This window comes from Kribbella sandramycini, assembly GCF_013131805.1.
Classification (GTDB): Bacteria; Actinomycetota; Actinomycetes; order Propionibacteriales; family Kribbellaceae; genus Kribbella; species Kribbella sandramycini.
Window position 1 is genome coordinate 111559 of sequence record NZ_JABJRC010000011.1, and the last position, 57671, is coordinate 169229.

Here is a 57671-nt window from a genome sequence, read left to right on the forward strand (position 1 = left end):
GGTGCGCGAGGCCGCCGCGCCCGAGCTGGCGTCGTTCCGAGATCGGCTCGACGAGAAGCAGCGCCACCTATTGGTCGCGTTCTCGGCCGGCGCGCGCAAGGTCGTCGCCTCGTTCCCCCGCGGCGACCTGCGCCGCTCGTCACGCCGGCTGCCGACGCGCTGGCTGCTCGGCTCGCTGCGCGCGTTGAGCGGCGACCGCACCCTCGCCGCCACCGCGTGGGAGCAGGGCGCGTTCGGCGATCGGCTGCAGGCGTCGGCGTCGTACGCAGGTTCGTTGACGACGGCAACCATGCCGGCGAGCGAGCAGGAGTGGCAGGTCCGATCGGCGGCGGCCGGGTTGTGGCTGAGCGACCGGGTGCTGGTCCGCGCGCGCGAGTTGCTGCGCGGGCGCGGCAGTCCGGCGTTCACGCGGTTCGACGGCGATCTGTCCGGCGTCTCGGGCCTCCCGGAGTACGCCGTCGAGGATCGGGTCGCCTCGCCGACGTCGCTGGAGGCCTACGCGAGCTGCCCGCATGCGTACTTCGTCGAGCGGCTGCTGCAGGTCGAGCCGTTGGAGGCCCCGGAGGATCTGCTCGTCATCTCGCCGATCCAGGTCGGCAACCTGATCCACGACAGTCTGGACGCGTTCGTCACCCGGCTGGCCGGTGCGCTCCCGTCGTACGGCGAGGCCTGGTCGGCGGAGCAACGGCAGGTACTGCTCGCGATCGGGGCCGAGCTGGCCGACCGGTTCGAAGCCGAGGGGCTGACCGGTCATCCCCGACTCTGGCAGCGCGAGCGGCTGCGCATCCTGAGCGATCTGATGGTGTTGCTGGCCGATGACGACCGGTGGCGCTTCGAACGGGATGCGTCGGTGGTGGCCAGTGAGCTGCGGTTCGGGTTCGACGGCGAGCCGCCGGTGGAGATTCCGGTGCCGTCCGGCCGGGTGTTGCTGCGCGGCTCGGCCGACAAGGTCGATCTCGGGCGCGACGGCACCATCTATGTCACCGATGTGAAGACCGGCGGCTTCTCGCGGTACGAGGGGATCGAAAGCGATCCCGTTGCCGGTGGGACGAAGCTGCAGCTTCCCGTCTATGCCTACGCGGCGCGTGCTCGGCTGGGCGAGGCCGCGACACCGGTCGAGGCGTCGTACTGGTTCGTCCGGCGCGGCGGTAAACGGATCCCGGTCCCGCTGACCGCCGAGGTCGAGGCCCGGTACGTCGAGACGCTCGACGTGATCGTGTCGTCGATCGCGGGCGGGCTGTTCCCGCCGAAGGCGCCCGAGATTCCGGATTTCCTGTGGGTGCAGTGCCCTTACTGCAATCCGGATGGGATCGGCCACAGCGAAGTGCGCGCGCGGTGGGAGCGCAAACGGCACGACCCGACGCTGGAGCGGCTGGTCCGGCTGATCGACCCTGCGGTGTACGAGGAGGCCGGCGATGAGTGAACAGCTGCTCGACGGCCCGGCCCGGGAGCGGATCCGTTCGGACACGTCGACAACGCTTTTCGTCGAGGCCGGCGCCGGCTCGGGAAAGACGCATGCGCTGGTCGATCGGGTCCGCACGCTCGTGCTGCGCGACGGCGTGCCGTTGCGGACGATCGCGGCGGTGACGTTCACCGAGAAGGCCGGGGCCGAGCTGCGGGATCGGTTGCGGGTCGAGTTCGAGAAGGCGCGCAAGGGCCCGACCGGGCCGCTCGCCGACGAGGCTCTCGACGATCTGGATTCGGCGTCCATCGGGACGCTGCACGCGTTCGCGCAACAGTTGCTGCTCGCGCATCCGATCGAGGCCGGGCTGCCGCCGCTGATCGACGTGCTCGACGAGGTCGGCTCGTCTGTCGCGTTCGAGGAGCGCTGGGCCGAGCTGCAGCAACAGCTGCTGGACGACGACAAGATCGCGGAGCCGTTGCTGCTGGCGATGGCGGTCGGGGTCGAGCTGAAACATCTGCGGTCGCTGGCCCGCCTGTTCGGCAACGACTGGGACCTGATCGGCGAGCGCGTGCTGGTCGCACCGCCCGAGCTGGTCGCGATGCCGGATCTGACCGGCCTGGCCGCCGCGGCCGCGCAGCTCGGCGGCCTGGCCGACTCGTGCTCGGACGCCGAGGATCGGCTGCTGCCGAAGTTGCGCCAGATCCGCGAGCTCGGGCTGATGCTGGAGACGGCGACCGATCAGGAGACCCAGCTCGCGGTGCTGCAGACGCTGCGCGGGCTGAAGGTCGGCCGGATCGGCCGCAAGGAGAACTGGCCGGATATCGCCAAGGTGCGCGCGGACTGCGCGGCCGTGGTCGACGTCGCCGGGTCGCTCGTCGAGCTGCTCCTCGATGCTTGCCTTCGGCATCTTTCGCGCTGGATCGCGGAGCGAGTGCTGGAGTCGGCCGAGGTCCGGCGTGCGGACGGGCGGCTGGAGTTCCACGACCTGCTGGTGCTGGCGCGCGATCTGTTGCGGCGCGAGCCGGCGGTCCGGTCGGCGCTGTCCGACCGGTTCGAACGGCTGCTGCTCGACGAGTTCCAGGACACCGATCCGATCCAGATCGAGCTCGCCGTCCGGATCGCCGCCGGCGCGGGCGGCGGCGCCGACGACTGGCACGATATCGACGTCCCCGACGGGCGGTTGTTCGTCGTCGGCGACCCCAAGCAGTCGATCTACCGGTTCCGGCGCGCCAACATCGCCACCTACCTGACCGCTCAGAGCCTGCTCGGCGAGACCGTCACCCTGACGACCAACTTCCGCACCGTTCCGCCCGTCCTGAGCTGGATCAACCACGTCTTCGGCACGCTCATCCAGCCCCAGGACGCCGCCCAGCCGACCTACCATCCGCTGACGCCGCACCGCGAAACGCCCACCAAAGCCCCCGAGCCCGAAGTTGTCCCGGCGGACGGCGAGGAGCTCACCCTCTTCGACTTCATCTCCGACGAGCCCGAGCCAGAGCCAGAACCCGCGCCCGACGACGGCCTCGGTCAGGTCCTGCAGTTCCGGCGCCCCGACGATCCGCCTCCGCCGCCCGAGCCCGCGCCGTACGACGACGAGATCTCCGGCCCGGCGGTCAGCATCCTCGGCGCGACCCCGCATGACGATCTGCCGCGCGCCCAGGCTTCCGTCCTGCGCGAGCGAGAGGCGACCGATGTCGCGGCGGTCATCGATCAGGCGCTGCGCGACGGCTGGCTCGTCCACGACGAACAGCGGAAGACCTGGCGGCCGGCCGAGGCGGGTGACATCGCCGTCCTGGTTCCGGCGCGGACGTCGCTGCCGTTCCTCGAAGACGCGCTCGACCGCGCCGACATCCCGTACCGCGCCGAGGCCAGCTCGCTCGTCTACCAGACCGCCGAAGTCCGCGATCTGCTCGCCTGCGCCCGCGCCCTCGGCGATCCGAGCGACCAGCTCGCCCTCGTCACCACGCTGCGCTCGCCGCTGTTCGGCTGCGGTGACGACGACCTCTTCACCTGGAAGCGCTCCGGTGGCAGCTTCACGCTGACCGCGCCGATCCCCGACGGCCTGTTGGCGCACCCGGTCGGCGAGGCGATGGAGTGGTTGCGGCGCGCGTACTACGCGGCGCGCTGGCAGACGCCGAGCGAGGTCCTCGCCACGATCGTCGCCGACCGCCGGATGCTCGAGGTCGCCGCGATCGGCCCACGCGCCCGGGACGCCTGGCGCCGCGTCCGGTTCGTCGTCGATCAGGCGCGCGCGTGGTCCGAGGTCGAGCACGGCGGCCTCCGCGCGTACCTCGCCTGGGCGGCCCACCAAGGTGAGGAGGCCTCGCGCGTCGCCGAGGCGGTCCTCCCCGAGACCGACGCCGACGCCGTCCGCGTGATGACGATCCACGCCGCGAAGGGCCTGGAGTTCCCGATCGTGATCCTCTCCGGGATGACCGCGGCCCCGAACCGCCAGCGCGGCGTCCAGGTGCTCTGGCCGCCGGACGGCGGGTACGCGGTGAAGCTCAAGTCCTCCGTGCAGACCGAGGACTTCGACCTCGTTCAGCCCGTCGACGAGCAGATGGACGATTTCGAGCGTCGCCGTCTGTTGTACGTCGCCGCGACTCGCGCCCGCGACCACCTCGTGGTCTCCCTGCACCGCTCCGGAACCCGTCGGCACTCCAGCAACGCCGAGCTGCTCGCCTCGGCCGACGCCGCGGAGGCGCCGACCGCGACGCTGTTCGACGGGCCGCCGCCGCCCGATCGCGACCCGCGCGCGACGTCCGACGTCAGCCCGCCGATGAGCCGCAAACAGTGGGACGAGCAGATCGAGGCCGCGCGCAAAGCCAGTCGCCGTCCGTCCGCCCAGAGCGCCTCCGGTCTGGAGGGCACGGCGCCGCCGCTCGCTCTCGGCGCGGAGACCGAGCCCGGTACGGCGAAGGCCGCTCGCGACCTCGAGCTGCCGCCATGGTCGAAGGGCCGGTACGGGACGGCGATCGGCCGCGCGGTCCACGGCGTCCTCCAAGTCGTCGATCTGACGACGGGTGCTGGTCTGGAGGCGGCCGTCGCGACGCAGTGCCTGGCCGAAGGCGTCCTCGAGTATGCCGGCGTCGTCACAGCCCTGGTCCGGTCAGCGCTCGGCTCCGAGGTCGTGCAGCGAGCGGCTGCTCGCGAGCACTGGCGGGAGTCGTACGTCGGCGCCGTCCAGCCCGACGGAACCGTTCTCGAAGGGTTCGTCGATCTCATCTACCGCGAGGACGACGGCCGCCTGACCGTCGTCGACTACAAGACCGACGCCGTCCCCGAGGCGGCGCTGGACAGTCGCGTCGCCTACTACGCCCCGCAACTGCGGACGTATGCCGAGGTCCTGCCCAACACCGCCCCACCCGTGCTGCTCTTCCTCAACCCGGCCGGCGCCGTCGCCCGGCAATTGCCCTAAGCAACCATTCGCACCGCGAGGACCACGATGACCACACTGGAGGCCAACACGGTCACCAGTCGGCCGACCTGCCCGGTGAGCAGCCGGCCGAGCAGAACTCCCCCACCAGCCAGCAGCAGTTGCCAACTCGCCGAGGCCAGGAAGGCGGCCGTCACGAAGACGATTCGTTCGACAACCCCAGGGTCGTCGCCGGTCCCGCCGAGCACCAGTGCGGCGAAGTAGATCACCGTCATCGGGTTGAGCAGCGTCATACCGAGCATGCCGGCGTACGCCGTCCGCGCGCGCATCGGCGCCTCCTGCTGGAGCCCGGTCAACCGGCCGGCCCGATACCGCCGTACGCCGCTGACAGCCGCGACCGCGGCGAGGCCTATCAAGACCGCCACGGAGACCCAGCGCAACGGCTCCACGATCGGGGCCAGCACTGGCGCCAAGGCCGAGCCGGCCACGACTGCGACGAGCGCATAGGCGCCGTCGGCCGATGCGACTCCGAGCGCCGCGGCAGCCGCGACCCGCAACGAACTCCGCGCGCTCAGCCCGACCAGGTAGGTCCCGACTGCCCCGACCGGTACGGCGATCCCGTACCCGGCAAGCATGCCGGCGACCACCACCTCGATCACGAGCGGAAGCGGCTCGACCCCCACCGACGGCCGGTCTGCTGCTGGAACCGAGCCGCCACGTCGGCAACCGGTTTCGTCAGCAACACCTCGATCGTCGTAGTCATGTCTCCATGATCAGCAACACCGCAAGCCAATTAGTCCGGCTCGAACCGCAGCAGGTCGCCGGGTTGGCATTCGAGCACTTCGCACAGGGCCGCCAGCGTGCTGAACCGGACGGCTTTCGCGCGCCCGTTCTTGAGCACCGCGAGGTTCGCCGGGGTGATGCCGACGCGCTCCGCGAGCGTGCCGACCGGCATCTTCCGCTTCGCCAGCATCACGTCGACGTCGACCACGATCGGCATCAGATCACCTCGTCGAGCTCAGCCTGCAGCTCCTGCGCCTCGACATCGCGCGCCACGGCTTGCACCAGCAGCAGCCGCATCACGAACACCACCAGCGCGACGCCGCCTGTGACGAGCGACAGCCCGCAGATCAACCCGACCAGCCCGGGCGCGACGGCCTCGCCCGGCGCGAGGACGACGGCCAGCGCGAAGACGAGCACCGCCCCGGCCCCGATCGCGCCGATCACGATGTCGACGTACCGGAACGCGCCGTTCGAGAAGACCGTCCCGCGCCGGACCATCGTCAGCAGCCGCCAGATGCAGACCGCTGTCACCTGCAGCGTCACGATGCCCAGGACGACGATCACGACGAGCGGAACCCGCACACTCGCGGGCGCTTCGTCGAGGTCGGCCCAGATCAACGGCACCAGCACGGTCTGCACCAGCAGCGAGCCGGCCAGCGCGATCACCAACACCACCCGCAACGCGAGCACAGCAAATTTCCCCATCACCCCTCCTAACGAGCAACGATGCAAATCTATCGAAATTCGACAGATACGACAACCTCGTCGTCAGTGCCCGAGCCGCCGCGCGCTCTCTTCGGCCCGCTGCAACGCGGTCAGCAGCGCCGCCCGGCCGCCCTGGTCGATATCGGCCGTGAGTGCAGCCACCGCCGCATCGCCACCCTGTTGCAGCCGCTCGACCAGCTCGCGATGCGCAACCGCGAGCCGGGCCGCGTCGAAATCCGGCCGAACGAACGTGAGCAGCAGCCGGACTTCGTCCTCGCAGTACCGATAACTCTCCAGCAGCCGCCGATTGCCGGCCGCGGCGACGATCGCGCGATGGATCGCGCTGTGCACACCGGTCAGCTCCCGCCACGACGGCCGGGGCTGCCGGCCAGCCAGGGCCTCGAGCCGCTCGACCTCGGCGAGCACCGGGCGCAGATCCGCGCCCGCGGCCAGCGCCATCCGCAGCGCACCGAGCTCCAGCACTTTCCGATAGTCGAAGATCTCGTCGATCCGCTGCCGGCTCAGCGCCGCAACGACGGCGCCCCGATGCCGTTCGTGGACGACGAGACCGCGCTCGACGAGCAGCCGCAGCCCGGCCCGGATCGTGTGCCGCCCGACGTCGAACCGCTCGGCCAGCTCCTCCTCGCGAAACCGCGTCCCGACCGGATGGGCGCCGTCCAGCAGCTCACCCCGCAACGCCGCCGCGATCCGCTCCGGCATCCCCGCCACGACCCCACCCCTCTCGTCGATTGTGCAACAATATTGAGATTCTTGTAGCACAATACTGCCGGTAGGAGCGCCGATCCCGATCGACAATCTCGAGGTCCACGGCACGTCGGGCCCGCCGGTGCTGCTCCTGCCCGGCGGCGCCGAGGCCACGCTCGGCTTCTTCCCCGGCCTGATCGAGGGCCTGGTCGCCGATCCCGGCTGTCACGTCATCGTTCACGACCGCCCGGGAACGGGCACGTCCACACTCCCCGGCGCACTCGCCGACGCACCCGCGCACCTCAACGAGCTGATCACCGAAGTCGGTCTCGGCCCCGCGGTCGTCGTCGGCCAGAGTCTCGGCGGCGCGGTCGCGGTCCTGCTGGCCCAGGCGCACCCGGAGAACGTCGCTGGTCTGGTTCTGCTCGATCCGACGCCGATCAACGACCCCACGCTCTGCAGCCGGATCGAACGGATGACCCGCACCCTGGCCGCGCTGGACCGGGTCCCGGTCGTGCGCGGTCTGATCGCCGCCGGTCTGCGCGCGAGCGTCGCCCGCAGTACGCGCAACCTCGATCTCCGCCCCGAGTGCCGAGCAGTCTTCGACCGGACCGCCAATCTCGACATCCCGCAACTGGATCGCACCGTCCACGGTCTCGCTGAGCTATCAGCGACCCTCGCCCCGAAACCGCTGCCCAGCGTCCTCATCACGGCCGACCGCAAACCCGGCGCGGCCATCACCCAGGCCCACACCCGCCTTGCCGACGCGCTCGGCGCGACGCTGCGCAGCTTCCCCGGCGCGGACCACAACGTGCAACTGACGCACCCCGACGAAACGCTCGCCGCCACCCGCGCGCTGATCAGCGAGCTCCGCTGAGGCAATCGACGGTTACCGAAGGCGGACAACGGGAAGTGACCCTGGGGTGTGGGTGAGCGTCCGGTCGCCTACCATCTGCGGGAACACTGTGAGGAATGCTGGCGGGTCTGCCACCAAGAGTGTGAGGGTGTGGCCATGAACATCGGTACTCGGAAGATCGTCGTCGACGAGGCGATCGCGCAGTTGCGGCTGTATGCCGAGACCAACGGCGCCGTACTGCGGTACTACGACGGGCTGCCCGGGCAGACCCTGATCGGCGGCTCGGACCCGAACCAGGTGACGCTGGAGGATCTGGCGCGCACGATGGTGATCGGCTCCGACCTGCGCGCACTGGACATCCCGTGGCTGCTCGAGGTCGACGCGGAGAAGGAGTTCGCCGCCGTCCCGGTCGACGCCAAACTGGAGGACGCCGCGCCGGGCAGCGAGCTGTTCGAAGCGGCGATGGCCCTGGACGAGAAGTTCTCCGGGCACCGCGGCTTCGGGCAGGCGAAGAAGTCGAAGCTGCTGCACCTGAAGCGGCCGTTCCTCTACCCGGTCAGCGACAGCTTCATCCGGATGACCTACACGAACGCGGCCGCCGGCGCGGAGTTCCTGTCGGCCGTGCACCGCGATCTGGTCAACCCGGCGAACGTCCGCGACTTCAAGCTGCTGCAGGTGCGGCTGATGCAGGAGCCGCCGACCTCGTCCGCGCGGGTCCTCAGCGAAGCCCCGACGCTGCGTCTGCTCGACATCCTCGCCTCGCTGCTCGGTGAGGCGAAGTAGCCGCTAGATCACCCCGAGCCGCGCCAGTGGCTCGACCAGCTCGCGCTCCTCGTACGAGAGGTGCGAGAGCAAGGTGTCGTCGAGCAGATCGACTGCGGCCCGCAGTCCGGTGATGTCACCGGAGCCATCGACCAGAGCGACCAGAGCCTGGTCAACACGCTCCAGAACGTCGTGGATCACGAGGTGCTCTTCCTGCAGGCGGTTGACGACCGGCGCCAGCTCCGGGTCGGCCCGCCGGAGCCGCGGGAACAGCATGGCGTCCTCCAGCGAGTGGTGTGAGGTGACCAGGCGGCAGTAGGACTCGCAGTATGTGCCGAGCGTCCAGTTGTTCTGCCGCATCGTCATCGTGCTGATATGCGAACGGGCCTGTCCGACGCCGAGTGAGCCCGCTGCAACCTGTTCGACGAGGTCATGGATTTGCTCAAGCTCTGCGCGCAGATGGTCGTGTACCTCGATCAGATGCCGCCCAGAGGCCAACTGCTGCGGTGTGTAGGTCCGCGACGGGTCCAGCGCCGGACCAGTCGGCCGCTCCGACTCATCGATGAGCTGGACGGCGCTTCGGCGTACGGCTGGTGGGGGCGTCGGCACGACGGCGAAACCGGCGGTCTGCGGTTCTGCTTTTGTTGGCAATCCTCTGCGGGCTGACTGCACCGCTTCGCGCACTCCCTCGGCTACCTCGGCGAAACGCCGGATGTCAGTCGGGTCGTCCGAGCTGAGGATGTAGGTGCTCATGCCCTGGCTGAGCGTCAGCTCGGTGAGCTGGTCGATCCAAAGGGCCTCTGGCCCCTGCAGGAACCCGCCGCTGCCGGCGAAGCGGCCGGACACGTTGTAGAGCCGTCGGACGGCGGCTGGGTCGCGTCCGGCGTCCACTGCCGCCTCGTCGAGCAGCTTGTTCATCGCTGCCAGGTCGTCGGGCTTGGCGTACGGACTGCTCGGCAGCCAGCCGTCGGCCAAGCGACCGGTGACTGCGAGCATGCGCGGCTTGTAGGCGCCCAGCCAGATCTCGACGTCGTGAGCGGGCTGTGGGCCGCGCTTCGCGCCGGAGACCGGGTAGTGCACGCCCGGTAGCCGGATGCCGCCGCCGGTCGGCTCCCAGACCGCACGGATCACCGCGATGGCCTCCTCCAGCGCCGTGATGCTCTGACCAGTGGTCAATCGCGGGCCGCCGTTCGCGGCGACGGCGTCCAGGAAGCCACCGGCGCCGAGACCGAGCTCGACCCGGCCGCCGGTGATCAGGTCGAGTGTGGCGACGCTGCGGGCGAGGACGACCGGATGCCGGAACGGGAGATTGGCGACGTTGGTGGCGACCTTGATCCGCTGGGTCTGGGCGGCGACGACCGACAGCAGGGTCCAGGCGTCCATCAGGCGCGGCTGGTACGGGTGGTCCTGGAAGCTGACCAGGTCCAGGCCGGCTTGCTCACTGAGCTGCGCGAGCGCGATCACCCGGGCCGGATCGTCGATCGCCGGGGTCAGGAAGGTGCCGAACGCGAGGTCGTGGCCGTAGTCCATGGAACCAAACTACTCTGCGGTCAAAATAATCTCAAACACAGAACATCTACTGCTGGATCAGATCGAAGGCTTGTTGCGGGGAGAGTAGGCCGCCGGCCGCCACTTCCTCGTCGTAGCGTTCCGGCCCCAGCACACCGCGGACCGACTCGACCGCACGCTCCAGGTCGTCAACCTCGGTGGAAGCGATCAGATGTGCCCCTGCAGCCCTGGCCGCGGCTGCCGAGCCCAGGAGCTGCGCAGCGACGCGCTTGTCCGGCAGACAGGCAGCAATGCCTTCCAGCGCCCAGCACATACTGCGGTCCGACTCGTGGGTCACAGCGACCTCGAAAGCCTCGATGTGCAGTTTCAGCGCCGCAGCGGGCTCACCCTTGAGCTGAAGAACGAAGCCCAACTCCTGCAGCACCATCGACAGATAGAGCACTGCCTCAGGCTGCGTCCTGGCTGCGGCGAGCAAAGTACGCAGGCGGCTCTCGGCCTCGACCATGTCGCCGGTACGCCGAGCCGCGAACGCCAGCACGATCTCAGCGAGCGCCTGGAGTGGCCGTTGGCCCTGTTCGACCGCCAGCCGCAGTGCCCGCTCGCCGTGCGCGCGGGCACCCGCGTAGTCGCCCTGGCGGACCTGCGTCCAGCCCAGCATTCCGAGGGCACCGGCCACTTCCGGCCAGAGGCCCAGCTCCTCGCCGATCTGCACGCCCTCGCGATGCAATCGCGCAGCCTCGTCGAAATCGCCCTCAAGCTCTGCAGCCGCACCGAGCCAGGTAGTGGCCTGCAGCATGCCCCAGCGATCGCCTACTGACTTGAAGAGCCGCACACTCTCGGTGGCATCCGCACGCAGCGCCGACAGGTCGGAGCGCACGTGCTGGTGTTGGGCGCGGGCTGTCAACGCCGCTGCGGCTCCCCAGGTGTCACCGTCCGCTTCGAAGCTCTTCAGCGCGCGCTCCAACAGCACATGCGCCGCTGCCAGCTCGCCTGAATCGCTGCTGGTGAAGGCGATCCACCACTGCCCGCGTGCGTCGGCTGTCTCCTGCCAGCGCTCACGCTCGGCAGTCGCGCGCTCATCGGCCTGTAGGTAGAGGAAGCCGGCCTTCCACGCACCTGCCCGCGGCGACTCCGGCACGGCGTCCATGGAGCGCACTGCTTCCGGCGTCCGACCGCGGAGGTACCAGTACCAGGCCAACGCATCGACGAGCCGTTCAGCCAGATCTGACTGTCCGGTGGCCACTGCCCGGTCCAGAGCCGTGCGCAGGTTCGCCGTCTCCGCGTCGAGCTGACGGAGCCAGTGCCCTTGCTCGGCACCGTGCAGCTGTGCGGACTCGGCCAGCGCGAGGTAGTACTCCAGGTGGCGCTGCTGCAAGTCCTCCAGCTCGTCAGCGGCTTTCTGCGTGCAGTACGCCGCGACAGACTCCAGCAGTCGGTACCGCGGACCGTCCGCACTGTGCACTGCCACGACGAGCGACCTGTCGACAAGTCGCACCAGGATGTCGACAACGTCCGCGTCCTGGCAGACGGCCGCAGCGGCGTCCGCCGTACACCCGTCTGCGTGGACAGCGAGGCGGCGCAGAACGACCTGCTCCTCGGGACTGAGCAGCTCCCAGCTCCAGTCGATCATCGCCTGCAGGGTCTGCTGCCGTGGCGCGGCACCGCGATGCCCGGTCGCCAGCAGCCGGAAGCGATCGTCCAGCCGAGTCACCAGACCGCGGATACCCAGCGCACGCACTCTGGTCGCAGCAAGTTCTAGCGCGAGTGGAATGCCGTCGAGCCGTCGGCACAGCACCGACACCTCTGCCGCGTTGTCAGCGGTCAGTACGAAGTCACGAGCAGCGCGCGCCACGAAGAGCTGTACGGCGCTGCTGTGCGCGACATCGTCGTACGCCGATGCGGCAGCCGGCACCTCCAGCGGGGGAACTGTCCACACGACCTCCCCCGCTAGGTTGAGCGGCTCTCGGCTGGTGGCCAGGACGCGCAGCCCCGGAGCGACCGCCAGCAGGCCGTCGGCCAGGTCGGCAACCTCAGCCACCACCTGCTCGCAGTTGTCGAGCACCAACAGCCGTGAACCCATCACTGCGGCTATCCGCTCGACCGAGGTGACCGTTGGGCCGCCGCTGTCACGCAGGTCCAGCGCGGCCTGGACGGCGTCGGTCAGCGAGTCGCGCACGGACAATGCGGCCGGCGTCACCGCGGCCAGCTCGACGAACAGAACGCCGTCCGCGAACCGGTCAGCCACGGCAGCGGCCGTCGCCAGCGCCAGCCGGGTCTTGCCGACTCCGCCTGGCCCGGTGAGGGTTACGAGCCGCGAGGTCGCCAGCTCGGCGTCCAGCGCTCCTACGGCGTCGCTGCGGCCGATGAGCTCCGACAACTGTGCGGGAAGGTTGCTGCGGGCCTGTGGGAGCTCCTGCGCGAGGATCGACTGCTGCAGTGCGACCAGCGGAGGACTCGGGTCTAGACCGAGCTCGTCGAGGAGCTGATTGCGGAGGTCCTCGAAGCTCTCCAGCGCCTCGCTCTGACGCCCGGCGCGATACAGCGCACGCATGTGGGCAGCTCGCAGCCCCTCACGCAGCGGGTGCTCAGCCACCAATGCGGTCAGCTCGTCCACCGAGACGTCAGCACGCTCCAGAACGGTGAGGCGCTGTTCAGTGAGCCTGGCAACCGCGGTCTCCACGAATGCCTCGTCTGCAAAGTCGGCGTACGCCGGACCGCGCCACAGGGCCAGCGCCTCGTCCAGCCGCCCGCTGTCGACCCGGTCCGCGAAGGTGAGCGCGTCGTACGACGTTTTGTCGACTGTGATCGAGTAGCCGGCCGGACCGGAGCAGACGAGCGCGCGGCTGCCCGGCTCGGCGTCCTCGAACGCACGGCGCAGCTGCGAGACCTTGGCCGACAGCGTGCCGGACGGGTTGCCCGGTAGTTGGTCGCCCCAGAGGTCGTCGATCAGCCGGTCCGCAGGGACTGGCCGGCCCTCGTGAGCGAGCAGGTCAGCCAGTAGCGCGCGCACCTTGAGCCCCTGGATGACGACGGGCTCCCCCGCGTCCGTCCAGGCCGTAACCGGTCCCAGCACCCCGAAACGCATGGCCGCACCCTATCTTTCCGGTGCGGTCCACCCGGACCGGAAAGAAACCGTAAACGGTCTCCGGCAGAGTTTGGGTCAACAGGAAGGAGGCAGGAAATGCGACTCGCAGTCATCATCGGCAGCACTCGCCACGGGCGCTTCGGACCGACCGTCGCCCACTGGCTGGCCCAGCAGGCGGCCAAGCAGTTCACAGTCGACCTGATCGACCTCGCCGCCGCTGACCTGCCGAACACACTGCCGGACGCCGACGACGCACTGCCCGCGGAAGTCGCAGAACTGGCTCCGCGGCTCGAAGCGGCCGAGGCGTTCGCAGTGGTCACTCCGGAGCTCAACAGCGGCTATCCGGCCGCGCTGAAGACCGCACTGGACTGGTACTACGAAGAGTGGCACGCCAAGCCGGTCGCAATCGTCAGCTACGGCCGGGAGAGCGGTGGACTGCTCGCCACCGCGCAACTGCGCCAGGTGTTCGCCGAACTGCAGGCGGTCACCATCCGCAACACAGTCACACTCCCCTGCTACTGGGAGCAGTTCACCGCCGACGGTGACTGGCCCCGGCCGGCCGCAGGCTACGAGGCCCAGGCCAAACTCATGCTCGACCAGCTCGTCTGGTGGGCCGAAGCGCTTCGGGATGCGCGCACCAAGCGTCCCTACCGACAGTAGAAAAGGAAAAGACCCATGAGGAAGCTGATCGAGACCACGTTCGTCACGCTGAACGGCGCCATCGACAACCCGCAGAACTGGTCCGGCCCGTACTGGGACGAGGAGCACTTCGGCTACTCCGGCAAGCTGATGGAGGGCACCGACGCCCTGCTGCTCGGCCGCCTCACCTACGAGGGCTTCGCCGAGGCCTGGTCGGCCCGCGATGGCGAGATGGCCGACATGTTCAACAACATCCCGAAGTACGTCGCCAGTCGCACGCTCACCGAGACCACCTGGAACGCCACGCTGCTCGAAGGCGACACCGTCGAGGCCGTCAAGGCGCTGAAGGCCGAGGAAGGCGGCAACCTGCTCAAGTTCGGCACCGGCTCCTTCTCCAAGACCCTGCTGGAGCACAAGCTCGTCGACGAGTACCACTTCTGGGTCTTCCCGGTGCTGGCCGACGGCGAGACCATGTTCGCCGGCGAGGGCCTGGACATCACCCACCTGGAGCTGCTCGGCACCACCACCTTCAAGTCCGGCATCGTCGTCCACAAGCTCGCCCCGAAGGCCTGAGAAACAGCCGGGGAGCGCTCTCCGGGCGATCTCGCCACCGCAGTACGCCGCGGCCCGCACGACACTCGTCGTCCGGGCCGCACTGCGTTGCCCACCGGCCGAACCAGCCCGCGTTGTTACGGCGCGATGTTCTGGTTCAGGTGGAAGAGGTTGCCGGGGTCGTACTTGCGTTTGACCTCGACCAGGCGGTCGTAGTTGCCCTTGTAGTTGTCCTGGACCCGGCCCTGGTCGTCGCCGGCCATGAAGTTCACGTAGCCGCCGGCCTCCGAGTGCGGGGCGATGTCGTCGTAGTACGAGCGCACCCAGTCGACGCCGGCGTCGTTCTGCGCCGGGTCGGGCCACATGCCGGCGATCACGGTGGCGAACTTCGCGTCCCGGTAGGCGAACGCGGTGGCGTCCGGGGTGACGCGGTGACAGGCGCCGTCGATCGGATAGATGTGCACGGTCGAGTTGACCGCAGGGAGGCCCGGCGCGTGCCGCAGGTGCGCCTGGATCGCGTCGTCGGTCAGCTCGGTGACGAAGTTCGCCTTCCAGTAGTGCTGCAGGCCGGCCGGCACGAGACCGTCGAAGGCGGAGTTCAGTGCGGGGTACGGCATCGGGCCGACGTGTTCGGCGACCACCGGCGCGAACTCCCGGAACGCCGAGACAGCGCTCTCTCCGCGTTCTGGATCACCGGCCCAACAAGCGACGATCAGCGCGAAAACCTCGCCCTGCCGGTCCTCCGGAATGAACGGCAGCGGGGGCGCGATCTGGAACGCCGGGAACCCGCCGAGCTCCTCGGGCGCGGCGCCGATCGTGTCCCGGAACCCGGCGAGGACTGCGGCGGCGTCCGACAGCTCGAACAGCATCGGGCCGCCGTACACGGTCGAGACCGGTGCGAGGCGGAACTCCAGCGCAGTCACCACCCCGAAGTTGCCGCCGCCACCGCGCAGCGCCCAGAACAGATCCTCGTGCTCCTTCTCGCTCGCGATCAGGAACTGCCCGTCCGCCGTCACCACGTCGGCCGAGCTCAGGTTGTCGCAGGACAAGCCGAGCCCGCGGGCGAGATAGCCGATCCCGCCGCCGAGTGTGAGTCCGCCGACGCCGGTGGTCGAGATGATGCCGCCGGTCGTCGCCAGCCCGAACGCGTGCGTGGCCGCGTTGAAGTCGCCCCACGTTGCGCCGCCGCCGGCGCGCGCCGTCCGGGTCACCGGGTTCACCCGCACGTTCCGCATCCCGCTCAGGTCGATGACGACACCGTCGTCCACGGTCCCGAACCCCGGCACACTGTGTGAGCCGCCGCGGACCGCAAGCTCGAGAACGTTCTCGCGGGCGTAATCGACCGCGGCCATCACATCCCCGGCGTTCTCACAGCGGACGACGACCGCCGGCCGCCTGTCGTGCATGGCGTTGTAGACCCGGCGCGCCTCGTCGTACCCCTCGTCGCCGGCAGTCCAGATCTGCCCGCGAACGCGCTCTCTCAGTTTCTCCATCGTGCTCATCCGTCTGCTCCCCGGCCGTTCGCCGCTCGCGAAGCGGCGCCGCGCCCCTACGACGACGCGTCACCGCACAGACCGACCGTCACCGGACGCCGCGCGAACAACTCACCCCAGAGAGCGCCTCGACCCCCGGCAGGCAACCGGCCCTCCCCCAGACCCGCCCGCTCCTTCGACCCTCCCCCGCCACCACCAGTTCGTCAATGCCGTAAGGGCGACCGCGGGATTCCACCTGAACCGAATGCTTATACAGACGGGCAGTCAACAGTTGTATCTATGGAGTCCATAAATATAAGGGGAATGCCCGATGCCTGACTTCGCCCAGTCACCGCCCGGCCGGCGGCAAGTGCTCGGCTGGCTCACCGCCGGCACCGTCGCGGCAGGTCTGCCGTTGCTCGATACCCGGACGGCCAACGCGCTGGCCGCGGCGCCGGCCGCGGCGGAAGCCGCGCCGTTGACCGTCTGGCTGCCGTCGCCGGCCGACAAAGTCCGGCGAGATCGGCGGTTCCTCATCGGTTCCGCGCCGACCGCGATCAACCTCGCCGCGGCGCGCAACGAATACGAGTCGGGCCAGTTCATCGTCCGAACCACCAGCGGGACCACCCGGCTCGGGGTCAGCGCAGGCATCTTGACCGGCCCCGGAGGGGCCCAGCTGTCCGAGATCGAGGTCTTCGAGCAGCACTACGTGCAGGTGGACAAGACCTGGCCGGAGAGCCAGCCGAAGTACCTGCCAGGGCCCTGGCCGGATGCCTTGGCGCCGTTGCCGCCGAGCCGCACCGTGCCGGTCGGCTCCGGCAGCAACCAGGGAATCTGGTTCACGGTGCACATCCCGAAGGACCAGCCGGCCGGAACCTACACCGGCACCATCACCTTGACCGGCGGAACCAGCCCGGTGTCGGTCCCGGTGGAGGTTGAGGTCTGGCCGTTCGAGATCCCCGACACCGCCAGTACGGCGACGGCCGCGGCCATCTGGTACCAACAGGTCGCGCGGCACTACGGGCTGACGCACACCGATCCGCGGCATGAGCCGATGATGCGCAAATATTACGAACTACAGAAGAAGTACCGGCTGATTTCCACTGACCCACCAGGGCCGTTCCGCGCCGCACCGGCGCCGAACGGACTCTGGCCAGGACCGGGACACGAACCGGAACCGGCCGAGTTCCTCCGATCGGCCGATCGATACCTGCTCGACCCCAGCGCGGGCCGATTCCGGATCCCGCTGTACGCCACCGGCGACTACACCGTCGGCTTCAGGTTCGACGCGGCCAAGGTCAGGCAGGTTCTCCAGGGACTGCGTGAGCGCGGCATCGTGGACCGGGGCTATTTCTACTGGGCTGACGAGCCGCTCAACGAGACGGCGTATGCGCACGTCAAGAAGTTCTTCGCCGATGTCTCCGCGGTGGCGCCCGACATCGACCACGTGCTGACCCTGACGGACCCGCCGAACCAGGACCTGCTCGACTTCGTCCGGGCCTGGTGCTTCGTGATCACCGTCCCCAAGCCTGAGTTGCCCGGCATCGTCGAGGCGCTGAAGGCCCGCGGCGACACGGTCTGGTGGTACACCGCTTGGCGGCACGCCTATCCGCTGCCGAGTATGTTCCTGGCCGACAGTTCTGTGAGCGCCCGGCTGCTTCCGTGGATCCAGTACAGCCACGGCATCGAGGGCTGGCTGTTCTGGTCGACCACTGTCTTCGGCAAGTGGGAGCACGAGCGCGGGTATGCGCCCAGTGACCGCTGGACCGACCCGTTCCCCCTGCCCGGTGGTGACGCCGGCGACGGCTACCTGATGTATCCCGGCCCTGACGGCCCGGTCCCGTCGATCCGTCTGGACAACCTGCGTGACGGGTTCGAGGACCTCGAATACCTCGCTCTGTACGACCGCAAGTCCGCTGAGCTCGCGGCCGGCTGGGAGCTACCGGTACCGGCGAAGGCGCTGCAGTCGTACCACGACGTGCTCCACACCGGGCCGGCTCCATACCGGGACGATCCGGCGCTGTTCCACCGGATCCGCCGCCAGGTGGGCGCCGAGGTGGCTCAACTCTTCGGCAGTACGCCGGCAGTGGTCCGGATCGAGCGGTCCACCGCACATGGCGTCGTCGTCGAGCTCAGCACCGGTCGCGACAACCCGGTCAGCATCGGTGGAAACAGCAGCCGGCCGGTGCAGACCACGGCGACCGGCGCGCGGCATCGGGTGGTCGTCGACCTTCCCGCCGGCCAGCGGAACCTCACGATCACAGTGGCCGGGTCCACTTTCACGCGGACGCTGGACGTCCGACCGGTCGCGGTACCGCACGACATCCCGATCAACTCGTTCGAAACCCCAACAGATGTGGCCCGCTTGATCACTCAGGAGGCCAGTGCGACCTGGTCCGATCAGCACGCCGGCAACGGACAGCACGCTGCCAAGCTGACCTTCAACACCAACGCTGCCGACCCAGCGCGGTCCGGTGTCTATTTCCACACCGCACGCGAAAACCGTCCGGACCATTCCATCGGGCGTATCGACTGGTCGAAGATCGACGCGGTCGCGTTCGATGCCTACAACGACTCCGACGACGTCGCGGTGATCTACTGCGACTTCCACGACCCGGTGCGGCTCGACGACGGCAACCCGTTCTACCTGTCACCGCGAAAGCAGCAGCGGGTGGTCATACCGCTCGCCGGCCTCGTCAGCGACCTGTCTCGGATCACGTCCATCCATCTGCGGACGCCGAAGCGCAGGACGCCGTTGACGGTGTTCATCGACAATCTGCATTTCCAGCGCAGCCGTACCGACCTCCCGGTACCCGGAACGTGGAGCAGGCAGGACGCCGACCGCAAACTCACGGTCCAGACGGTTCGAGCCGACGGCTCGATCCGCTACCTGCTGCACGACGGCGCAGGTTGGACGGCGACCAGCATCCCAGCCGGCGTCACAGGCACTGTCGCCAGCGCTCTGGACCCGGCCGGGCAGATGAACCTGTTCGCGTTGACCGCGGCCGGCGTCCTCAAGTGGAGCCGGAACGGACAGCAGTTGCTGGTGGACCCGACGCCGACGAACGGACCCAAACAACAGCTGACCGGACGGCTTGCGGCAATCGTGGACGCTACCGGACGGATGACCTACTTCGCCCGATCGGTCGACGGTCACCTGATCCACGGACGACAGCGGACGCCAGGCTCGACCGAGTGGACCGCCGGCTACATCACGGACGGCGGCGGAGCGAAAGTCCGGATCAGCGATGACCCAACGGCCGCGCCGGATGTGTCCGGGAAGCTCACCTACCTGGTCCGCAACCTGGCCGGTCAGCTGTGGCACGGCTGGGAAGGTGCCCCAGGCAACAACCAGTGGAGCGGCGATCTGATCCTGCAGGGCGGTACCGGCGAGGTGGTCCGCTTGGCTGGTCGTCCGGCCATGGCGCAGGATGTTTCCGGCCGCCTGACCTTCCATGCCCGCGGCGCTGCCGGCGCCTACCTCCACGGCTGGCAGTCCGTTCCGGGTGGCGGCCCCTGGCGCTGGGAGCAGCTCCCGTTGGCTGTGACGGTCGACGGGACCGCTGAGACCGTTGCCTTGGCGGGCGATCCCGTCAGCGCCCTGGATGCCTCCGGCAAGCTGGTCACCTTCGTCCACACCACAGACGGCCGCATCTTCCACAACTGGCAACGTCACCCCGGCCACGGGCCCTGGGAGGGCACCGTCATCCGCATCGGGACCACCTACGTCCAGGTCAACGGCGACGGCGCGGTCGGCCAGGACAGCACCGGCGTGCTGCACTACTTCGCACCGACAGCCGCCGGCGCACTGGGACATTGGTATCAGCACGGTCCGGGCGTAGGACCTTGGCACAGTGGGGCGCTGCCGACATGACCCACGCGTGCGGCCAGCTGAATTAGGCCCGTAGCCGCCAAGCCTCGCGTCAGAGGCTGGTGGCTGCGGCCGCCCGCAACGCGTCGGCGACCGCGGTCACGGTCGGCGTCCGGGTCCGCCGGGTCAGCATGAAGACCGTGCGTCCGACCGATCCCTCGGCGGGCAGGCGGACGGCGACGCCCGGCGCGCCGTGCGCGAGCACGAGATCGGGGAGCAGCGCGGCGGCGCCGTTGCGGCGAACCAGCTCGAACAGGATCAGGAAATCGTCCGAGCTGTAGCGCAGATCGGGCTCGAAGCCGCCCAGCTCGCGACAAACCCGGACCTGCATCTCGCGATGTCCCGTCCCAGGCTGACAGCACGCCCAAGCCACGTCGCCGAGCCGGGCGATCTGGACCCGCTCGGCGCCGGCTTCGGGATGGTCGAGCGGGAGGACGACGCGGATCTGCTCGCGCAGGAGGTGCTCGCGCAGCAGGTCGGCATGGACGGCACGGGGCTGACCGTCGTATTCGTCGCCGACCATCACGTCGAGCTGTTGAAGCCGGAGGGCAGGGGCAGCCTGCTCGACCTCGGCCTCCGCCGCCTCGACCCGGATGTCGGGGTGCGTCGCAGCGAGCGCGCGGATCGCCGGCGCGACGATGCTCAGGAACGCGGACTGGAAGGCCGCGACCCGGACGACGCCCGCCAACCGGCCCGCAGCCACGGTCGCCAGCTCGGCTTCGGCGGCCTCGACTCCCGCCAGCAGCGTCGAGGCGTGGCGCACCAGGACCTCCCCGGCTGCGGTCAGCCGGATGTTGCGGCCGACGCGCTCGAACAACGGCGTACCGGCTTCGCGTTCGAGGACGGACAACTGCTGCGAGATCGCGCTGGGCGTGTAGCCGAGCGCCCGCGCGGCGCTGTGGATCGTGCCGCGGTCGTGGACTTCACGCAGGAGCCGGAGCCGGTGCAGGTCGAGCATTTGTTCAGAATAGCTACACAGTTTCATCCAAGAAGCCGTGATGGACGTGAACAATTCGCCGGCCGCACGATCTATCCCGTGGGCGCCCTCTTCTGTCTTCTTTCCGCTGCCGCGTTCGGAGCGATGGCTGTGTTCGGCAAGTTGTCGTACGACGCCGATGTCTCGGTCGAGACCCTGCTGCTGGTCCGCTTCGGGATGGCCGGTGTCGTGTTGCTGTGCTTCGCGCTGGCGCGTGGCGCATTGCGCGGTCTGCCGCGCCGGTCCGTGCTGATCGGGCTGGGTATGGGCGTGTTCGGCTACGCGGCCCAGGCCGGTCTCTACTTCTCCGCGCTGACCAGGATCGATGCGTCTTTGGTCGCGCTGATCCTCTATCTCTACCCGGTCCTGGTGATGGCCGGTGCGATCCTGCTCGGCCGAGAGAGCGCTTCCCGGCGGCGTTCGTGGGCGTTGGGGATTGCACTGGCCGGGATCGGCCTCGTGCTGAGCGGCGCGGCCACCGGCCGGTTCGACCTCCTCGGCGGGCTGCTCGCGCTCGGCGCCGCGCTGGTCTACACGTGTTACATCCTGGTCGGCGACCGGGCCGGCGTCCCGCCGCTGGCGCTGTCGGCGCTGGTCTGCGTCGGCGCATTCGGGACGTTCCTGGTCGGCGAGCTGTTCCGCGGCGGCCCGGCGCTGGACTTCGCACCCCGGGGCTGGATCTGGCTGACCGCGCTCTCACTGATCAGTACGGTCGTCGCGATCCTCTGGTTCTTCGCCGGGATGGCCCGCGTCGGGCCTTCGGTCGCCTCGATCCTGTCGATCTTCGAGCCGGTGGTCACGGTCGCCTCCGCGGCGCTCGTCTTCGGCGAGCAACTGTCCCCGGTGCAGTGGGCGGGCGGCATCCTCGTGCTCTCCGCGGTCGTGATCGTGCAGTGGCCGGCCCAACGGAAGGTCCGGCCGCGAATCGTTGCCAGAACTTTCGACCGGGTCGGCTGACCGGCGCGGCAGACTGGACCGCATGGAACGGCGGACGGCGTTGGCGACACTCGGTGCGCTCGTGGTGGCGGCCGCCACTGGTTGCAGTAGCGACGACGCGGCATCCCCTCCGACCACCTCAGGCCCGACGAGTCCCACGCCGTCCGCCGATCCGACGCCGAGCGGCCCGACGTCCGCAACGCCGTCCGCAACGCCATCTGACAGCCCGACGGGAACGCCGTCGAGAACGCCGGAGAGCGCTCACCCGGTTTCTCTCCCGGCGCTGATGGCGAAGAAGTACGCCGGCGGCGAGCTACGGCTCGGCCGGGTGCTCGCGCGCAACCCGGCGTACACCCGGTACCACGTGGCCTACCCGAGCGGTTCGCTCACGATCTCCGGGATCCTCAACGTCCCCAGCACCCCCGGCCCGCATCCGGCGCTCGTCCTCAACCACGGCTATATCGACCCGGCCGTCTACACCAACGGCCGCGGCCTCGCCCGCGAACAGGACTACCTCGCCCGCCGCGGCTACGTCGTCCTGCACACTGACTACCGCAACCACGCCCAGTCCTCCAAGGACCCGCGCTCCGAGCTCAACCTCCGCCTCGGCTACACCGAGGACGTCCTGAACGCCGTCCACTCACTGCGCACCTCGCAGTACGTCGACCCCGACCGGATCGGCATGCTCGGCCGCTCGATGGGCGGCGGCATCACCCTGAACGCCCTCGTCACCCAACCAGGCCTGGTGAAAGCCGGCATCATCTTCGCCTCGGTCAGCTCCAACACCGTCGACAACTTCAACCGCTGGACCCGCCCCGACCGCCCCGAAGCCGCCGCCATCCTCCGCGCCTACGGCGAACCCGCCCGCAACCCCGCCTTCTGGCGCAACGTCTCCCCCATCACCTTCTTCGACCGCATCACCGAGCCCGTCCTCATCCACCACGGCGAATCCGACTCCACCTGCCCGATCGCCTGGTCCCGCACCACCCACACCACCCTCCAGAACGCCGGCAAGAAATCCACCCTCCACACCTACCCCGGCGAAGAACACGCCTTCGCCGCCGCCTGGCCCACCTCCATGGCCCGCACCGTCACCTTCCTCAAACAACACGGCCTATAAATCCTCACGGCCTGTAGATCCTCAGCTGATCGCGCGGAGGTAGCGCTCTCCCAGGGTTTTGAGGTGGTGGACGAGGGCGGGTGGGGTGTCAACGTGGAAGTCGAAGCCGAGCATGCCGATGTAGACGGCGATGAGTTCGAGGGAGTCGGCGCCGGTGACGAGGATGCAGGTGCGGTCGTCGACGGGTTCGACGACGCCGACGGCGGCGTGGATGCGGCTCAGGACTTCGTCGGCGGGGGCCTGGATGGTGATCCGGGCGTGGACTTTCCAGCCGGTGGAGGCGACGTCGCGGAGGACGAAGTCGATGTAGTCGGCGGCCGCCATCGGGCGCGGCTGGAAGCGCCTGCCGGTTGCCATCCGCAACAACATCCAGTCGGCGCGGTAGGTGCGCCAGTCGCCGGTCTCGGTGCGGGCGACGACGTACCAGAAGCCGTGCCAGCTCACCAGGCGGTAGGGCTCGACGAGGATCGGCAGGTCGGCGGTGCGGCCGGAGCCGGCGTCACGGGAGAGCGCTCCCTCGGGGATCTCGTACTCGAAGCGCAGGTAGTGCTCGTCGCGGATGCAGGCCGCGATCGTGCTCAGCAGGGCCGGGTCGACCTGTGGGGTCTCGACGTTCGAGCCGGTGTCGTCGGGGCCTTTCGAGAGCGCGCCGTGGACGGCGTTCACCTGGCGCTGGAGGCGGTGCGGGAGGACCTGCTCCAGCTTGGTCAGGGCACGCGCACTGCTCTCCTCCATCCCGGCCAGCCCCGCGCCGGTCCGCAGGCCGATCGCGACCGCGACCGCCTCCTCGTCGTCCAGCAGCAGTGGCGGGAGCTTCGCGCCGACGCCGAGTTTGTAATGCCCGGCCGGGCCCCGCGCGGCGTCCACCGGGTAGCCGAGCTCACGCAGCCGTTCGATGTCGTTGCGGATCGTGCGGGTACTGACGTCGAGCCGCTCGGCCAGCTCGGTTCCGGTCCAGGCCGGGCGGGTCTGCAGGAGCGCTAGCAAGGAAAGTAAGCGTGACGACGTCTCGAGCAACGAAAAACGCCTCCAGAATTCGTTGGTAATTAGGAAGCTGATGTTCCTATACCGATCCTACGCTGAAGCCATGACCACGAACGAGAACATCCGCAGCTTCACCGTCAACATCGCCCAGGCCGACCTGGACGACCTGCAGGCCCGCCTCGAGCGGACCCGCCTGCCCGAGCCGGCCCCCGGCGACAACTGGGACCTCGGCACCCCGAACCACTACCTGCGCGAGACCGTCGACCACTGGAAGGGTGAGTTCGACTGGCGGGCGCAGGAGGCGCGGATGAACGAGTTCCCGCACTACCTGACCGAGATCGACGGCCAGACCGTCCACTTCCTGCACGTCCCGTCCAAGGTCGAGGGCGCGACTCCGCTGCTGCTCGCGCACACCTACCCCGGCTCGTTCGTCGACTTCCTCGACATGATCGGCCCGCTCACCGACCCGGAGGCGTACGGCGGCTCCGCCGAGGACGCGTTCTCGGTCGTCGTCCCCTCCATCCCCGGGTTCGGCTTCAGCACCCCGCTGGTCGACCGCGGCTGGACGATGGCCCGGGTCGCGACGACCTTCGACACCCTGATGCGGCGGCTGGGCTACGCGTCGTACGGCGTCCACGGCTCCGACGGCGGCGCGATGATCGCCCGCGAGCTCGGCGTCCTGAACCCTGAGGGCTTCCTCGGGCTGCACGTGCTGCAGCTGTTCTCGTTCCCGTCCGGCGACCCGGCCGAGTTCGAGAAGTTCGGCCCGGAGGACTACGCCGCGCTGGAGCACATGAAGTGGTTCCAGTCGGTCGGCGGGTACAACGCGATCAACGCGAGCCGTCCGCAGACCGTTGCCGTTGGCATCTCCGACTCCCCGGTCGGCCAGCTCGCCTGGAACGAGCTGTTCAACAGCTTCGGCAACGGCACCAGCCTGGTCTCCCGCGACCAGATCCTGACCGAGGTCTCGCTGTACTGGTTCACCAACACCTCGGCCGCCGCCGGCCGCTACCACTACGAGGAGGCGCACTCCGGCGCCGAGCCGCAGCTCAACCACGCCCCGACCGGCGTCGCCGTCTTCGCCGACGACTTCAAGACCATCCGCTCGCTGGCCGACCGCGACAACACCAACATCGTGCACTGGTCGAACTTCGAGAAGGGCGGCCACTTCGCCTCCCTGGAGCGTCCCGAGGACGTGACCGCCGACCTGCGCGCCTTCTTCCGCAACCTCTGAAGAGCCGCCGCGCCACGGCGGACGGCGACCTTCGCCGCCGCCACCTGGTAACGACCGAGGCAGCCCGGAGCGCTCAGCGCTCCGGGCCCTCTAGCGTTTCAGCCCGATGACGCCGATCGCCCGCGAGCCCGCGCTGTCCAGGACGACGATGCCGTCCTGGTAATAGCCGGTGGCGTAGAGCCGCCGGCCGTCCGCACCGACGGCGAGACCGATCGTGAGCCCCAGCGCGTCATCGGTCAGCGACCGCACCACCGCGCGACTCCCGACGTCGACCACAAGCAGCTCATCATCTTGTTTCGCCCGGCTCGCGACGTACAGATACTTGCCATCCGCAACCCCGAACGCGGATTCGTTCGGTAACTCGACCGGCGTCGGGCGCGACGTCTCGACCTTCGTGTTGATGACGGCGTACGACGACGCCCCGATCACGTAGAGCGCTCCCTCCGGCCCCGGCGCCAGATCCCGCGGTTTCGCGCCGACCTTGATCGGGCTACGCGCCGGTTGGCGCGTCGCGGTATCGATCACCGACACCGTGCCGGCGTCCTGGTTGGCGACGTACAGGCGCTCGCCGTTGGCATCAACGGCGATGTCGCCCGGGTTCGGCCCGCTGGCCAACGGACCGCCGACGGTACGCCGCTCAGCGGTGTCGATCTCGGTGATCGTCTCCGCCTTGGCACTGAGCACGTAAAGGCGTTGTCTCGCTGGGCTCAGCGCCAGCTCGATCGGCTCCGGCGCCACCGGGATCGGCGTATCGACAGCCGTCCAGGTTGCGACGTCGATGACAGAGATCGTGTCTGCTTCGGCGTTCGCGACGTAGAGCGTCGCGCCATCAGGTGTCAGGAGGAGTCGCACCGGACGGTCGCCGACGGGGACGGCCGTGCCGACCTGCTCGCGGGTCGTCGTGTCGATCTTCAAGACCCGATCGTTGCTGATATCGGCCACGTAGAGCGTGCGGTCGTCAGAGCTCAGCGCGATCGCGGCCGCGATCGGCGCCCTCGGCGCAGCCGGTACGACGGCGAACGCGACGCCACCGAGGACGGCGGGAGTCAACAACCCAGCCGTCACCAGCCGCCCGATCGGTACGCCGGACCGTCGCGGCCGCGCGATCGTCAGAACGCCGATCAGCAGCCAGACCGCGAGCAGCGCCCAGACGATCGGCTGCTCGACGGCGAAGAGTCCTGACCAGACGGCGAACCCGCCGACCACCGAGCCGGCGGTGACCGCTCGGCCGAAGTCGAGCAGCGGCGCGATCAGCGCGAACTCGGCCGCGATCAGGCCGAGAACCGCGGTCGAGGTGAGATGCGGTATGGCGTCGAACCCGCTCGGGCTACGGTATTGGTCGACTACCAGGAAGAGAACAAGCAGGGCTGCAAGCACGGCTGGGATCAGTTGGCCGCGTTGCACGCCCGGCATTGTGGGCCGCCGTTTGGGCAGGCTGATGACGATCGCCGCCAGCCAGGCGAGATGGGCTGCGATCATCAGGACGTCAGGCGCAGCGATCGCCGTACTCAGGACGGCCGGTGGCAGCAGGCCCGAGATGAACGCGCGACCGCGGAACGACAGCGCGAAGGCGGAGCTGACAACGACTGCCAGCGCGATCGAGTACGGCGTTATGCGGAGGACGGCGGCGGTGATCGCGAGCCCCGCGGCGACGAGCAGCAATGCGGAGACCCACCAGTTTGCGGCGGCGGCGTGGAGGCCGGCTGCTGTGCCGCGAAGGAGGCCCAGGCGGTGGCGCCAGCGTCGGCTGCTTGCCCGCGCGGCCGCGCCGAAGGTCGGGCCGGTGGGACGGCGTACCGGCTCGATCGGCTCCGGCCGCGCTGGACGGTCCAGGTACGACTGGGCCATTGCCGCGACGGCTCGGCTGTCGTCGGTCAGCAACTCCTCGAGTTTGGCGCGCGTCGACCGCCGTACCTGCGTATTGGTTGCCTCAAGCCACTTTCCCAGCTGCGCGAATGCTGCCTCGCGACGCAGCGGCTGCCGCAGGTCGGCGTCGATCGAGGCCGGGAACGACCAGTGCGAGTTGCCGGCGATGACCGTGCGTCCCTCGGTCTCCGCGATCTGTTTGGGCCGCTGGCCCGGCTGCTCGGCAACGACTTTCTCGTACACATAGCGATAGAGCTCGTCGACCGTGATGTCGCCGTCGTAGTCGAGGTCGGCGGCGCCGCTTCGCAGCCCCTCCACCACATGCCGGGTGAAGACCGACTGCGCGGCTTGCCCATGGACCTGCGCGCCCTCGAACGCGTACTGCGTCGCCTCGGTCGCAGTCAGCACGATGCGGCCGCGACCACCGAGCGCGGCCTTGGTGTCAACCGTCGTGTCCGCCTTGGCGAACCGCTGGACGGCGTACGCGCCGCCGTAACAACAATCGAGGATCAGGACCTTCTGCCGCGCGACGCTCTCGTCGACCGCCTCGTCGATGATGCGCGCGGGCAGGCTGGTGAAGCGCAGCCGCTCGCGATTGGTGTTCTTGGTCGCGAGATACAGCCGGCCGTTGTCGTCCTTCAGGCCGTGGCCGCTGAAATACAGCAGGGTCAGATCGTCTCGCTCGGCCGACTCGTAGAACTCGCCGATCGCCTCACCGACCCGGCTCGACGACTCGTTGATCAAGACCTGTACGTCGTACCCCGCGACGGCCGGATCACGCAGCACCTCGGCCAGCGCCTCGGCATCCTGCGCGGGCGATACCAACTGCCGCAGCCCGCCGTCGTCGTACTCATAAGTTGCCACGAGCAACGCACGTCGCCGGCCCATGGCTCAGCTCGCACTGTGCTTACGCAGGAACGCGTCGATCAGCTCGCCGTGCTTGTCCGTCAGGACGCCGTCGACCTCGATCGAGTCGTCCCCGATCGTCAACGTGACCCGCTGCTGCGGCGCCCGCCGTCCAAGCCACTCCCGCAGGATCGCGATCAAGATGGACACCGCACCGCCCGTACCACCGAGCGCGACCGCGATCTCCGTGAACGTCACCGCGTCGCCCTTGGCCGCCGCCGGCGCACTCCCCTCAACCGCACGCGTGTCGATCTCGTGCTCCGCCAACCGGCGCCGCAACTGCCGGACGCCGCGCTCCGCATGCTCCGCGTCGTCGTCCACCACCACGACGCGCACCCAATCCCCCACCGGCACCCCTCCCGGTCTTCATGATCCCGGTCCGTGCACCATCCCGCAACGGTCCGTGAGGGAGCCCGGAACGCCAAGCGCCCCGGGCTCCTTTGGGCTCCACCCATCCGGAGGGAATCCGGGCAGAGCTTCCTGCGGCGCGTCCTCAGCCGGAAACCACTTCGAAACTACGCCGCTCGCCCGCACCCCACAACGTTCAAACGCTCCCTTACCGCCCCACCAGGAACGCCTCGATCGCCCCCACCTCGGCATCCACCGTCGCCCGCTCGACGGTGCGCGTCCCCTCGCCCACCACGAGCTCCACCCGCTCCGGACTCCGGCGCCGATGAATCCAGTCCCGCAGCACCCCGACCACAGTCGCCGCCACCGCCTCCCCACCCGCCAGCCCGACCGCAATCGCCGACCCCGGCATCTCCTGCGTAGCCAAGTCCTGCTCAGCCAGCTCCTGCCGCAACCCCTGCAGCGCCTTCCCGTCCCCCGCCCGCACCAACACCCAACGCCCTTCGCCCACCATCTCCTCCAACCCTGTGGATAACCCCACCCTCACACACCACCCCCCACCTATGCTGAACCCAACCCACCGAAAGGCCCCCATGCCCCCCGACGACGAAACCCCCCACCTCCTCCCCGACGGCGACCGCGTTTGGGTGATCAAGACCGCGATCGCGGGCGAGTTGCTCCCCCAGATGCTCGAACGCTTCCGCACCGGCGATTCCGAACCGCTGATCTTCGGCGACGCGGGCCAGCCCGAGGGCGTCGTCATCCCCTTCGATCTATGGCGCCGCCTCGAAGCCCTGGCGATCGAAGAGGAGGGCTTCGACCACCTCTACGAGACGGCGCGCCGGCGCCTCGCCGACCCACAGCCCTCGGTACCCATCGAGGACGTCGCGGCCGAACTCGGCTGGGATCTCAACGAAAAACTCGACGACTCCGACTTCCGGCCCAAATGACGCAGTACCGCCCCCTTGCCCGCCCGGAGATCCGCAGGCATCTCCTGACCTTGGCCCAGGCCGCCAAGGGGCAAGAGCCGGGCGGCCTCCGCGCCCGCGAGTACTACGCGCTCCGGCTCGGCATCCAAGCCGTGATCGACGGCCGTGAAGCGGAGTTCGCCGGAAAGCGCCTGACCAACAAGCGCCACGACTTGAGCGATTGCGCCGAGATCAAACTCGCCGTCGTTCCGGAGATGCGCCGCGGCTCCGACCTCGGGCCGTCCCATCGCCTCATCTATCGCGAGTTCGAAGCCGAAGACGGTGGGCTCCCCTACCGCGAGGTTGTCGCCTTCGCGCACCGCGGCAACGACCGCCCCTTCGAGGAGGCCGCCGCCCGCCTCAACCGGAGAGAGGGCGTCCGTCTCCAGTCGTTCCGGCCAACCAGCGAAACCGCACCACCGGCGCCGATCCGCCAAGCCCTCCCACCCGACATCCGCGCCGCCCTCGCCGCCGCGGGTGACGTCGCCTCGGCGCGCGGCGCCGTCACACCACCGACCACCAACAGCCCGGCCGCCGGGCCGCGGCGCGGCGATCCGCCGGAGCGGGGGCGTTAGCTCCCGGCGGCGCGGTGGTAGCGATCGCCCACCGCACGCACGGCCTCGGCCAGCTCGGGGGCGTCCAGCACCTCGAAGTCTGCGTCCATCAACCCGAGCCACAGCGCAAGCTGATGCGGATTGTCCGACCCGAGCTCGACGATGCACGTGTTCTCGTCGACCACCTCAGGCTCGATCGGCATCGGCATCCGGTTCTGCACATACAGACTCGACGCCAGCACCCGGACCCGAGCCCGATAACGCCACGACGCCTCCCCCACCGACCGGCGAACCAGATCACCCGCCGCCGACTCACTCAACTCCCGCAGCGCGAACCGCGCCCCGTTCGGCGTCTTGATCCGCATCCGGTCGACCCGGAAGACCTCCCACACCTCGTTGTCCCAAGCAACCAAATACCACTGCCGCCCCCACGACACCAGCCGATGCGGCTCCACCGTCCGCGGCGGCACGAAGTCCGCCGTACCGTCTTCGACGCCCCCGCCGTCGCGCGGCGTACTCCCGTCCTGCGAAGTCCCCCACACCCCAGCCGCCGCCTCCGCGGCGTACTCGAACCGCAACCGCTCCCGATCCCGGATCGCCCCCGCCACCGCCACCAGCGCCTCGGCGTCCACCTGCGGCCCGCCCCCGCCCACCGACACCATCGCCGACGAAACCGCCCGCACCCGCTGCCGCAACCGCCCCGGCAACACCTGCTCCAACTTCACCAACGCCCGAACCGAAGTCTCCTCGATCCCCGCCACCCCACCCCCCGCCCCCGTCCGCAACCCCACCGCAACCGCCACCGCCTCCTCGTCATCCAGCAACAACGGCGGCAACTCCCCACCAGCCCCCAACCGATACCCCCCACCCACCCCCGGCCGAGCCTCCACCGGATACCCCAAAACCCGCAACCGCTCCACATCAGTCCGCAAAGTCCGCGTACTAACCCCCAACCGCCCCGCCAACTCCCCCCCACCCCACTCCCGCCGCCCCTGCAACAACCCCAACAACCGCAACAACCGCCCCGACGTCTCCAACATCCCCCCATCCAATCGCGGCAACCCCCCTTCCGCAATCAACACTGCGCGGGCGTGCCGCCTCGACCCGTACCGTGCAGAAAGATGCAGCAGGTCAGTTGGACGGAGCGTCGTCCCCGACTACGGGGAGAGCACGCTCGAAGTGGCGATAGAGGTGCGAGACGATGCTGAGCGCGTCGAGGCAGTCCTGGTACGTCATCGCCTCTGTCTCGATCAAGCGCATCTCCTCCTCGTGCGCGAGGGGGTTGCGAAATGCAGCGACGACACCGTCGGACAGTCGCCATTGCCCGTTGCGGAGGGCAGTCAGCGTGTTCCCGTCGAAGCCGGCGGCAGCAAAGGATCCGGCGACGTCGATCTGAGGGGGATTGCTGTCGAACTTGAACGCCTTGTTGACGATCGCCGTTGCGTTCTCCCCGTCGCTCCCGATCACCTTCCGGATGTCGTTGACGAAGCGCTTCAGCGCCTCGGACATCGCCGCGTGGAAATGCCCCGACTCGTAGTACCGCTCGGACACCTCCTTGATCGCGGGATGCAGATGTCTCCAGTGCAGGTCGGCGTAGTCGGGAGCGATCTCGCGCAGGCTGGTCAAGAGTGAGTCGCGGTCTCGGTCGTCGAGTGCCGAGTCCGCCGACGTCAGGACGGCGGCGGCGCGCCCCACGGCGTCGCGTTCCTCGGTCCTGATCGATCCGACCCATTTGTCCAGATCGACGTCGTGCCGCGCCTCGATCCGCTCCTTCGAGGCCTTCTTGCGAGCAGCTCTGCGCTCGAGCGACGCCCAACGGAGCAACTGCTGGATGTACTGGTTGAGCTCGACCGTCAGATCGCCGTCCCAGCTGATCGACCGACGATCCGTCGAGATCACATCGGCCGTGTCGTCATCGATGTAGTCAACATCGAGGTAGCCCGTCAGGTAGGAGAAGGCGTAGCTCGACTCGGAGACGCCGTAGAACTCCGGCTCGTTCGCCAACCGTCCGTGCGCGTAGAGCGCGATACCACGCTGCTCGGCCGGAACCGGCTTTGCCGCCGCGACGATCCGACCTCGGATCCTGTTGTTCGGAATCTTCGCTTTCAGGTCGCCGGAGAGATCCTCGGGCACGCGCCACTCGATGTCCCGCTCCAGCGAGTCGAGCCGAGCGTCGCGGTCGACCGGTCTGCTGGTTCCGCCCGCATCGATCACCTCGATCGTGAAGTCGTCGTCCAGGTAGCCGAACAGCCTGCCCAAGCTCTGCGCCAACTCACGGGCATTCACAGGCGTCCGCCGGTGCAATCGTGTCAACTCGACCGAGGTGCCGTGCGACTCGGGCGCGGATCGATGCGCGGACAACGCCGGGTGGTACTCGGTGCCGGTCGCGTTCTTGATCTCGGACCAACTGAGCGCGACCCGCAGCTCCTCGGTCGTTCCTTGCCGCTTCGTCGTCAAGAGGATTGTTTCTCCGATACCGAACAGGGCAAGCTTTCCCAATCCCTTCTTCCCGGCCACCGCACGCCGGCCGGATTCGGATCGATCGTCACCGCCCGCCCGCCGATTGCGACCGATCCGGAGATACTTCTCCTGGAGGTCACCGAGACCCATGCCGTGTCCGTTGTCCTCGACGACGACCGCCCGTTCGCCGTTGGCGTCGCGGAGGATCACTTTGACCTTGGTCGCATCGGCATCGTAGGCATTGGCGATCAGCTCCGCCAAAGCGTTCGGCAGATGGGAGTACATCTTGTACCCCAAATGCTCGATCGTCAGCGGGTCGAACTGCAGCGTCAGTGGAAAACTCACCGATGTCATCCTCGAAGTTCGGCCGATGTTGCCGACGCCGATCAGGTGATCACGACGCCGTCGGGCAATCCAAAACTATCGAAACGCGATCCGCACGGAGCGGCCGGGCGTGTCAGCCGATTCGACCGGACGCCGGACGGTCGGCCCGCACGGCGTCGACGGTTTCGAGTACGACCACGCGCAGTTCGGCATCCAGGGTTTCGGCGTCCAGAGCGTCGAAAACCACGAACGGACTCAGTCGCAACAGCCGTTGGAGAAAACCGCGCAGTACTTCGCGTTCGTCGAGATCTCCCAGGTCGAGATCGGCCCAGGTTCGAAGAATCGCCTTGACCAGATGTGGGCTCGCGCCCAGCGCCTTACGCCGAGCATAGATCTGGTCGAAGGCTGCTTCGCCGAGAATGCCCAGCGCCCCGTACGGGTTCACCTCACCGCCGGAATACACGAGGTGTGCTCGCCACCAGAGTCTGCCGAAGACGTGTCGGGTGATGTCGGTGGCCAGGACACGATCTCCAGGCGGTCGGGGATATCGCCAGTAGGCGACGTCGGGCAGCAGTACCAGCGCGAGAAACGCCCAAACATCCCCTGCTGCTGCCTCCGCCGGCACCATGTGCATCCCCGAGTGCAATGTCTCCGCGACACGCAGGTCGAAATCACGGCGTGCGTCGCGCGAGGACTCAGCCGGGAACCCGTACCCGGTGGCCAGGTCGACCACCGCCAGTCGTAGCGCGGCCAGGTCGTCGATCCCGGCACGATCACCACCGACGGCGGCAAAGATGCTCGAATCGTGCGTCATGCCTGCTCGACGCCCCAACTCGGCGATCTCGAGAGTGCGGTAGAGCTCGTGCATCGTCCTGGCCTGCTCTGCCAGCAGCCGAGGATAAAGAACACCCATCAATCGTCTCCGAACACCTTGACCGCGGCCTGGATCTCCGACGCGAAATGCGCCGGCGCGTTCTCCATCCGGAGCCTCAGATCACCGATCGAGATACCGGGGAACAGCTGGTCCACGAGCGCCGTGAGCGTGGCGCCCAGCGTCTCGTCCTCGTAGTCCGCGGTCTCCGAGAACTCTTCGGAACGCAGCGCATGCTCGACCATCGTTCGCGCCACGTCCATGTAGATCGTGGACAGAACGGCTTTGTCCACGGCCCGCGGCTTTGCCGCGTTCTTGAAGGCGGACATCGCCGCCTGGTTGCGCTCGTTGATCAGTAACAGCATCGCACCCATCGTCGCTGCGGAAAGGTTCGGCGAGATCTGCAGGTGCCAACCGGCGTCGTTCGGAAACGAGGTTCTGCCGAAGTCGACGATCGCCAGTGGAAACTGCGGCGCATCACCCTGCAGGCGAAGCTCGCAACGCTCACGCCACAGGACCGAACCCGCGCGCCGCGGCGAGATCGGGGCTGCGGCAGGCATTCTGTCGTCCAGCACAGCCACGGTTTCGAGTATCAGCAGACCCCCCAGATCAGCACCGGCGATTCGAACGTCCAGGTGCACAGACTCGGTGTCGGCTGCCTTGATCGGAATCCGACAGGGCGATGACCGCAGACCGGAACCGGTCGCGGTCCAGACGACCGCGAGCGCGATCGGCGCGTCCGGAGGCAGGCCCGCTCCTGTTCGCAATGCTCCGACGTCCACCTGCACAGTTCGGCGGAGACGGATATCCGTTCGATAGTCCCAGTCAGGCAAATGGCTGGGCAGCGGTATCTGCTCCTCGTCCACCACGAGCATCCAGTGATCTGCTCGAACGACATCGTTGGGTGGCTGCCGATACGGCAGCGATTGTCTCCTCATGACTGGCCCGGCGCCGACCGAACGGTCACATCGAGCTCCGTCACCGTGTCGGCAGCAGGACGCACGATCACGCGCCAGGTCGTGCCATCGCCGCCGGTGATTCGCAGGACCCGGTCCTCCACAACTCGCCCCTGGTCACCTTCCCACGCGACGAACGTGGGTACAGCGGCACCGATCGGCGGCTCGGTCTCCCGCGTACCCGGCCCGGTCAAGACACCGGCATCGACGTGCACCTCGTGATCCCCGACGTCCGGCAGCCGGAAGTCCTGGACGACCACCGTCGCTCCATCTCGGCTGTCGAGGTAGGGGTCACCAACGTACTCGATCCGCCCCCGGTTGAGCCGGCTCCCATCGCGACCTCCCCGATCGATCGAACCGCCGACACCACCGCCCGCCCCTGGTGCTCGACCTCCCGACGCAGCGCCTGGACGGGGCTTGAAGTCAGAGGCGCCGCCAAGGCCGTCCGCGCCGGCGACGAGCGAAGCGAAACGTCCACTCGCCGCTCCGAGTGAGATCGTGGATCCACCTCCACGAGCAGTCCCGCCCAGCTCGAGCAACCCCTCGAGAGCCTCTGTAATGCGTCTGAAGGTGGTGCGAACAAAGGTGCTTTCCGGGAGCTGCAGCGAGTGGGGGTTCCAACTGTCGTGGGTCGGTGGTTCAGCACGTGCGTAGATCTCGTCCATCCCGGTGTCCGCCCGGAAGACGCCTGCATACGACTGGAGCTCACTCGGTGGCTTCGGCCCCCTGAAATAGCTGACGACCAGCTCTGCCGGTCGCATCAGGCAGACGTGGTGAACAAGATCCTCGATCCCGGCTGTCAGCGACGCCATACTCGCGGGGACGGGCAGTCCGACTCGCTTCGCCAAGCCCAGCCGACCGAGATACTTTCGCGGGCTTCGACACTCCAGGCGTTTGCCTTCGCCTGCGGCGAGCTCCCGATAGGCGGCGACGAAGAGATCGAGCGGCCGTGTGGTCTCCGGGTCGGGCACAGGTACCTCGCGGCCGTCGCAGCGAACCGCGAACTGCATGCCCTGTGGACGCTCTTCGGTCGCGATCGTCTTCGGCCAGAGCTGCCAGGCAATGGACTCGGCGACGTACTCCGCAGCCTGCGTCGGCTCCATGTCGTCGAGCATCGGGTCGATGACGACGACCGTGGTGCCGGTCTCGTCAGCCTCGAACGGTTGTAGTCCCAGACGTTGAGCAGCCTGATCGGCCGCATCGCCGATCAACGGTTCGACGATCCCGTCGATCGCTTCGCCCCACCAGTGGCGCCCTGTGTACCGCCGCTCCTCGGCATCCTCCTGCCCGACGTAGCTCTTCCACAGCGCACAGCCGATCAGGCGCGTCTGCAGCCCTTCGTCGGTCGCGCACCTGGTGTGGAGCAGAACTGCTCCCGCCTTCGAGACGAGGTAGAAGATCCCCTTGCCGAAGCCGTAGGTCCCACCGCCCAGCTCGGTGTCACGCGGCTCGCCGATGTTCCGGACGAACGAAACGAAGTCGTGGTTGGCGCCCTGGGCAACGTCGGCCCGAGTGGGCCCGCCGAGGCCGGTGGTTCCTCGGTCCGAAACGCTGAGAAGTCGGATGTCGGAGCGGCGGAGCGCGCCGCGTAGCGGTAGCTGGTGATCGAGCGGTGCGTTCTGCAGCAGGAGTTCACGCCAGGCGCCGAGGTGAGCCGCGCTCACCGACCCGAATTCGATCCGGAAGGCGACAGGTCTCCGCCGCCCGCGGACCCGCGCGTCCCACGAGTTCTGCGCAGCCTCACGAACGAGGATCGTCAGGAGGTCGAGCTCCGGGCGACCGAGTTGGTTCCGGATCCCCTCGGCCGCGCTGGCGCCGTCCGGTGGAAAGGTCTGGGACAGCCATCCAGGCGTCATTCCGGATTCCCCTGCAGCATGGCGACGAGATGTTCCGCTGCCTGAACGTCAGGGAGGGGGACCGGAGGTTCGCTCGACAGATCGACCGTGTACTGGACGTCCGTGACGTTGATCGGGACGCCGGCCGCACGCAGATCGCCGGCAATCAAGCGCGGAAAGCCCGAGTCGACAGCATACGCCCGCCGTTCCGCCACGGTGAACCGCGGCTGGTCGTAGTGTCGACGATCGGCCACTTGATAGCCGGCGGCGGACAATCGCGTGCGCATGTCACCTTCGTCGTCACAACCGCGCAACACCTCGTCGACCAGGCTGTTCAAGCTCCGACCCGCCTCGCTTGCCGCCTCGAGGCGAACCCAATGGAGGTGCAGGCCGTCGGGCGATCCCTCGAGCTGATCCAGCCCGTGCACTCTGATACGACGCCCGTCGGACACCGTTGTCGCCTTGACCTCCACAGCACGCCCGCCGCCGGAGAAGTCATGATGGTGGCGCTGCGGACCCGTCCATGTCCGGTGAGCACTCGGGTCGATCTCGAGGAGCCGCTGCAGGACTGTGAGCTCGGCAAAGAGCCCGGCCTGTTGTTCCGGTCCCAGCAAGCGGCTCGACGTCTGGAAAAGCGCACGCCATCGTTCCAACCGCCCGTAGAGAACCTTGAGCGGATCGCGCGGTTCTTTCTCGACGCTCCGGAGGACATCGGCGCAGAGGCCTGTGAACACGTCGTCGAGGTCTTTGCGCAGACAGGCCAGATCGGCGAACGTCCGTCGATCGTCGTCATCCACCAATGATCGCTTTCGGAGAACGAGAGCCGGCCCGTTCAAGCCGCCTCGGACGACCCGCTCCGCGGAGACCGGCACCAGGAGATGTCGGCAGCCTGCGTCGTCCAACGCAACCATCAGCGGGCCGGCGGCCGACATCACGGGGGTGTCCGCGACGCGCAACCGGTCCGACGCGGACGCCGCGCCACCGCTCAAGGCGGTCCAGAGTTCTTGCACAACCAGACGTAGTGGCATGAATCAGTCCACCGGCGCACCGAGCTCGGTGAAGTCTTCGACCTCGATGTCGATCTTGGACAGGTCCGCCGAGATGTAGTCCCATTCGACGGTGCTGTCGACTCCTGGTTGCGGGAACACCAGGCCGACACCGATCACGTCGGCAGCGGCGTTCAGCGGCACACGCGTCGTACGACCATGGGACGGTAGCGAAACGCGATCGATGGGGTAGAGCACCAACAGACCGGTGGTGGGCAGTTGGTCGAGACGTTCGTGCTTGATCTGCTTCTCGTTGAGCTTGCTCGTTTCACCGCTGAGGTCGATCGCTGCGTCTCGTCGGCTCATCAGCGTCTTGATGTCGGCCGTCACCACGCCTTCGCCGATCGGCGAGCTGCCTTCCTCCCCCGGGGTTCCCAGTTGAGCACGAACGACCCGGCCCGTCGTGATTCCCGGCGCAAACGTGTACGACCCCGGAGCCGAGTCGACCGGGTTGCCGACGATCGCAACGTTCCACTTCCGCAGCGCCCCTGCCTTCCGACGCTTCTCGATGTATCGCGTGAGGAGGTTGGAGTCGCACTCCTGCGAACGCTCGTGGAACCGATAGAGATCGAGGAACTTCAGGACGTCCTCGCTGTCGACATCCCTGATGACATAGCGGCCTTCCTCGGCCGGAGGATCGATCCGGCCCCCGGCAAGAGCCCGCTCGACCAGCTTGTTCGCCTCTCGCTGGTTCGACTCCAACCATTCCTTGTCGAGATGGAAGTAGCGGGTCTGAACGCGCTGACCGCCGTACGCCGACGCTGCGGGCACCGCATCCTTCATCTTGGCCGCGGCCGTCACCCGCAGCGCCGGGTGCGTACGGAGCCGGACGGCGAACGTCTGCGGGTTCTTGTCCTCGGTCATGTAGACCTCGATGTCCCGACGCATCTCGGCCTCGACCGTCGACAGATGACGGAACCAGTCCTGCAGCTCTTCGGTCATCCAGATCCGCGGCAGATCGGCGTAGCCGTCGCGGTACCCGAACCACCGCCCCATTTGCAGCAGCGTGTCGTACGCCGACACCGCGCGCACGAAGTAGCTGACGGCGAGTCCTTCGAGCGTCAGACCGCGCGAGAGCGTGTTCCCACCGACTGCGAGCGCGACCACCGGCCCGTTGTCGTAGTCGAGCCGATCCTCGCTGCTCGAGTTGTCCATGATGATCCGGCAATCTCCGACGACCCCGGCGAGCTCCGGGAGCAGGGTCTCGAAATCGACGGGCTGCTCCCCGAACGCCTCGGCGGGCACCCGGTTGACTTCCTTCTCCCACAGCACCCGCAGTTCGTCGGGAACGGCTCCGACACGGAGCTCCGTCAGCAGCTCGGACCGCAGATTCTCCAGCGGCTCACGGAACCGCTGGTGGACGACGGTGTTGACGCTCGTGTGCACCAGCATCGTGCAATGCGGCACTCCGGTGCCCCGGACGCGGCGAGCAGCCGTGCTGAGCCAGAAGTAGTGGACGGCGTCGCGCAACGCATCCGTGATCTCGGGCCCGAATCCGTCGATGTCCACTCGCTTGAGTGGCCGCACGCGCTCCACGTCGGACTGCGGGACCGTCCTGATCATGTCGTAACCGTCGTCGACGTCTTCAGGATCCTCGCCGTCCAACGCGTACCGGCCGAAGACCACCTCGGTGCCGAAGTGGCCGACCGGCTTCGGCAGGTTGACGACGAAGTCCTTCGGGTAGAGGTCGTCCGCACTCGGGTCGATCAACAGGTTGGCGAACGGCGAGGCCGTGTAGCCGACGTACGCAGCCTTCGGCAACGTCCCGAGGATCTCCAGGATCAAGGGGTTGATCGACTTCGTCGCTACTGTCGCCTGATCGGCCTCGTCGTCGATGATCAAGGCCGGACAATCGGCGAGGTAGTCCGAAGCGGAGGCCAGCCAGTCCGCGAACTTCCGTAGCACGGTGGCGTTCTTCTTGATCACACAAAGGACGTGGGTCTTGTTGGTCCGCCCGAAGAACGACGCCGCGTTCGCCGGAGGCACGAAGTCACGGTCCATGTCCGTCAGCTGGGTCCATAGCGACGGGTTCGGCTCCACCAACTGCTGGACCAAACGTTTCTGCGTCTGCCGCCGGAGGCCGTTGTGAATACCTGCCAGGACGATGAACAGCTTGTAGCCACGATCTGCGGCCTTCGCCATGGCAGCGGTGAAGTTGGTCGTCTTGCCGGACTGTACGTACCCCACCACCAGGCCTCTGGTGGCGAACAGCTTCTCCCTCGGGTGGCTCAACAGCGAGACGACCCGCTTCGACGCGACGTCCAACGAGTCGATCGCAGGATCGCGGGACCACCCCGACTCCTCGAGTTGCCGGACGAGCGCCGGCCAACACTTGTCCTGCGGACGTGACCCCGTGTACCAGGTGGCACGGTTCTCGACAACGACGGTCCGCGGCTCTTCCATCTCCCGGATCTTGATGACTTCTTGTTCGTGACGCTCGATGATCTCCTGGATCACCCGAGCGTCCAGTTGCAGGACCTCCAACGCCTTCACGGCGCCGTCGGGCGTCATGGACTCCAAGAGCCCGAGGAAGACCTCGTACTTGGCATCCAGATCATCGTTCATTTCGCGCATACCGACATCTCTCTCATCCGCCCCGGCGCCGTGCCCAGATCCACGACGCCCCGGCCCCTATATCGCGAGCATCATTCGAACGTTACGTACAGTCACCCGAACCTCGCTCCGTAGTCAAGGCTCCGACTACCCGATGGACGGCTTCGTCCGGGTCCTCGTGCTCCCAGATCCGCAGGACCGCCCACCCCAGCTCCTGGAGTCGGGCGTCGGTGTCCCTGTCGCGCTCGACGTTCTTCCTGAGCTTCTCCGACCACCACAGGCCGTTGTTGCGCGGACTGGTGGCGTGTTCCGGACAGCCGTGCCAGAAGCAGCCGTCGACGAACACGACCAAACGCTTCGGGCCGAACGTGATGTCAGCTCGTCGACGGGGCATTCCAGGAAGCGGACTGTTGACGCGATAGCGATAGCCGAGGCGATGCAACCGTCGGCGGAGTTCGAGCTCGGGTTTCGTGTCCCGGCGACCTTGCTTCGCCATCCTGGCCGACGTCTGCTCCGACGTCACGAGCGAGACGTGCGAACGCCGCGGCGCCGCAGCAGCCCCGTCGACCTCGACCTTTGCTCGATGACCGTCCATGGCAGCGTCCAACCTCTCACGATGCGCGGGTGATGTCTTCCGAATCGCCGGATCACGGAGCGGTCTCCCGCCGGCGTTGCGATCTCCGCACTGTCGGAGGGCCCATATACTCTGCCGCTATGAACCGGGATCAAGACGGTCCATCTCCGCACGTACAGATGGTGGATCTGTTCGCAGGGCCCGGTGGGCTGGATGTAGCTGCGCAATGGCTGGGCGTCGCCGCGGCAGGCATCGAGTGGGATGCCAATGCATGCACGACCCGACGCGCGGCCGAACTGCAGACCGAGCGCGGCGACGTACGGACGTTCGGCCCTGACAAGTTCGCCGGCGCGAAGATCCTGACCGGCGGTCCGCCGTGTCAGACGTACACCGTCGCAGGCAACGGCAACGGCCGCCGAGCACTGACCGAGGTCGTCAGGGCCGCGGAGGCGATGGCCGCCGGCGAGGACGTCGTGGAGCTGTTCACCGATCGTGACGTCCGGACCAGGCTCGTTCTGGAGCCGCTCCGATGGGTCCTGCAAGCTCACGAGGCAGGCGAGGACTACGAATCGATCGTCCTCGAACAGGTTCCGGCCGTTCTACCGGTGTGGAAGACGATCCAAAAAGTCCTGAAGAGCATCGATTACAGCTGCGAGTGCGCTATCTTCCGAACGGAGGAGTTCGGCGTGCCGCAGACCCGACGTCGCGCCATTCTCATCGCGCGGAAGAACGCGCAGGTCGTGCTGCCCAGGCCGACGCATCACCCTTACCGTCGGGGTGTCGCGCGTGGAACCGGCGACGAGTCGCTCATGCCTTGGCGGACGATGGGTGAGACTCTCGACAGGTCGACGCCGTACACGGTGATTTCGAACTACGGTACCGGTGGTGACCCGAAGAAGCGTGGTGAGCGGACGTCCGACGAGCCTGCTTTCACGGTGACCGGAAAGGTCTCGCGTAACCGCGTCCGGGCGGCCGACGGGAGGTTCGGGAGATTCGACTTCCGGGAAGCAGGCATGTTGCAGACGTTCCCGCACGACTACCCCTGGTCGGGTCACGACGTCGCTCAACAGATCGGCAATGCGATCCCGCCGCGGTTGGCCGTGCACGTCCTGGCCGCGGCTCTGGGCCGGCAGGTCGACAACGCTTCACTCGATCTTGCGGTCACCCGCAGTTGGCGCGATGCCGACATCGACTCACCACTCGTACGCTCGATGCCGATGCCGATGCCGATGCCGACTGTCACCGAGCAGGAGCCGACCCACAGCTGACCTTCGCGCAGCGTGCTTTCAGAAGCATGCGCGATCACAGCATGCGGAATCTTCTGTTGGTGCTGCTGTCCGTCCGGCGGCAAGGTGGGGTTATGGACTTTACTCAGCTTGGGCGGACGGGGTTGAAGGTCAGCAGGGTGGTTTTGGGGACTATGAATTTTGGGCCTCATACCGGGGTGGCGGATGCGCACGCGATCATGGGGGCGGCGCATGAGTGGGGGATCAACTTTTTCGATACGGCTAATGGGTATGGGCGGTCTATTTATCCGGGGCGGACGGAGGAGATTGTCGGGGAGTGGTTTGCGGGGGGTGCGGGGCGGCGGGAGAGGACGGTGCTGGCGACCAAGGTTTATGGGGACATGGGGTCGGACTGGCCTAATACGAGTCGGTTGTCGGCGTTGAACATTCGGCGGGCGCTGGATGCTTCGTTGCAGCGGCTGCAGACCGATTACGTCGACCTGTATCAGTTCCATCATGTCGATCGGGCCACGCCGTGGGAGGAGATCTGGCAGGCGATCGAGGTGGCGGTGCAGCAGGGGAAGATCCTGTACGCCGGGAGCAGCAACTTTGCCGGGTGGCACATCGCGCAGGCGCAGGAGGCTGCGGCGCGGCGGAACTTCAACGGGCTGGTGAGTGAGCAGTCGATCTACAACCTGATCGTGCGGGATGTGGAGCGTGAGGTGTTGCCGGCGGCGCGGGAGTACGGGCTCGGGGTGATTCCGTGGTCGCCGTTGCAGGGTGGGTTGTTGGGTGGCGTGATCCGGAAGGAGAACGCGGGGGTACGGCGTGCCGAGGGGCGGGCCAAGGAGGCGTTGGAGCGGTTGCGGCCGCAGATCGAGCAGTACGAGGCGTTTGCGGATGAGCTCGGTTGTGAGCCGGGCGAGCTCGCGCTGGCCTGGTTGCTGCATCAGCCTGGGGTGACGGGGCCGATCGTCGGGCCGCGGACGATGGAGCAGTTGGAGTCCGCCGTACGGGCCGTCGAGGTGAAGCTGGACGAGAAGGCGCTCGCCAGGCTCGACGAGATCTTCCCGGGGTACAAGACGGCGCCTGAGGACTACGCCTGGTAGCTAGTGGACGGCGGTGGTGGGGAGCATGCCGATGAGGGCGTCGGCGGCTAGGGATGCGGCAGTGCCGGCGGGGACGGCTACGGAGACTTGCCAGTCGGCGGCACTGCCGGGGGCCAGGGGGACGGTGATGTGGTCGCCGCGTTTGGCGGCGATGCGCTCGGGGACGAGGGCGACGCCGAGGTTGTGGGCGACCAGGGCGAGCAGCGTGTGGACGTCGTTCACTTCGATGGTGACGGGGTGGGCGACGCCGAAGGCGTTGAAAGCGCGGTCGGAGATGGCGCGGGCGCCCCAGGTCGGGTCGAAGTCGACGAAGGACTCGCCGGCGAGGTCGTCGAGGCGGACTGCGCGGGCGTTGGCGAGGCGGTGGTCGGGGGCGCAGACGAGGACCATCGACTCGCGGGAGAGCGGTCGCAGGTCGAGGCCCTCGACCGGGTCGCCGGCGGTGGCGACGAAGGCGACGTCGAGGCGGCCGGAGGCGAGCTCGTCGAGCATGGGGGTCGAACCGCCCTGGCGTACCTCGATCTCGACGCCGGGATAGGCCGAACGGAACTTGGCGAGCAAGGCGGGGACGTCGACGACCCCGAGGCACTGCTCGAGCCCGACGGTGAGGTGACCGCGGAGCAGGCCCTGGACCGCGGCGACGGCGTCCTTGGCGGCTTCGGCGGCGGCGAGCGTACGCCGTCCCTCGCACAAGAGAGCGCGTCCCGCTTCGGTGAGCTCGACGCTGCGGGTGTTGCGGACGAACAGCGACGCGCGGAGCTCACGTTCGAGGGCGCGGATCGAGGCGGACAGGCCGGACTGGGAGATCGACATCGCCTCGGCCGCGCGGGTGAAGTGCTTCTGCTCGGCCACCGCCACGAAGTGTTCCAAGTGCCTCAGCTCCATGACTAAGAACTCTAGTCGATCGAAGCAAGGTGATTCTCCTGTCCGGGAGATCAGAACGCGGCCGAGAAACCGAGAGAGCGCTATCTCCCGTTCTCGCCAGGTCCCGGCCGGGGCGACCGGGTGGATCGGTAGGGTGTGCGTCATGGCGGATGAGGAGTTTCGGGTTGAGGTCGTGCTCGGTACCGAGGAGCACGGGTTGACGTTCTGGGATCGGTTGCGGGCGCTGGATCTGGACGACGACGCGCGCAAGCGGCTCGGCAGTCAGGTCACGGTCACCCGGGACGGGAACCGGATGCTGCTCTACACCCAGAGCCTCGAGGACGCGCAGGAGGCCGAGCGCACCGTGAAGGAGCTCGTCGCCGACGACAACCTCACCGCCGAGTACACCGTGACGCGGTGGAACCCGGCCGAGCAGGAGTGGACCGACCCGAGCGTGCCGGTCGGCGTCCACGACCCGGCCGGCGACGCGGCAAAGAATGCCGACATGGAGGTTCCGGACCCGCGGTACGTGCTGATCCAGGCGTACAAGCCGGAGTTCATCCGCGACCTCGGTCTCTGACGCCCGGCCCTCGCTGACACCCGGCCCGCTCGGACCGCTCAGCCCGGCCAAGGCTGACGAAGTTCCTCAGTGGGTACTGGTACGACGGGTCGCGCACCGGCCGACGCCGGGCCGTGGGCAACGGTTCGGTGACGGGTTCGGTTCGCGACACGACGATGCACTCCCCTGCGCACTAGTCTCGGCGGGTCGTTGCGCGCTCACGCGGCGTGGTTCTGCGACCCTGAATTGCTCGAGGGAGAGGGAAATCATGTCTCGTCGACGTGGTCTCACAGCTGGCGCCGTCGTCCTGTCGTTCGTGCTGGCCGGCTGTTCCGACGTGGCCGCCAGCGAACCCACGGCCAAGCCGTCCACAGACGGTTCGACGAGCAGTACGCCGCCCCCCAGCACGCCGGCCCCGAGTACGCCGACCGCGCCCACCACCGGTACGCCGACGTCCACCCCGCCGTCGGCGACTCCGACGACGAAACCGACACCGAGCGTCAAGCCGACGACGAAGCCGAAGAACCCGCACAAGCCGCAGTACTACGCGCTGAAGGTCGAGCAGAAGCTCGAGAAACTCGGCTACCCGGTCGGCGACGTCGACGGGAAGATCAGCGTCCGCGCGCGACAGGCGTTGTGCGCCTGGCGTGAGCACAACGGCCTGCCGATCAACCGCAAGGGCCTGTCGCTCCCCGACGCGTACTCGGTGATCAACGCGACCGCGAAGCCGACGCCGGCCCGCGAGGACGGCATCTACGTCAACAAGACCTGCCAGATCCTCTACCAAATCGTCAACAAGCAGTACAAGCGGATCGTCTGGATCTCGACCGGCGCCCCCGGCTACGACACCCCGAACCGGACCGGCAAGGTCTGGCGCAAGTGGGCCGGCGCCCACGAGAGCAGCCTGTACGACGACGCCTACATGTACGACTCGATCTACTTCCTCAAAGATCGCCCGGGGATCGCTCTGCACGGATCCCGCGTCAACTCGCTCATCAAGCCGTACCCGGCCAGCCACCGCTGCGTCCGCGTGATGCGCCCGCAGATCCACCAGATCTTCGCCGACACCCCGATCGGCACCAAGGTCCAGGTCTACGGCAACTACTGACAACACCAGCCGCTGAAGTTCAAGGCGCCAAGCTCGCCAGGAGTTGATCGACCTCGGCGAGCCGGTAGGGCTTGGTGACCAGGTAGATCTGCCGGCACTCTTCCCAGACCTCCCGCGCGCCCGCGGGGTCGCCGAGTGCGGCCAGCACTCTGCCTCGTGCGATCAGCGCATTCGTGCGCACCCACACCTCGACTCGATCGCCGATCAGAGTCATCGCCTCGTCCGAGTAGGCGAGAGCAGTTTCCGGGCGTCCGGCGTCGAGGTACATATCGGTCAGGTTGCCCAGCGCGAGCCCGAGCAGGAACGGCTTGCCGACCGAGCGGTAGAGCTCGACTGCCTCCAATGTGTGGGCGATCGCGTCGGTCAAGGTGCCTTCGGTCTCCGACTCGGCTGCTCCCAGGTTCAGCAAGGAGGTGGCGAGCCGCTGGGGCCGGCCGAGGCGCCGCGCGGCGGTCACCGATTCGCGGTGACATGCGACGGCGGCCCCGAACTCCTTCTGCTTCTGGAGGGCGACCCCTAGGGCACCGAATGTGCTGGCCTGGAGGAGCAGGTCTCCGGCGTCCTGGGCGAGCGGTAGTGCGCGCCGGTGCTCGTCGATCGCCTCTTGACGACGTCCGATGCGGCTCAAACCACAGGCGCGCAGGTAGTGAGCGCGGCCCAGGCTCGCGGCGTCGCCGAGCCGGCCGGCGGCTTGCAGCGCAAGCTCCGCGGTACTTAGTTGCTCAAAGCTGTATCGGGCCGTCTGGAAGTCGCCGAGCAGGGTCGCCAACTGGACGGCCTCGACGTTCCACTGCTTGTCCACCGCAAGGCGCATCAGCTGACCGAACAGGACTTGCCGTTGTTCGAACCAGGCGACGGCATCGTCGAACCCGGCAAATTCCGCCAGGACGACTCGGGGACCGGGCGGTCCGCCGAAGTCCTGCCGCGCGGCGTCGAAGGCAGCAGCCCGCGCGTTGTCCAGACTTCTGAGATACCAATCCATCAGCCGGGCGCCGGCGTCGTCCACTTCAGGATCCGCCGCGGCGAGCTCGGCGGCCAGCGCCGCGACCAGATCATGTGAGCGATAGACCGTACGTCCGACCATCTCCACCAAGTGGGCCGCCGCGAGCCGGTCCAGGATCCGTTGCGCTGCCTCCACCTCGACGTCGATCAGCGCCGCCGCGACCGCGGGCTCGATGTCCGCGCTCGGATGCAGGCCGATGAGCCGGAAGGATCGCGCCAGCTCCGGCGCCAGCGCCTGGTACGACCACGAGATCACACCGCGGACGTCGGCCGTCGGGTCGTCGGGATCTGTCAGCAGGTCCAGGCGCTGTGCGGACGCCTGCAACGAGTCGAGCGTGTCCCGCAGCGACGACCCCGGGTACCGGCTGGACTGCTGCGCGGCGATGACCAACGCCAGCGGCAGGTGCGCGCAAAGAGCTGCGAGATCAGATGCGGCCTCGTGATCAACGATCGCCTGATCGGACACCGCCGAGAGCAGCGACAGCGAATCGGCGTCCGGCATCGCGCGGACGGTATGCCGGGCGGCGCCATCGCGGATCGCCAAGCCACGCAGCTCATTGCGACTGGTCACCACCGCCAGACTCCCCTGCGGGGGAAGCAGCGGCCGGACTTGCTCCGCATCTCTTGCGTTGTCGAGGAGCACCAGCATCGGACGCTCGGCCAGCCGGGTCCGCCACAGCGCGGAAAGCTCGGCTTCTCCGAGCGGCAGCGAGCCGGCCGGTACGCCGATCGATCGCAGCAACATGCCCAATGCCGCGGACGGGCTGAGCGGAGCCTCGGCGCTGTAGCCGCGCAGATCGACGTACAGCTGACCGTGCGGGTAACTCGGCAGGAGACGCTGGATCCAATGGATGGCCAACGTGGTCTTACCGATCCCGCCCGGGCCGTGCAACGCGACTATCGTGACGCCCGTTCGGCTCAACAGGCCGTCCAGCGCCTTCAGGTCCTGCGACCGACCGGTGAACCACGGAACCGGCGACGGCAGCTGACGTGGGACCGGCGACTCGACGTTGCCGCCCGCCGGGGCAAGTGACAGCAGGACTTGATGAAGCTGCTGCAGCCGCGGTGACGGGTCGGCGCCCATCGACTCGGCCAGGTGGCTCCGGATCTGCTCGTAGCTGTCCAGCGCCTCGGCCTGCCGGCCGGACCGCTGCAGCGCAAGGATCAGTCGCTCCCACAACGACTCGCGCAGTGGAAACCGTCCGACCAGCTCACGCAACTCCCCGATGTATCCGGCCGACCCGATCCCCTCGAGATCAAGGTCGAAACGAGCCTCGACTGCCGTCAGGTAGGACTCCAGCAGGGCCGGTCGATGCTCGCGCTCGAGGACCGGCGCATCCACGCCGGTCAGCGGCTCTCCGCGCCAAAGCTCGAGCGCACCGGCGACCAAGGCCCGAGCCGCCGCCGGTTCGGCGTCCTGACTCTGCCGGACCAACTCCACCGCCTGTAATGCATCGACCTGGTTGGGAGGCAGGTCGAGTGCATAACCGCCGGCAAGAGTACGAATCAGCTCGGGCCCCAGCAGTTGCCGCAGGCGCCGCACATTGTTCTGCAAGGCACTCCGCGGCGATACCGGCGGCGAATCGTCCCACAGCCGCTCCACGAGTGCCTCTACGCTGACCGCCCGGCCCACTGAGAGCGCCAGCGCCGCAAGTAGCGCACGCTGGCGCCCCGCCGGGATGTCGACCACGCGACCATCGGCCGCGGTCACCTCGAACGGCCCCAGCAGACCGACGCGAACAAGCGACTCGCTCAAACGCCCCCTCGGGTAGGACTGAGTGCCCAGATTCTACTGGTTCATCGGTGTACTGCGATGTTGCCGAAGGCTGCCTGACCGGACGAGACCAGGCCGATGTTGCCGTTGCGGAAAGCGGAGTCTGTGGCGCGCACCGATGCCAGGATCCGCTCCGAGCCGACCGCTCGAAGCTCAGCGCCGATTCGGGCGCCGTTGGCAACAACCGTCAAGCGGTACTTCGCGCCAACGACCACTCCCCCCTTGACGGCGGTGGTCGCGAGCACGACGGGAGCTTTCTGATGGGCGTTCCGTCCGAGCACAAGCTTGCCGTCGGCACCAATCGTGGCGAAGTAGCCGTCCTGCGACGTCGGGGCCAGCTCTGGATCGGTCACCCGGAACACCAACCCTGCAGTGCTTTCCGCGCCGTTGACGGTCACATCGGTGGCAGCGCGGTAGTCATTCCAACCAGTCGAACCAACCAGACTCTTTCCGCCTGCACCGGATTGGACATAGGTGTTACCGGCACCCACCGACCAGGTCCCGCTGTAGCGGACCCAACCGGGGTCGTCGCCGGCGCTGAAATCCGCACGGTACGGCAGTGTCCCGACGTTGGCCTGCCCGGCGAACACGCCGCAGTGGGTGCTTCCTGGACGTCCGGCGGGCGAGTCGAGACGTAGCTGTCGGCCGTCCTTCGAAGGCAGCAGTGAGGCGCCCCAGAGCGTGCCGTCGCATTCTTTCGGCTTGAACGGTAGGTGCATCCGGTGCCAGGTCTTGCCGAGGTCGTAGCTCACCAAGGCGGACTGCAGTTGTTCAGGAGTTTGCTTCGGCTCCCGGCTGTCGATGCTGTACCCGGCACTGAGGATCAGTTGTCCGCGCGGCCCGCCGCCGGGAGCCCAGACCACGTACGGATAGCTCGCCAGGTAGCGATGGTCGGCCGTCTGCGGACGCCGGCCGAGGTCGGCCGGATCCCCCCAGTTGATGCCGTCGGTGGACTCCTTGATCATCGCGTCCGCGGCGATCGGCGCGCCGACGAGTTCGTAACTGAGCACAAAGCGGCCATTGGGCAGTCTGGTCACGATCGGCATCCCGGGGCGCAGGTGTTGCGGCGGTGCAGCCACGACGTCGGTCACCGGCCCCCACCTGTCACCGCCGTCCGGCGAAACGATCTGGCTGAGCTTCTGGGAGTGAGCGGGGTCCCGCTCGTCGGAGAAATGCATCACCAGCTTGCCGTTGGCCGCGACGTACAGGAACGGTTCCCAGATCGGTCGCTTGTCGGCGCTGCTCTGCTGGGCTACGCCGACGTACTTCCAGCTTCGGCCATGATCGGGGCTGCGCCAGACCTGAACCTCGGCCAGCGCCTTGGCCGGATCCCACACCAGCCCGGCCAGCAGGATGGTGCCGGCTGGGTACCGGCCGATCCGTTGCGGCAGTTCGAGTAAGGACGGCGTCCATTTCACCGGCGAGGGGCGACCCTCCCCGGACTGACCGTCTTCGACCGTTGCGATGGTCTTCCAGCTGCGACCGTCGTTCGTGCTCCGCTTGATCAGGTAAGGCACGGATGCACTGGAATTGGGCTTCCAGTGCTCGAACGTGCTGATCAACGTGCCGTTCTCCCGGCCGGCGTGCTGCAGCCGGAGCGTGCGGATCGCCAGCCCCTTGTCGCCCGGATCGGCGAACTCGTGGATGGGCCGCCCGTCCCCGTTGGCCGCCGCCTGCTCGTACGCGGCGGGCTGCAGGAGGACGGCCGCAGCGGCCAGGGCCAGGACGGCGACGATCAGCCGGCCTCGTTTCGATGACGTGGACACTACTCACCTCAATCTTCGAATTACTGAAAATAGCTTCAGGATTCAGAATATGAAGGCAAAACATCGATGACAACCCCTTGCTGCCACCGACAGATTCTCCTACGCTTCGGTTTACGGGGTTCTCCTTCGAAATACCGAATAAATGCCAGCCGCAGCTCTCGCGCCCGCAGGAGGAAACCAATCATGCGTTTGAACAAGTGGTCGCGCCGATTACTCATCGGCGTCCTCGCCTTCGTCCTCTCGCTGGCGACCTCAGTGGTTGCGAGTGCCAACGACCCCGGTTATCAGCTGCACACGTTCACCAACCCGGACGAGCGCGGTCTCGCCGCGCGCGTGATCAGGCTCCAGCACGCCGGCGCGCAGAACGGCACGCTGATCTCGACTTTCGAGCACTGGATCCCGAACGGCTTCCCGACCGTTCCCTACCTGATCAAACGCAGTGTCGACGACGGCGCGACCTGGTCGACGATCGCGACTCTCGAGGACGGCGAGACCGGCGCCGGACGGCCGTGGCCGGTGAAATGGACGCCGACCCTGCTGGAACTGCCGGCCGCCGCCGGTGGCTTTCCCGCCGGAACGCTGCTGATGGTCGGGCTGGTCTGGAATCCGTTCAGCGGCCAGGCCGAGCTGCAGCTGTGGCGAAGCACGAACCAGGGCGTGAACTGGACGTACGGCGGCGTCATCCAGAGCGGCGGAAAGTTCTACGAGCCGTTCCTCTACATCGACGGCGCGGGCCGGGTCGTGGTCGTCTTCGCCGACGAGCGCCAGCATCCGACCTTCAACCAGAAGGTCGTGCAGATCACCAGCGCTGACGGCGGCACGACCTGGTCCCCGGTGCAGAACGTCCTGGCCAACGGCAACGGAGTCGACCGGCCGGGGATGGCGGTCGTGACCAAGCTGCCCGACAACACCTATCGAATGGTCTTCGAGGTCTGCGGCGTCGGTACGCCGGGATGTCAGGTACGCATCAAGCAGTCCGCCGACGGCGCGAACTGGGGATCACCCACCGACTACGGGACCCGGCCCGAGGCCGACGGCCGCTTTCTGACGAGCGGGCCGTACGTCACTTGGGCGCCCGGTGACACTCCGGCAGGCCAGCTCATCGTGTCCGGAGCCGGTACGTGGCGGACGGTCGACAACCAGATCTTCGGGCCGGAGAACTACCAGACCCTGTTCGTCAGCTACGACCTCGGCGCGACCTGGCACCGGATGCCGACGCCGTTCCGGCCTGCAGGCAACTATCCCGAGAAGGGCCCCTGCGCCGAACCGGACGGGACGAACTGGAGCGGAACCCTGCTGCCCTCGGCCGACGGTTCCTCGATCCGCTGGATGACCTCGGGCCCGCGCGCCGGAAGTATCCAGTGCAACGCCTGGACACAGGCGGCGAATGTCGGGACCATCCCGCGCTCGGACACCTTTGCCTCCGGCAACGGACCTGGCTGGATCAACTACGGCGGGGCCTGGGGCGTCTCGTCCGGCGCCTATCGGGAGACCTCGGGCGGCGGCAGCGGGACGAAGTCGCTGACCGGATCCACCGGGTGGACGAACTACACGGTGGCGGCCGACGTCACGCAGTCCAGTTCGGGTGGTGATGCGGGCGTACTGTTCCGGGTCACGAACCCCAACATCGGCACCGATGCGCACCGCGGGTACTACGCCGGGATCGGGGTCGGCGGCACCCTCTTCATCGGCAAGCAGGACTACAACTACTCGACGCTGGGCGCGGTGCCCGTGACCGGCGGCGTGACGACCGGTACGGCGTACCGGGTCACGGTGACCGCGAAGGGGTCACAGCTCACAGCTACGGTTCGGCCGGCCGGGGCGTCGACTCCGGTCACCACGCTGACCGTCAACGACTCGTCCTTCCTCACCGGTCAGGTGGGGATCCGCAACCTCGATACCGCGGCGGCGTTCGACAACTTCACGGTCGATGCGATCGCCGCACCGAACCTGCCCGCAAGCGCCACCTTCGGTACCGACGAGGCCGGCTGGATCCCGTACGGCGGAGCCTGGCAGGTCGCCGGCGGTACCTACCAGCAGACGAGCACCGCCAGCGAAGCGAAGTCGCTGATCGGCCGGGCCACGTGGTCGAACTACACCACCCGCGCCGACGTCTCGATCGGCGGCAGTACCGGGGACGCCGGAGTGCTCTTCCGCGCATCGAATCCCGGGGTCGGGACCGACAAACTCCGCGGGTACTACGCCGGGATCTCCACCGGGGGCAACCTGTTCATCGGAAAACAGAACCAGAACTACACCACGCTCGGCATCACGCCGATCTCCGGCGGAGTCACCGCCAACAGCTTCTATCGGGTCTCCCTCGGCGGTTCAGGTTCGTCGCTCACGGCAACGGTCACGCCACCTGGCGGTGGTGCGGCACTGGCAGCGCTGACCGTCACCGACGCGACCTTCACCGCAGGTCTGGCAGGGGTACGCACCTTCGACGATTCCGCCCAGTTCGACAACGTGTCGATCACCTGATTCTCGGGTCGAGAGGAGAGGTGATGGGTGTGCAGGCCCCTGAGGCCAGTGCCCGGCGGATCCGGCAGCAACTGGATCTGCCGGACTCGGCGCAGGCCGGGCTGGAGGTGCTGGCCGGGCTTCAGCCGTCGGCTGACTCACTGCAGCTTCCGGACGACGCCGAGGCCGTGGATGCGATGCGGTGGCTGGATATCAGTCCCGTTGATCGCGCCGACGTCCTCAGCGCTCGCCCGAGCCGGACCGATGACGAAGGCGTCTGGTGGATCATCGAGCGGTGCGGCCGGCAGTTGCGCGCGACGATGGGGAGTACGGGGCCGCTCAGCGACTGGCCCGACCTGTCCGGGTACGGGCCGGTCGGGCGGTTCGCCTACGTGTGGGTGTTCGTCGCCGCGCTTCCGGCGGTCCGCGCCTACCACGCGGAGCGCGGGATCTCGCCCGAGGTATCGCGTGAGATCCTCCGCGTGATCGCCGACCAGATGGCCAACCGGCGCGCCATCTTCGGCACTGGCGGCCTGCACACGCAGAACTGGGTGACGCACCACTTCCGGGGCGCCATCTACGCGCTCGGACGCTTGCATTGCGAGCGTCTGGTGCTGGCACCTGGAACGGTTGTCGACGATGGCGGCCCCGGTTCCGGGGACGCGGTGCTGGGGCTCCACATACCGGAGGGCCGCCTCACACCGGAGTCGGTGGACGCCTCGTTGTCGGCGGCATCGATCTTCTTCGGCCGGCACTTCCCCGAGGAGTCGTACCGGTACGCCGTCTGCACGTCCTGGGTGCTCGATCCGCAACTCGTCGAGTACCTCGGGGCCGAGACCAACATCATCCGCTTCCAGCAGCGCTTCACGCTGCGCCCGGCCGGCTCGACCGACGATGCCGCGACCGTCGTGGAGTTCCTCTTCAAACGTCCACTGGCACAACTGCACGACCTACCTCGGTCGACGACTCTTCAACGCGCTGTCGTCGACCACATCGAGGCCGATCGGCCTTGGCACTTCCGCACCGGATGGCTGCGGCTCCCCGAAGGAGATTGACATGAACAGCACCACCTCCAGTACAGGCTCCATCAGCCGGCGGACGCTGCTACGACTGACGGCCGCGACCGGCGTCCTCGCCGCGGCGGGCTGCAGTGGCAACGGATCGAAGTCCGGAGCCTCGACGGTGCCGACGTACTGGACGCAGCCGAACGCCGAGCAGAAGGAGATGGCAGCGTTCCTGAGCGAAATCGAGAAGGGTTTCGCGAAGGCCAATCCGAACCAGACGGCCAAGACGCTCCTGGTGCCGTGGGAAGACTCGCTGACGAAGTACACGGCGGCCTTCTCCGGCGGCAACCCGCCGGACGTGACTTACCAGATCATTCCCTGGATGAACAAGTGGCGACAGACGAACGTCCTTGCCGACTTCAACAAGCTCGCCCCGAAAGAGGACCTCGACGCCCTGCTGGCCGGGGTGAACCCGCGGCACATCGAGGTCGCCAAAGGCCCGAACGGCGAGCTGTTCGCGATCCCGTACGTCACCGACACCGGCCACAACCTGACCGTGAACGCCGAGATCTGGGAGAAGGCCGGCAAGCCGAAACTCCCGACGACGTACGCCGAGATGATCGAGTTCGCGAAGGCGACCACGATGGACACCAGCGGCCGGCGGCTCGGTGACGCCGGGTTCGACAAGAGCAAGGTCGCGCACTACGGAATGACCTGGCCGCTGGTGCCCTCCATCCAGGAGAACTACATCTGGCACTACTTCTGGTCGTTCGGGACGGAGTACATGTCGGCCGACGGCAAGGACATCGGCTTCGACAACGAAGCGGGACGCGCGGCGCTGGAGAACATGAAGGCGATGGTCGACTCCGGGGCGGCCACGCCCGCGGGCCTGTACACCGATGAGTCGAAATGGACCAACGCGATGGTGTCCGGGAAGTCGGCCATGCAGTGGACGCACGCCCTGACAGCGGATCAGGCCAAGGCGTTCCCCAAGGCCCGGCTGATGGTTCTGGAACCCCCGAAGGGACCGAAGGGCGACCAGTTCCTGGTCGGCGGCTGCGGTTTCATCGCCGTCTCGGCGAAGAGCAAGAACCTCGAGAACGCGTACAAGCTCGCGAAGTACATCCTGACGCCGGCGCCGAAGGAGCAGTACACCCGGATGATCCTCGGGGTGCCGATCCAGGGCAGCAAGGGCGCCTTCTACACGAATCTGCCGGATCCGCGGATGAACGAGTTCATGAACGAGGCCGGCAAGATGACGGGGTTCCAGCGCATCCCGCCCGCGCTGAAGTTCCAGCCCAACGAGTATCTGCTCGGTAAGATCAACGACTTCCTCACCGGGCGCCAGTCACTGGACGCGATGATCAAGGACGCCGGCAAGCAGATCAAGCAGATGGCCGCCGCGGCCGCATGATCAGTCGTCGCCTTCGGGAGACAGCTGTCGCCGGGCCCTTCCTGAGCGTGAAGGGCCTGGTCTTCGGCCTGTTCATCCTGGTTCCCTTCGTCTACACCTTCATCCTGACCTTCCAGCGCGGCAGTCTGCTCACGGGGATGCGCTGGGGCGGCCTGAGCAACTATCGGACGGTCGTCACCGACACGCTGTTCCGGGACGCGCTGAAGAACACGCTGCTCTTCATGCTCGTCTGTACTCCGGTGACGCTGGTGGTCTCAGCGGCGGTCGGCCTGTTGCTGTCCTCGAGCTTGCGCGGTATGGCGGTGCATCGCGCGCTGATCTACCTGCCGTCGCTGCTGTCCGTGGTGGCAACAGGTCTGATCTGGAAGGTGCTCCTCGATCCCGAACAGGGACCGCTGCACTTGTTGATGTTGCGGGGCTTCGGGCTGGACGTACCGTGGCTCACCAATGGGACGGTCGCCATCGTCCTGCTCGCGTTCATCACCGCCTGGAGCACCTGCGGCTTCTACGGCCTGGTCTTCATGGCCGCGTTCAACGGCATCGACACCGAACTGCTCGAAGCCGCCCGCATCGACGGCGCCGGACCGTGGCAGGTCCTCGTCCAGATCAAGCTGCCGCTGATCCAGCCGGTGGCGCAGGTCGTTCTGGCGCTGCTGACGATCAACTGCGTACAGGTCTTCGACCTGGTCTTCGTGCTCACGAACGGCGCACCGGGAACCGCTACCTACACAGCGATGTGGTACGTCTACCAGAACGCGTTCAACGGCGGCTCGGTCGCGTATGCCGCGACCATGAGCGTGATGCTGCTGATCCTGACCGCGTTGATTTCCGCGCTGTTCCTGGCGCGACGTACGGGGGCGGATGCCGATGCCTAGCCGTCGCTGGCCTGTGAGTGTGGCGATGCACACGACTGCGGCCGTTACCAGCTTCTTGTTCGCGGCGCCGGTGCTCATCGTGCTCGTGGCGTCCTTGAAATCGTCGACCTTCCTCGACTTCTCCTGGGCGCCGCAGGATTGGACGCTGCGCAATTACCGCGAGGTCCTCGGTGATCCCCTGTTCCCGCGGTACGTCGCCAACAGCTTCCTCGTCGGCGGCGTGGTCACGGGGTTGACCGTGCTCGTCGACCTGCTGGCCGCCTATGCGTTCGCGAAGCTGAGATTTGTTGGGCGGGACAAGATTTTCGCGTTGTTGCTGGCGACAATGATGTTGCCGTTCTCGGCCACGCTCGTCCCCGTCTACCTGATCGTTGCCAAGCTCGGCATGGTCGATACCTACCCTGGGATGGTTGTCCCGGCGCTGGCCGCGCCTTTCGGTGTGTTCTTGTTGCGGCAGTTCATTCGCGGTATCCCGGACTCGCTGCTCGAGTCGGCCCGAATCGACGGCGCATCGGAGTTGCGGATCTTCGCCAGCGTCATCCTGCCGTTGTGCCGGCAGCCGATGGCGGTCCTCGCGATCTTCACCTTCGTGGGGAGCTGGAACTCGTTCCTGTGGCCGCTGCTCATCGCGCAGTCACCCGAGATGCGGACGCTGACCGTGGGGATCGCGACGACGAACACCCAGTTCACCCAGAACATCGGCGGGACGACCGCGGTCGCCGTCCTGAGCCTGCTGCCGATGGCGGTGCTGTTCCTCGCGTTCCAGCGGTACTTCATCCGGGGAGTTCTCGCCGGTGCGCTCAAAGCCTAGTCAATCCGAAGAATACTTGTTGAGGAGTTGGTTCTGATGGCTTCCCGTGGTCCGTCGCCTTTTCCGTCCGGCGGCCTGAAGGCGGTCCTGGTCGGCGGCAACACCGTTGGCGCGGCGGTGCGCGAGCGCGAGCCGCGCGCCGACGATTACCGGCATGTCGACACGCCGGGGCTGATCCGCAAGCTCCGCGACCTGTCGGTCAACACCTATCTGTACGGGATCTGGGACTCTCCGACCGACTTCGACGATCTGCGGCGGGAGTTCCTGCCTGCGGCCGAAGCGGCTGGGATCTCGGTCATTCCGTATCTCGTTCCCCCCAGTGAAACCAGCGAGAACGGCCGCGCATCCCGACCTTTCCTGCTCGATTTCGTGACCTGGGCCACCGAGATCGCCGAGCTCTCCACCCGGCACAAGAATTTGGTCGCCTGGGCGATCGACGACTTCGAATTCGAGCTCAACGCGAAGCTGTTCACGCCGGAATACATGCAGAACATCGTCGATGCGGCGGCCGCGGTGAATCCTGAGCTCCGCTTCTACACCTGTGCGTACTACGGGGCCGCTACGAGCGACGGTTTTCTCGACAAGTACGGACCGTACGTCGACGGGATCATCTATCCGTTCCTCGACGGCCACCACGAGAACACGACAGTCGCCGGATCGCTCGCGGAGTGTCTCGACGCTGTTCTCGAGTTCACCCGGCCGCGAGAGCTGGAACTGATCCCGCTGATCTACGCCGGCCGCTTCCTCGATGCTCCGCTGGCGCCGACCGAGGACTACGTCGCCGCGACGCTGGAGGTCGCCGCCCAGTATGCGGCTGATGGGAGGACGGGCGGGACCATCGCGTACGGAACCCAGTTGGACGATGCGCCGACGCCGGCGTCCGACAACAAGGCCATGTACGGGACCGGGAGGCTGGCCCTGATCGCGCCGCGCGTACCGGTCCCGGCCGGTGCGACGGCAGCGGCGTCACAGGTGGTTGACGTCGACCCGAGCGTCGGACGGCAAGAGATCTCGTTCTGGTACCACCGCTGGTTCCATTCCCGAGGTGTTCAGCCGGGCACCTACATGCTGGAGCTCCTGATCGATGATGTCGTTGCCTGGGGGATCGACATCGCCGAGCAGCCGTGGGCGGTGTGGACACAAGGCGACGGCATGATGGGGCCGGTCGATGTCACAGCCCATACGCGCGGACGAGACCGGGTTCGGGTCAGCTTCCGGCTCCGCGCGCTTCGTGACGTGTCGCTGTCGTACGTCGACGTCGGGGTGGACAACGTGGAGACGATCGGCCTTTCCTTGCGGAACGGTGGCTTCGACGAGCAGCAGGATTGGGACCTGACGATGCAGGGGCCGCTGCTCGCTGTGACCGATCTGTTCGTGCCGGACCGGCCGGCTCGGATCCGACGCGCTGTCACCCGGTCGTTCGCTGCCAATTGATCCCACCTGATGGCGCCGCGGTCCAGGTCGACGA

General features: G+C 67.7%; 45 protein-coding genes (1 of these 45 running past the window's edge). 22 read left to right on the forward strand and 23 right to left on the reverse strand.

All coding sequences use genetic code 11. From position 1 onward, the window contains the following. A protein-coding gene (locus HPO96_RS34005) for a PD-(D/E)XK nuclease family protein (protein ID WP_171678538.1) crosses the window boundary here: on the forward strand, positions 1-1423 show its 3' portion. 1661 nt of this gene lie to the left of the window's left edge; only the last 1423 of its 3084 coding nucleotides appear in the window; its start codon lies off the left edge, out of view; it ends in the stop codon at positions 1421-1423. Beyond that, entirely contained in the window at positions 1416-4823 is a 3408-nt protein-coding gene (locus HPO96_RS34010; RefSeq protein ID WP_171678539.1) for a UvrD-helicase domain-containing protein, read from the forward strand. The genes HPO96_RS34005 and HPO96_RS34010 overlap by 8 nt, the downstream gene beginning before the upstream one ends. Here HPO96_RS34010 and HPO96_RS34015 read toward each other — a convergent pair. The 4 genes from HPO96_RS34015 to HPO96_RS34030 form a co-directional block, all read right to left on the reverse strand. Further along, on the reverse strand, positions 4820-5440 hold the full coding sequence (locus tag HPO96_RS34015; RefSeq protein WP_171678540.1) for a LysE family transporter: 621 nt from the start codon (positions 5438-5440) through the stop codon (positions 4820-4822). The genes HPO96_RS34010 and HPO96_RS34015 overlap by 4 nt on opposite strands. A gap of 134 nt (positions 5441-5574) precedes the next feature. After that, complete coding sequence (locus HPO96_RS34020) at positions 5575-5781, reverse strand: helix-turn-helix domain-containing protein (protein ID WP_171678543.1); 207 nt, start codon at positions 5779-5781, stop codon at positions 5575-5577. Beyond that, on the reverse strand, positions 5781-6269 hold the full coding sequence (locus HPO96_RS34025) for a DUF2975 domain-containing protein (RefSeq protein ID WP_171678545.1): 489 nt from the start codon (positions 6267-6269) through the stop codon (positions 5781-5783). The genes HPO96_RS34020 and HPO96_RS34025 overlap by 1 nt, the downstream gene beginning before the upstream one ends. A 63-nt stretch (positions 6270-6332) precedes the next feature. Next, positions 6333-6989: a GntR family transcriptional regulator gene (locus HPO96_RS34030; RefSeq protein WP_238355827.1), complete on the reverse strand. Its 657-nt coding sequence runs from the start codon at positions 6987-6989 to the stop codon at positions 6333-6335. A gap of 127 nt (positions 6990-7116) precedes the next feature. Here HPO96_RS34030 and HPO96_RS34035 point away from each other — a divergent pair, with 127 nt between their 5' ends. Further along, positions 7117-7851: an alpha/beta fold hydrolase gene (locus tag HPO96_RS34035; protein ID WP_202886754.1), complete on the forward strand. Its 735-nt coding sequence runs from the start codon at positions 7117-7119 to the stop codon at positions 7849-7851. Between the two features lie 135 nt (positions 7852-7986). Beyond that, on the forward strand, positions 7987-8613 hold the full coding sequence (locus HPO96_RS34040) for a DUF6308 family protein (RefSeq protein ID WP_171678547.1): 627 nt from the start codon (positions 7987-7989) through the stop codon (positions 8611-8613). Positions 8614-8616: 3 nt separating this feature from the next. On the opposite strand, the gene HPO96_RS34045 is transcribed toward HPO96_RS34040, so the two are convergent. Together HPO96_RS34045 and HPO96_RS34050 are read right to left on the reverse strand one after the other, a co-directional pair. After that, positions 8617-10122 (reverse strand): LLM class flavin-dependent oxidoreductase, encoded by a 1506-nt coding sequence (locus tag HPO96_RS34045; protein ID WP_171678548.1) that lies wholly within the window; start codon positions 10120-10122, stop codon positions 8617-8619. A 46-nt stretch (positions 10123-10168) separates the two neighbouring features. Continuing rightward, positions 10169-13186 (reverse strand): AfsR/SARP family transcriptional regulator, encoded by a 3018-nt coding sequence (locus HPO96_RS34050; RefSeq protein ID WP_171678550.1) that lies wholly within the window; start codon positions 13184-13186, stop codon positions 10169-10171. Positions 13187-13282: 96 nt separating this feature from the next. Here HPO96_RS34050 and HPO96_RS34055 point away from each other — a divergent pair, with 96 nt between their 5' ends. Both HPO96_RS34055 and HPO96_RS34060 read left to right on the forward strand, forming a co-directional pair. Then, complete coding sequence (locus tag HPO96_RS34055; protein WP_171678551.1) at positions 13283-13846, forward strand: NADPH-dependent FMN reductase; 564 nt, start codon at positions 13283-13285, stop codon at positions 13844-13846. 15 nt (positions 13847-13861) lie between these two features. After that, entirely contained in the window at positions 13862-14398 is a 537-nt protein-coding gene (locus tag HPO96_RS34060) for a dihydrofolate reductase family protein (RefSeq protein ID WP_171678552.1), read from the forward strand. A 116-nt stretch (positions 14399-14514) separates the two neighbouring features. Here HPO96_RS34060 and HPO96_RS34065 read toward each other — a convergent pair whose 3' ends face one another. Further along, positions 14515-15870: an FAD-binding oxidoreductase gene (locus tag HPO96_RS34065; protein WP_238355804.1), complete on the reverse strand. Its 1356-nt coding sequence runs from the start codon at positions 15868-15870 to the stop codon at positions 14515-14517. A gap of 310 nt (positions 15871-16180) precedes the next feature. On the opposite strand from HPO96_RS34065, the gene HPO96_RS34070 reads away from it, so the two are divergent. Further along, on the forward strand, positions 16181-19723 hold the full coding sequence (locus HPO96_RS34070; protein WP_171678554.1) for a DUF8189 domain-containing protein: 3543 nt from the start codon (positions 16181-16183) through the stop codon (positions 19721-19723). Positions 19724-19772: 49 nt separating this feature from the next. Here the strand turns inward: HPO96_RS34070 and HPO96_RS34075 are convergent, their stop codons facing one another. Next, positions 19773-20678 carry a LysR family transcriptional regulator gene (locus HPO96_RS34075; protein ID WP_171678555.1) on the reverse strand — a complete coding sequence of 302 codons (906 nt, stop codon included), beginning with the start codon at positions 20676-20678 and terminating at the stop codon, positions 19773-19775. 78 nt (positions 20679-20756) lie between these two features. On the opposite strand from HPO96_RS34075, the gene HPO96_RS34080 reads away from it, so the two are divergent. Both HPO96_RS34080 and HPO96_RS34085 read left to right on the forward strand, forming a co-directional pair. Beyond that, positions 20757-21653: an EamA family transporter gene (locus HPO96_RS34080; protein WP_171678556.1), complete on the forward strand. Its 897-nt coding sequence runs from the start codon at positions 20757-20759 to the stop codon at positions 21651-21653. Positions 21654-21918: 265 nt separating this feature from the next. Further along, positions 21919-22752, forward strand: coding sequence for an alpha/beta hydrolase family protein (locus HPO96_RS34085; RefSeq protein ID WP_171678557.1), 834 nt, complete (start codon positions 21919-21921; stop codon positions 22750-22752). A gap of 21 nt (positions 22753-22773) precedes the next feature. On the opposite strand, the gene HPO96_RS34090 is transcribed toward HPO96_RS34085, so the two are convergent. After that, a complete protein-coding gene (locus HPO96_RS34090; protein ID WP_171678559.1) occupies positions 22774-23769 on the reverse strand; it encodes a helix-turn-helix transcriptional regulator in 996 nt (331 codons plus the stop codon). 70 nt (positions 23770-23839) lie between these two features. On the opposite strand from HPO96_RS34090, the gene HPO96_RS34095 reads away from it, so the two are divergent. Further along, complete coding sequence (locus HPO96_RS34095; protein WP_171678560.1) at positions 23840-24970, forward strand: epoxide hydrolase family protein; 1131 nt, start codon at positions 23840-23842, stop codon at positions 24968-24970. Between the two features lie 90 nt (positions 24971-25060). Here HPO96_RS34095 and HPO96_RS34100 read toward each other — a convergent pair whose 3' ends face one another. The 3 genes from HPO96_RS34100 to HPO96_RS34110 all read right to left on the reverse strand — a co-directional run bounded on the left by HPO96_RS34100 (position 25061) and on the right by HPO96_RS34110 (position 28601). Further along, the gene (locus HPO96_RS34100; RefSeq protein WP_238355805.1) at positions 25061-27724 is read right to left on the reverse strand and encodes a caspase, EACC1-associated type; all 2664 of its coding nucleotides are present in this window, start codon (positions 27722-27724) and stop codon (positions 25061-25063) included. Positions 27725-27727: 3 nt separating this feature from the next. Beyond that, the gene (locus tag HPO96_RS34105; protein WP_171678563.1) at positions 27728-28090 is read right to left on the reverse strand and encodes an effector-associated constant component EACC1; all 363 of its coding nucleotides are present in this window, start codon (positions 28088-28090) and stop codon (positions 27728-27730) included. Positions 28091-28298: 208 nt separating this feature from the next. Next, entirely contained in the window at positions 28299-28601 is a 303-nt protein-coding gene (locus tag HPO96_RS34110) for a hypothetical protein (protein ID WP_171678565.1), read from the reverse strand. An 82-nt stretch (positions 28602-28683) separates the two neighbouring features. On the opposite strand from HPO96_RS34110, the gene HPO96_RS34115 reads away from it, so the two are divergent. Next, complete coding sequence (locus HPO96_RS34115; protein WP_171678567.1) at positions 28684-29040, forward strand: hypothetical protein; 357 nt, start codon at positions 28684-28686, stop codon at positions 29038-29040. Beyond that, positions 29037-29633, forward strand: a complete 597-nt coding sequence (locus HPO96_RS34120; RefSeq protein WP_171678569.1) for a hypothetical protein — start codon at positions 29037-29039, stop codon at positions 29631-29633. Before HPO96_RS34115 ends, HPO96_RS34120 begins: the two co-directional genes overlap by 4 nt. Here the strand turns inward: HPO96_RS34120 and HPO96_RS34125 are convergent. The 8 genes from HPO96_RS34125 to HPO96_RS34160 form a co-directional block, all read right to left on the reverse strand. Further along, positions 29630-30652, reverse strand: coding sequence for a helix-turn-helix transcriptional regulator (locus tag HPO96_RS34125; protein ID WP_171678570.1), 1023 nt, complete (start codon positions 30650-30652; stop codon positions 29630-29632). The two genes, HPO96_RS34120 and HPO96_RS34125, sit on opposite strands and share 4 nt — an antisense overlap. 91 nt (positions 30653-30743) lie before the next feature. After that, entirely contained in the window at positions 30744-32417 is a 1674-nt protein-coding gene (locus HPO96_RS34130; protein WP_171678572.1) for a TIGR02391 family protein, read from the reverse strand. 112 nt (positions 32418-32529) lie between these two features. Continuing rightward, positions 32530-33309, reverse strand: a complete 780-nt coding sequence (locus tag HPO96_RS34135; protein WP_171678573.1) for a DUF6339 family protein — start codon at positions 33307-33309, stop codon at positions 32530-32532. Next, positions 33309-34142, reverse strand: coding sequence for a hypothetical protein (locus tag HPO96_RS37710; protein WP_202886756.1), 834 nt, complete (start codon positions 34140-34142; stop codon positions 33309-33311). The genes HPO96_RS34135 and HPO96_RS37710 overlap by 1 nt, the downstream gene beginning before the upstream one ends. A 59-nt stretch (positions 34143-34201) precedes the next feature. Further along, complete coding sequence (locus HPO96_RS34145; protein ID WP_171678575.1) at positions 34202-36079, reverse strand: hypothetical protein; 1878 nt, start codon at positions 36077-36079, stop codon at positions 34202-34204. After that, entirely contained in the window at positions 36076-37086 is a 1011-nt protein-coding gene (locus HPO96_RS34150; RefSeq protein WP_171678577.1) for a PD-(D/E)XK motif protein, read from the reverse strand. The genes HPO96_RS34145 and HPO96_RS34150 overlap by 4 nt, the downstream gene beginning before the upstream one ends. Before the next feature lie 3 nt (positions 37087-37089). After that, positions 37090-39678: a Z1 domain-containing protein gene (locus HPO96_RS34155; protein WP_202886757.1), complete on the reverse strand. Its 2589-nt coding sequence runs from the start codon at positions 39676-39678 to the stop codon at positions 37090-37092. A gap of 82 nt (positions 39679-39760) precedes the next feature. After that, the gene (locus tag HPO96_RS34160) at positions 39761-40252 is read right to left on the reverse strand and encodes a very short patch repair endonuclease (RefSeq protein ID WP_171678579.1); all 492 of its coding nucleotides are present in this window, start codon (positions 40250-40252) and stop codon (positions 39761-39763) included. Positions 40253-40371: 119 nt separating this feature from the next. On the opposite strand from HPO96_RS34160, the gene HPO96_RS34165 reads away from it, so the two are divergent. Together HPO96_RS34165 and HPO96_RS34170 are read left to right on the forward strand one after the other, a co-directional pair. After that, positions 40372-41499 (forward strand): DNA cytosine methyltransferase, encoded by a 1128-nt coding sequence (locus HPO96_RS34165; protein WP_171678581.1) that lies wholly within the window; start codon positions 40372-40374, stop codon positions 41497-41499. A 92-nt stretch (positions 41500-41591) separates the two neighbouring features. Then, positions 41592-42566, forward strand: a complete 975-nt coding sequence (locus tag HPO96_RS34170; RefSeq protein WP_171678646.1) for an aldo/keto reductase — start codon at positions 41592-41594, stop codon at positions 42564-42566. On the opposite strand, the gene HPO96_RS34175 is transcribed toward HPO96_RS34170, so the two are convergent. Further along, a complete protein-coding gene (locus tag HPO96_RS34175) occupies positions 42567-43451 on the reverse strand; it encodes a LysR family transcriptional regulator (protein ID WP_171678583.1) in 885 nt (294 codons plus the stop codon). A 142-nt stretch (positions 43452-43593) separates the two neighbouring features. Between HPO96_RS34175 and HPO96_RS34180 the strand changes: the two genes are divergently transcribed. Together HPO96_RS34180 and HPO96_RS34185 are read left to right on the forward strand one after the other, a co-directional pair. Then, positions 43594-44010: a hypothetical protein gene (locus HPO96_RS34180; RefSeq protein WP_171678584.1), complete on the forward strand. Its 417-nt coding sequence runs from the start codon at positions 43594-43596 to the stop codon at positions 44008-44010. 247 nt (positions 44011-44257) lie between these two features. Next, positions 44258-45097 carry a L,D-transpeptidase family protein gene (locus HPO96_RS34185; RefSeq protein WP_171678586.1) on the forward strand — a complete coding sequence of 280 codons (840 nt, stop codon included), beginning with the start codon at positions 44258-44260 and terminating at the stop codon, positions 45095-45097. A 19-nt stretch (positions 45098-45116) separates the two neighbouring features. On the opposite strand, the gene HPO96_RS34190 is transcribed toward HPO96_RS34185, so the two are convergent. Further along, entirely contained in the window at positions 45117-47855 is a 2739-nt protein-coding gene (locus tag HPO96_RS34190) for an AfsR/SARP family transcriptional regulator (protein WP_171678588.1), read from the reverse strand. A 41-nt stretch (positions 47856-47896) separates the two neighbouring features. Further along, entirely contained in the window at positions 47897-49639 is a 1743-nt protein-coding gene (locus HPO96_RS34195) for an exo-alpha-sialidase (RefSeq protein ID WP_171678590.1), read from the reverse strand. Positions 49640-49822: 183 nt separating this feature from the next. On the opposite strand from HPO96_RS34195, the gene HPO96_RS34200 reads away from it, so the two are divergent. The 6 genes from HPO96_RS34200 to HPO96_RS34225 are packed head-to-tail and all read left to right on the forward strand — an operon-like array spanning position 49823 to position 57637. Further along, the gene (locus HPO96_RS34200) at positions 49823-52120 is read left to right on the forward strand and encodes a sialidase family protein (RefSeq protein ID WP_171678592.1); all 2298 of its coding nucleotides are present in this window, start codon (positions 49823-49825) and stop codon (positions 52118-52120) included. 23 nt (positions 52121-52143) lie between these two features. Further along, on the forward strand, positions 52144-53154 hold the full coding sequence (locus tag HPO96_RS34205; protein ID WP_171678594.1) for an acyltransferase domain-containing protein: 1011 nt from the start codon (positions 52144-52146) through the stop codon (positions 53152-53154). Between the two features lies 1 nt (position 53155). After that, positions 53156-54517, forward strand: coding sequence for an ABC transporter substrate-binding protein (locus HPO96_RS34210; RefSeq protein ID WP_171678596.1), 1362 nt, complete (start codon positions 53156-53158; stop codon positions 54515-54517). Continuing rightward, a complete protein-coding gene (locus tag HPO96_RS34215; RefSeq protein WP_171678598.1) occupies positions 54514-55392 on the forward strand; it encodes a carbohydrate ABC transporter permease in 879 nt (292 codons plus the stop codon). The genes HPO96_RS34210 and HPO96_RS34215 overlap by 4 nt, the downstream gene beginning before the upstream one ends. A gap of 25 nt (positions 55393-55417) precedes the next feature. Continuing rightward, positions 55418-56203, forward strand: coding sequence for a carbohydrate ABC transporter permease (locus HPO96_RS34220; protein WP_171678600.1), 786 nt, complete (start codon positions 55418-55420; stop codon positions 56201-56203). 36 nt (positions 56204-56239) lie between these two features. Then, on the forward strand, positions 56240-57637 hold the full coding sequence (locus HPO96_RS34225) for a hypothetical protein (protein ID WP_171678601.1): 1398 nt from the start codon (positions 56240-56242) through the stop codon (positions 57635-57637). Positions 57638-57671 lie beyond the last annotated feature (34 nt).

Excerpts from the sequence above, each read along its gene's own strand:
- HPO96_RS37710 (WP_202886756.1), bottom strand. The coding sequence starts at position 34,142 with ATGCTCGTGGTGGACGAGGAGCAGATACCGCTGCCCAGCCATTTGCCT.
- HPO96_RS34135 (WP_171678573.1), bottom strand. The coding sequence starts at position 33,309 with ATGGGTGTTCTTTATCCTCGGCTGCTGGCAGAGCAGGCCAGGACGATG.
- HPO96_RS34160 (WP_171678579.1), bottom strand. The coding sequence starts at position 40,252 with ATGGACGGTCATCGAGCAAAGGTCGAGGTCGACGGGGCTGCTGCGGCG.
- HPO96_RS34040 (WP_171678547.1), top strand. The coding sequence starts at position 7,987 with ATGAACATCGGTACTCGGAAGATCGTCGTCGACGAGGCGATCGCGCAG.
- HPO96_RS34095 (WP_171678560.1), top strand. The coding sequence starts at position 23,840 with ATGACCACGAACGAGAACATCCGCAGCTTCACCGTCAACATCGCCCAG.
- HPO96_RS34065 (WP_238355804.1), bottom strand. The coding sequence starts at position 15,870 with ATGGAGAAACTGAGAGAGCGCGTTCGCGGGCAGATCTGGACTGCCGGC.
- HPO96_RS34100 (WP_238355805.1), bottom strand. The coding sequence starts at position 27,724 with ATGGGCCGGCGACGTGCGTTGCTCGTGGCAACTTATGAGTACGACGAC.
- HPO96_RS34045 (WP_171678548.1), bottom strand. The coding sequence starts at position 10,122 with ATGGACTACGGCCACGACCTCGCGTTCGGCACCTTCCTGACCCCGGCG.
- HPO96_RS34170 (WP_171678646.1), top strand. The coding sequence starts at position 41,592 with ATGGACTTTACTCAGCTTGGGCGGACGGGGTTGAAGGTCAGCAGGGTG.
- HPO96_RS34175 (WP_171678583.1), bottom strand. The coding sequence starts at position 43,451 with ATGGAGCTGAGGCACTTGGAACACTTCGTGGCGGTGGCCGAGCAGAAG.
- HPO96_RS34210 (WP_171678596.1), top strand. The coding sequence starts at position 53,156 with ATGAACAGCACCACCTCCAGTACAGGCTCCATCAGCCGGCGGACGCTG.
- HPO96_RS34180 (WP_171678584.1), top strand. The coding sequence starts at position 43,594 with ATGGCGGATGAGGAGTTTCGGGTTGAGGTCGTGCTCGGTACCGAGGAG.
- HPO96_RS34085 (WP_171678557.1), top strand. The coding sequence starts at position 21,919 with ATGGCGAAGAAGTACGCCGGCGGCGAGCTACGGCTCGGCCGGGTGCTC.
- HPO96_RS34205 (WP_171678594.1), top strand. The coding sequence starts at position 52,144 with ATGGGTGTGCAGGCCCCTGAGGCCAGTGCCCGGCGGATCCGGCAGCAA.
- HPO96_RS34020 (WP_171678543.1), bottom strand. The coding sequence starts at position 5,781 with ATGCCGATCGTGGTCGACGTCGACGTGATGCTGGCGAAGCGGAAGATG.
- HPO96_RS34115 (WP_171678567.1), top strand. The coding sequence starts at position 28,684 with ATGCCCCCCGACGACGAAACCCCCCACCTCCTCCCCGACGGCGACCGC.
- HPO96_RS34165 (WP_171678581.1), top strand. The coding sequence starts at position 40,372 with ATGAACCGGGATCAAGACGGTCCATCTCCGCACGTACAGATGGTGGAT.
- HPO96_RS34215 (WP_171678598.1), top strand. The coding sequence starts at position 54,514 with ATGATCAGTCGTCGCCTTCGGGAGACAGCTGTCGCCGGGCCCTTCCTG.
- HPO96_RS34060 (WP_171678552.1), top strand. The coding sequence starts at position 13,862 with ATGAGGAAGCTGATCGAGACCACGTTCGTCACGCTGAACGGCGCCATC.
- HPO96_RS34225 (WP_171678601.1), top strand. The coding sequence starts at position 56,240 with ATGGCTTCCCGTGGTCCGTCGCCTTTTCCGTCCGGCGGCCTGAAGGCG.
- HPO96_RS34120 (WP_171678569.1), top strand. The coding sequence starts at position 29,037 with ATGACGCAGTACCGCCCCCTTGCCCGCCCGGAGATCCGCAGGCATCTC.
- HPO96_RS34125 (WP_171678570.1), bottom strand. The coding sequence starts at position 30,652 with ATGTTGGAGACGTCGGGGCGGTTGTTGCGGTTGTTGGGGTTGTTGCAG.
- HPO96_RS34050 (WP_171678550.1), bottom strand. The coding sequence starts at position 13,186 with ATGCGTTTCGGGGTGCTGGGACCGGTTACGGCCTGGACGGACGCGGGG.
- HPO96_RS34200 (WP_171678592.1), top strand. The coding sequence starts at position 49,823 with ATGCGTTTGAACAAGTGGTCGCGCCGATTACTCATCGGCGTCCTCGCC.
- HPO96_RS34025 (WP_171678545.1), bottom strand. The coding sequence starts at position 6,269 with ATGGGGAAATTTGCTGTGCTCGCGTTGCGGGTGGTGTTGGTGATCGCG.
- HPO96_RS34010 (WP_171678539.1), top strand. The coding sequence starts at position 1,416 with ATGAGTGAACAGCTGCTCGACGGCCCGGCCCGGGAGCGGATCCGTTCG.
- HPO96_RS34150 (WP_171678577.1), bottom strand. The coding sequence starts at position 37,086 with ATGCCACTACGTCTGGTTGTGCAAGAACTCTGGACCGCCTTGAGCGGT.
- HPO96_RS34185 (WP_171678586.1), top strand. The coding sequence starts at position 44,258 with ATGTCTCGTCGACGTGGTCTCACAGCTGGCGCCGTCGTCCTGTCGTTC.
- HPO96_RS34055 (WP_171678551.1), top strand. The coding sequence starts at position 13,283 with ATGCGACTCGCAGTCATCATCGGCAGCACTCGCCACGGGCGCTTCGGA.
- HPO96_RS34145 (WP_171678575.1), bottom strand. The coding sequence starts at position 36,079 with ATGACGCCTGGATGGCTGTCCCAGACCTTTCCACCGGACGGCGCCAGC.
- HPO96_RS34030 (WP_238355827.1), bottom strand. The coding sequence starts at position 6,989 with ATGCCGGAGCGGATCGCGGCGGCGTTGCGGGGTGAGCTGCTGGACGGC.
- HPO96_RS34070 (WP_171678554.1), top strand. The coding sequence starts at position 16,181 with ATGCCTGACTTCGCCCAGTCACCGCCCGGCCGGCGGCAAGTGCTCGGC.
- HPO96_RS34075 (WP_171678555.1), bottom strand. The coding sequence starts at position 20,678 with ATGCTCGACCTGCACCGGCTCCGGCTCCTGCGTGAAGTCCACGACCGC.
- HPO96_RS34220 (WP_171678600.1), top strand. The coding sequence starts at position 55,418 with ATGCACACGACTGCGGCCGTTACCAGCTTCTTGTTCGCGGCGCCGGTG.
- HPO96_RS34155 (WP_202886757.1), bottom strand. The coding sequence starts at position 39,678 with ATGCGCGAAATGAACGATGATCTGGATGCCAAGTACGAGGTCTTCCTC.